The organism is Pseudochryseolinea flava, assembly GCF_003286915.1.
GTDB lineage: Bacteria > Bacteroidota > Bacteroidia > Cytophagales > Cyclobacteriaceae > Ohtaekwangia > Ohtaekwangia flava.
This window is the reverse complement of the sequence record NZ_QMFY01000012.1, coordinates 57672-115342: the sequence shown is the minus strand read 5'-3', so window position 1 is coordinate 115342 and position 57671 is coordinate 57672. Positions and strand designations below refer to the sequence as shown.

The 57671-nt window shown below is 43.6% G+C and carries 46 protein-coding genes and 2 tRNA genes (2 of these 48 cut by a window edge); 16 read left to right on the top strand and 32 right to left on the bottom strand.

Annotated elements, in window-relative coordinates; all coding sequences use genetic code 11:
* Positions 1-533, top strand: partial view of a glycoside hydrolase family 9 protein gene (locus tag DQQ10_RS20280; RefSeq protein WP_112748752.1) — the 3' end only. It extends 1723 nt beyond the left edge of the window; the window shows 533 of its 2256 coding nt (coding positions 1724-2256); the start codon falls outside the window, past its left edge; it ends in the stop codon at positions 531-533.
* A gap of 103 nt (positions 534-636) precedes the next feature.
* Here the strand turns inward: DQQ10_RS20280 and gap are convergent, their stop codons facing one another.
* Positions 637-1635 (bottom strand): type I glyceraldehyde-3-phosphate dehydrogenase, encoded by a 999-nt coding sequence (gap, locus tag DQQ10_RS20275; protein ID WP_112748751.1) that lies wholly within the window; start codon positions 1633-1635, stop codon positions 637-639.
* A gap of 192 nt (positions 1636-1827) precedes the next feature.
* Between gap and DQQ10_RS20270 the strand changes: the two genes are divergently transcribed.
* From DQQ10_RS20270 to DQQ10_RS28440, 3 genes are all read left to right on the top strand, one after another.
* Positions 1828-1899, top strand: a tRNA-Glu gene (locus DQQ10_RS20270).
* A 907-nt stretch (positions 1900-2806) separates the two neighbouring features.
* Positions 2807-2878, top strand: a tRNA-Glu gene (locus tag DQQ10_RS20265).
* Positions 2879-3037: 159 nt separating this feature from the next.
* A complete protein-coding gene (locus DQQ10_RS28440; RefSeq protein WP_221409761.1) occupies positions 3038-3205 on the top strand; it encodes a GIY-YIG nuclease family protein in 168 nt (55 codons plus the stop codon).
* A 478-nt stretch (positions 3206-3683) separates the two neighbouring features.
* On the opposite strand, the gene DQQ10_RS20255 is transcribed toward DQQ10_RS28440, so the two are convergent.
* Positions 3684-4817, bottom strand: coding sequence for a BamA/TamA family outer membrane protein (locus DQQ10_RS20255; protein ID WP_112748750.1), 1134 nt, complete (start codon positions 4815-4817; stop codon positions 3684-3686).
* 232 nt (positions 4818-5049) lie between these two features.
* Between DQQ10_RS20255 and DQQ10_RS20250 the strand changes: the two genes are divergently transcribed.
* Positions 5050-5493, top strand: a complete 444-nt coding sequence (locus tag DQQ10_RS20250) for a DMT family transporter (RefSeq protein WP_112748749.1) — start codon at positions 5050-5052, stop codon at positions 5491-5493.
* A gap of 160 nt (positions 5494-5653) precedes the next feature.
* Positions 5654-8035 carry an ABC transporter permease gene (locus DQQ10_RS20245; RefSeq protein WP_112748748.1) on the top strand — a complete coding sequence of 794 codons (2382 nt, stop codon included), beginning with the start codon at positions 5654-5656 and terminating at the stop codon, positions 8033-8035.
* A 120-nt stretch (positions 8036-8155) separates the two neighbouring features.
* On the opposite strand, the gene DQQ10_RS20240 is transcribed toward DQQ10_RS20245, so the two are convergent.
* The 7 genes from DQQ10_RS20240 to DQQ10_RS20210 all read right to left on the bottom strand — a co-directional run bounded on the left by DQQ10_RS20240 (position 8156) and on the right by DQQ10_RS20210 (position 14610).
* A complete protein-coding gene (locus DQQ10_RS20240; protein WP_112748747.1) occupies positions 8156-9856 on the bottom strand; it encodes a sensor histidine kinase in 1701 nt (566 codons plus the stop codon).
* A gap of 127 nt (positions 9857-9983) precedes the next feature.
* Complete coding sequence (locus tag DQQ10_RS20235) at positions 9984-11681, bottom strand: GMC oxidoreductase (protein ID WP_112748746.1); 1698 nt, start codon at positions 11679-11681, stop codon at positions 9984-9986.
* A complete protein-coding gene (locus tag DQQ10_RS20230) occupies positions 11678-12238 on the bottom strand; it encodes a gluconate 2-dehydrogenase subunit 3 family protein (RefSeq protein WP_112748745.1) in 561 nt (186 codons plus the stop codon). Before DQQ10_RS20230 ends, DQQ10_RS20235 begins: the two co-directional genes overlap by 4 nt.
* A gap of 221 nt (positions 12239-12459) precedes the next feature.
* Positions 12460-12822 (bottom strand): carboxypeptidase-like regulatory domain-containing protein, encoded by a 363-nt coding sequence (locus DQQ10_RS20225; RefSeq protein ID WP_112748744.1) that lies wholly within the window; start codon positions 12820-12822, stop codon positions 12460-12462.
* A gap of 44 nt (positions 12823-12866) precedes the next feature.
* Positions 12867-13412, bottom strand: coding sequence for an NADAR family protein (locus DQQ10_RS20220; protein WP_112748743.1), 546 nt, complete (start codon positions 13410-13412; stop codon positions 12867-12869).
* A 22-nt stretch (positions 13413-13434) separates the two neighbouring features.
* Complete coding sequence (locus tag DQQ10_RS20215; RefSeq protein WP_112748742.1) at positions 13435-14016, bottom strand: hypothetical protein; 582 nt, start codon at positions 14014-14016, stop codon at positions 13435-13437.
* 9 nt (positions 14017-14025) lie between these two features.
* A complete protein-coding gene (locus tag DQQ10_RS20210; protein ID WP_112748741.1) occupies positions 14026-14610 on the bottom strand; it encodes a hypothetical protein in 585 nt (194 codons plus the stop codon).
* Between the two features lie 75 nt (positions 14611-14685).
* Between DQQ10_RS20210 and DQQ10_RS20205 the strand changes: the two genes are divergently transcribed.
* The 3 genes from DQQ10_RS20205 (at position 14686) to DQQ10_RS20195 (ending at position 18215) form a co-directional block, all read left to right on the top strand.
* Positions 14686-15264, top strand: coding sequence for a Crp/Fnr family transcriptional regulator (locus DQQ10_RS20205; RefSeq protein ID WP_112748740.1), 579 nt, complete (start codon positions 14686-14688; stop codon positions 15262-15264).
* A gap of 71 nt (positions 15265-15335) precedes the next feature.
* On the top strand, positions 15336-16169 hold the full coding sequence (locus DQQ10_RS20200) for an acyl-CoA thioester hydrolase/BAAT C-terminal domain-containing protein (protein WP_112748739.1): 834 nt from the start codon (positions 15336-15338) through the stop codon (positions 16167-16169).
* Between the two features lie 219 nt (positions 16170-16388).
* On the top strand, positions 16389-18215 hold the full coding sequence (locus DQQ10_RS20195; protein ID WP_112748738.1) for a sensor histidine kinase: 1827 nt from the start codon (positions 16389-16391) through the stop codon (positions 18213-18215).
* 26 nt (positions 18216-18241) lie between these two features.
* Here DQQ10_RS20195 and nadB read toward each other — a convergent pair whose 3' ends face one another.
* From nadB to DQQ10_RS20145, 11 genes are all read right to left on the bottom strand, one after another.
* Positions 18242-19810: an L-aspartate oxidase gene (gene nadB, locus DQQ10_RS20190; RefSeq protein WP_112748737.1), complete on the bottom strand. Its 1569-nt coding sequence runs from the start codon at positions 19808-19810 to the stop codon at positions 18242-18244.
* A gap of 3 nt (positions 19811-19813) precedes the next feature.
* The gene (gene nadA, locus DQQ10_RS20185) at positions 19814-20824 is read right to left on the bottom strand and encodes a quinolinate synthase NadA (RefSeq protein WP_112748736.1); all 1011 of its coding nucleotides are present in this window, start codon (positions 20822-20824) and stop codon (positions 19814-19816) included.
* Positions 20825-21026: 202 nt separating this feature from the next.
* Positions 21027-22112 carry a glycoside hydrolase family 76 protein gene (locus DQQ10_RS28135; protein ID WP_221409760.1) on the bottom strand — a complete coding sequence of 362 codons (1086 nt, stop codon included), beginning with the start codon at positions 22110-22112 and terminating at the stop codon, positions 21027-21029.
* Positions 22009-22407: a hypothetical protein gene (locus tag DQQ10_RS28130; RefSeq protein WP_221409759.1), complete on the bottom strand. Its 399-nt coding sequence runs from the start codon at positions 22405-22407 to the stop codon at positions 22009-22011. The genes DQQ10_RS28135 and DQQ10_RS28130 overlap by 104 nt, the downstream gene beginning before the upstream one ends.
* Positions 22408-22590: 183 nt before the next feature.
* Positions 22591-24012, bottom strand: coding sequence for a glycoside hydrolase family 125 protein (locus DQQ10_RS20175; RefSeq protein ID WP_112748735.1), 1422 nt, complete (start codon positions 24010-24012; stop codon positions 22591-22593).
* On the bottom strand, positions 24013-25170 hold the full coding sequence (locus DQQ10_RS20170) for a glycoside hydrolase family 76 protein (protein WP_112748734.1): 1158 nt from the start codon (positions 25168-25170) through the stop codon (positions 24013-24015).
* 24 nt (positions 25171-25194) lie between these two features.
* Positions 25195-26352, bottom strand: coding sequence for a SusE domain-containing protein (locus DQQ10_RS20165; RefSeq protein ID WP_112748733.1), 1158 nt, complete (start codon positions 26350-26352; stop codon positions 25195-25197).
* Positions 26353-26382: 30 nt separating this feature from the next.
* Positions 26383-27990 (bottom strand): RagB/SusD family nutrient uptake outer membrane protein, encoded by a 1608-nt coding sequence (locus DQQ10_RS20160; protein WP_165824026.1) that lies wholly within the window; start codon positions 27988-27990, stop codon positions 26383-26385.
* Between the two features lie 10 nt (positions 27991-28000).
* The gene (locus tag DQQ10_RS20155) at positions 28001-31486 is read right to left on the bottom strand and encodes a SusC/RagA family TonB-linked outer membrane protein (protein WP_112748731.1); all 3486 of its coding nucleotides are present in this window, start codon (positions 31484-31486) and stop codon (positions 28001-28003) included.
* 11 nt (positions 31487-31497) lie between these two features.
* Positions 31498-32490, bottom strand: a complete 993-nt coding sequence (locus DQQ10_RS20150) for a FecR family protein (RefSeq protein WP_112748730.1) — start codon at positions 32488-32490, stop codon at positions 31498-31500.
* Between the two features lie 624 nt (positions 32491-33114).
* A complete protein-coding gene (locus DQQ10_RS20145) occupies positions 33115-33774 on the bottom strand; it encodes an RNA polymerase sigma-70 factor (protein ID WP_112748729.1) in 660 nt (219 codons plus the stop codon).
* 221 nt (positions 33775-33995) lie between these two features.
* Between DQQ10_RS20145 and DQQ10_RS20140 the strand changes: the two genes are divergently transcribed.
* The 4 genes from DQQ10_RS20140 (at position 33996) to DQQ10_RS20125 (ending at position 39363) form a co-directional block, all read left to right on the top strand.
* Entirely contained in the window at positions 33996-36101 is a 2106-nt protein-coding gene (locus DQQ10_RS20140) for a beta-L-arabinofuranosidase domain-containing protein (protein ID WP_112748728.1), read from the top strand.
* Positions 36102-36276: 175 nt separating this feature from the next.
* Positions 36277-37449 carry a DnaJ domain-containing protein gene (locus DQQ10_RS20135; RefSeq protein WP_112748727.1) on the top strand — a complete coding sequence of 391 codons (1173 nt, stop codon included), beginning with the start codon at positions 36277-36279 and terminating at the stop codon, positions 37447-37449.
* A 115-nt stretch (positions 37450-37564) separates the two neighbouring features.
* Positions 37565-38008, top strand: a complete 444-nt coding sequence (locus tag DQQ10_RS20130; RefSeq protein WP_112748726.1) for a hypothetical protein — start codon at positions 37565-37567, stop codon at positions 38006-38008.
* Positions 38009-38010: 2 nt separating this feature from the next.
* Complete coding sequence (locus DQQ10_RS20125) at positions 38011-39363, top strand: sensor histidine kinase (RefSeq protein WP_112748725.1); 1353 nt, start codon at positions 38011-38013, stop codon at positions 39361-39363.
* On the opposite strand, the gene DQQ10_RS20120 is transcribed toward DQQ10_RS20125, so the two are convergent.
* The 8 genes from DQQ10_RS20120 to DQQ10_RS20085 all read right to left on the bottom strand — a co-directional run bounded on the left by DQQ10_RS20120 (position 39360) and on the right by DQQ10_RS20085 (position 49043).
* Positions 39360-42314 (bottom strand): ELWxxDGT repeat protein, encoded by a 2955-nt coding sequence (locus DQQ10_RS20120; RefSeq protein WP_112748724.1) that lies wholly within the window; start codon positions 42312-42314, stop codon positions 39360-39362. The two genes, DQQ10_RS20125 and DQQ10_RS20120, sit on opposite strands and share 4 nt — an antisense overlap.
* A gap of 475 nt (positions 42315-42789) precedes the next feature.
* Positions 42790-44043 carry a beta-ketoacyl-ACP synthase II gene (fabF, locus tag DQQ10_RS20115; protein ID WP_112748723.1) on the bottom strand — a complete coding sequence of 418 codons (1254 nt, stop codon included), beginning with the start codon at positions 44041-44043 and terminating at the stop codon, positions 42790-42792.
* Between the two features lie 11 nt (positions 44044-44054).
* Positions 44055-44642, bottom strand: a complete 588-nt coding sequence (locus DQQ10_RS20110) for a TetR/AcrR family transcriptional regulator (RefSeq protein WP_112748722.1) — start codon at positions 44640-44642, stop codon at positions 44055-44057.
* Positions 44643-44796: 154 nt separating this feature from the next.
* On the bottom strand, positions 44797-45576 hold the full coding sequence (locus DQQ10_RS20105) for an L-fucose dehydrogenase (RefSeq protein WP_112748721.1): 780 nt from the start codon (positions 45574-45576) through the stop codon (positions 44797-44799).
* A gap of 435 nt (positions 45577-46011) precedes the next feature.
* Positions 46012-46851 carry an amidohydrolase family protein gene (locus DQQ10_RS20100; protein WP_112748720.1) on the bottom strand — a complete coding sequence of 280 codons (840 nt, stop codon included), beginning with the start codon at positions 46849-46851 and terminating at the stop codon, positions 46012-46014.
* 17 nt (positions 46852-46868) lie between these two features.
* Positions 46869-47711 carry a fumarylacetoacetate hydrolase family protein gene (locus tag DQQ10_RS20095; RefSeq protein ID WP_112748719.1) on the bottom strand — a complete coding sequence of 281 codons (843 nt, stop codon included), beginning with the start codon at positions 47709-47711 and terminating at the stop codon, positions 46869-46871.
* A gap of 25 nt (positions 47712-47736) precedes the next feature.
* On the bottom strand, positions 47737-48513 hold the full coding sequence (locus DQQ10_RS20090; RefSeq protein WP_112748718.1) for an SDR family NAD(P)-dependent oxidoreductase: 777 nt from the start codon (positions 48511-48513) through the stop codon (positions 47737-47739).
* Between the two features lie 20 nt (positions 48514-48533).
* Complete coding sequence (locus DQQ10_RS20085; RefSeq protein WP_112748717.1) at positions 48534-49043, bottom strand: HNH endonuclease; 510 nt, start codon at positions 49041-49043, stop codon at positions 48534-48536.
* 422 nt (positions 49044-49465) lie between these two features.
* Between DQQ10_RS20085 and DQQ10_RS20080 the strand changes: the two genes are divergently transcribed.
* Positions 49466-50002 (top strand): hypothetical protein, encoded by a 537-nt coding sequence (locus DQQ10_RS20080; RefSeq protein ID WP_112748716.1) that lies wholly within the window; start codon positions 49466-49468, stop codon positions 50000-50002.
* A gap of 152 nt (positions 50003-50154) precedes the next feature.
* Complete coding sequence (locus tag DQQ10_RS20075) at positions 50155-50973, top strand: hypothetical protein (RefSeq protein ID WP_112748715.1); 819 nt, start codon at positions 50155-50157, stop codon at positions 50971-50973.
* A 199-nt stretch (positions 50974-51172) separates the two neighbouring features.
* Here the strand turns inward: DQQ10_RS20075 and DQQ10_RS20070 are convergent, their stop codons facing one another.
* The 4 genes from DQQ10_RS20070 to tsaD are packed head-to-tail and all read right to left on the bottom strand — an operon-like array spanning position 51173 to position 53865.
* Complete coding sequence (locus tag DQQ10_RS20070; RefSeq protein ID WP_112748714.1) at positions 51173-51964, bottom strand: C40 family peptidase; 792 nt, start codon at positions 51962-51964, stop codon at positions 51173-51175.
* Positions 51965-51975: 11 nt separating this feature from the next.
* Positions 51976-52437: an SsrA-binding protein SmpB gene (smpB, locus tag DQQ10_RS20065; RefSeq protein WP_112748713.1), complete on the bottom strand. Its 462-nt coding sequence runs from the start codon at positions 52435-52437 to the stop codon at positions 51976-51978.
* A gap of 15 nt (positions 52438-52452) precedes the next feature.
* A complete protein-coding gene (locus DQQ10_RS20060; RefSeq protein ID WP_112748712.1) occupies positions 52453-52848 on the bottom strand; it encodes a thioesterase family protein in 396 nt (131 codons plus the stop codon).
* Between the two features lie 3 nt (positions 52849-52851).
* Complete coding sequence (gene tsaD / locus DQQ10_RS20055) at positions 52852-53865, bottom strand: tRNA (adenosine(37)-N6)-threonylcarbamoyltransferase complex transferase subunit TsaD (protein ID WP_112748711.1); 1014 nt, start codon at positions 53863-53865, stop codon at positions 52852-52854.
* A 10-nt stretch (positions 53866-53875) separates the two neighbouring features.
* On the opposite strand from tsaD, the gene DQQ10_RS20050 reads away from it, so the two are divergent.
* On the top strand, positions 53876-57671 hold the 5' portion of the coding sequence (locus tag DQQ10_RS20050; RefSeq protein WP_112748710.1) for a translocation/assembly module TamB domain-containing protein. Its footprint extends 830 nt past the window's final position; only the first 3796 of its 4626 coding nucleotides appear in the window; the start codon lies at positions 53876-53878; its stop codon lies beyond the right edge, outside the window.

Genomic DNA, 57671 nt, shown 5'->3' with positions numbered 1-57671 from the left:
GTAATGCCGAGTCTGTGGTTCCCCCGAAAAATCAGCCCGCACAAAAGTCTTACAAAGATTTTAATACGAGCTGGCCATTGAACTCATGGTCGGTCACAGAAAACAGTAACGGGTATCAAATGAATTATATACGCATGTTATCACACTTCGTTGTTGCCAATTACGACTGTAGCGGAAAGGCTAATGGAACAGCAACGTACGACGTCTGCAATATCTGCTCCGGTGGCGACACTGGCGTGACACCCATTACAGATGCCGCATTGTGCACAGAAATCGTAACGAGCATTGACGAAGACAATGAAACTGATTTTGTTGTGTTCCCTAATCCAACGAATGGCATGATCGACATCATGAATCTGAGAAAAGAAAATGTGCAGATAGAATTGCGTAACAACGTAGGGATGGCCATTGAAAATAAAATTTCAAATGAGAAAACCATCAGCTTGAATCTAGCCCACTATGCTGCTGGGTACTACGTTGTATTGATCCACCGGAACAACACTGTCGTAGCGAGGAAGGTTGTTAAAAATTAATCGCTCACAGCTTATTTGTCGAAGAAATAAACGAACGGAATTCAAATAAAAGAGGCTGCCTCCATTGCGAAGACAGCCTCTTTTTATTTCAGTTATATCGTGATTAAACTTTTGCAAGTTCTTGTACGAGGTCGATGAGTTTGTTTGAATAACCCCACTCGTTGTCGTACCATGATACTACTTTCACGAAGCCGTCGTTCAAAGAGATACCAGCTTTCGCATCGAAGATAGATGTACGCGCATCGCCAAGGAAATCTTGTGATACAACTTCATCTTCAGTATATCCAAGGATACCTTTCAATTCACCTTCAGAAGCTTCTTTCATGGCAGCCTTGATAACATCATAAGATGCAGGCTTGGCAAGTCTTACAGTAAGATCAACAACAGATACGTCAGCAACCGGAACACGGAATGCCATACCTGTAAGTTTACCTTTCAATTCAGGGATAACAAGCGCTACTGCTTTCGCTGCACCTGTAGATGAAGGGATAATATTTTGGTAAGCACCACGACCACCTCTCCAGTCTTTTGCTGAAGGACCGTCCACTGTTTTCTGCGTTGCAGTAACCGCGTGGATAGTGCTCATCAAACCTTCTACAATACCGAACTTATCGTTCAATACTTTCGCGATTGGTGCGAGACAGTTTGTTGTACAAGATGCGTTAGAAACGATTGTATGCTGTGCTGTAAGTTTCTTATGGTTAACACCCATTACGAATGTTGGTGTGTCATCTTTTGCAGGCGCAGAGAAAACAACTTTCTTCGCACCAGCGGTGATGTGCTTCTGTCCATCAGCTTGTGTAAGGAATAAGCCTGTCGACTCGATAACGATCTCAGCACCAACTTCAGACCATTTCAAGTTTGCTGGATCTTTCTCAGCAGTAACACGGATCTTCTTACCATTTACGATAAGGTTACCATCTTTTACTTCTACTGTACCATCGAACTTGCCGTGGGTAGAGTCATACTTAAGCATGTAAGCCATGTAATCAGGCTCAACGAGGTCATTGATACCGACGATCTCAATATCTTTACGATTGATAGCAGCTCGGAATGCCAGACGGCCAATACGGCCAAAACCATTAATACCTACTTTGGTCATTTTCTATTGGGTTTAAAATACGAGATGCCAAAAATAGTAGACCTGTTGTCTAAAACCAATGAAATAAAATTGCGTTTTCTATTTTTTTTAACGCACCGGTTTGCAAATCATGTTACGAAGCCTATCTTTGCACCACTTTTTACGGAATTGCTAAAAGAACCGCTTAAGCTACGTAAGGAGACAACCTAAAACGGTCCGTTCGTCTAGGGGTTAGGACACCAGATTTTCATTCTGGTAACACGGGTTCGATTCCCGTACGGACTACGATAAAGCAGAAAAAGCCATGCAATGAATTGCGTGGCTTTTTCGCTTTATCGTCCTGAAGCGATCGCCGCCGGAGATCTGCTTCAGGAAAGTCAAGAAAACCAGATTTCATCGTTTCTACAAACTCACTATTATGATCATGAATTTCGCCCATGATTCATAATGCCTTTACCTTATTGCGTTTATATATTGTTTAGCCATAAGGACCATCTACTTTACACTGGATTCACTCGAACATCGGCCAACGAATCAAAGATCATAATGACGGGCGAACTAAGAATACTGCTCCGCGAGGACCACTGGTGTTAATCTTTTGTGAGTTTTACCTTTTGAAGTTGATGCACGAAAACGAGAACCATATTTTAAAACTTCAGGTGGTAAAGGCTGTTAACCTATGCGTAGAGAAACGCTGCTGAAATTTGGTTATCAAAGAACAGCTGGTATTGAAATTACAAGCGAGGATTCCTCACATTAGGCTTCAACGATATTCTAGTTATCTCCCTCAAGATCTCAATTAACTAGTTCGATATTCGTACCTCGGGACTACAAGAAAAGTAGCAATAGCAGAAGTGATCTTTCGGCTTTTTTTGTTTTCAGTCACCGTTGGGCGCATGATGAACTTAAATGAAATTCGTTCTCAGCATTAAAAAGCTTAAAAGCTTCAGCGATGTTCGTAGGCACGTGACCTTGCACTTCCGAAGGGGTTAATTTTTAACAGCCTTGTATAATAAAGAACGCAACGCCGTTCAATGTAGTCAATACGGTTCGCCTCAAATTTCAGCGATAAAAAAATGCAGATGTTTTTCTCGCAAGTCTTTCAAATCATCATACTACCCTTATATTTGCAGCCTCTTAGGAGGTACCCGCATAAAATACGAGAAGCCTCTGAATCAAGATTAACCTAAACGGTCCGTTCGTCTAGGGGTTAGGACACCAGATTTTCATTCTGGTAACACGGGTTCGATTCCCGTACGGACTACGAAAAAGCAGAAAAAGCCATGCAATGAATTGCGTGGCTTTTTAACTTTATCGTCCTGAAGCGATCGACGCAGGAGATCTGGTTCAGGAAAGTCAGGAAACTAGATTCCATCGTTTCTACGAACTCCCTATTATGAACGTGAGTTTCAACCCATGATTCATGATGCCTCTACCTTATTGCGTTTATATATTGTTTAGCCATAAGGACTATCTGCTTTACACCGGATTCACCTCGAACATCGGGCAACGAATCAAAGATCATAATGAAGGGCGAACTAAGAGTACTGCTCCGCGAAGACCGCTGGTGTTAATCTTTTGTGAGTTTTAGCTTTTTGAAGTCGACGCACGAAAACGAGAAACATATTTTAAAACTTCAGCTGGTAAAAAGGCTGTTAAACTTATGCTTAGAGAAACGCTGCTAAAATTTGGTTATCAAAGCACGGTTGGTATTGAAATTATAAGCGAGCATTCCTCCCATTAAGCTTCTACGATATTCTAGTTATCTCCCTCAAGATCTCAATAAAAAAGTTCGATATTCATACCCTCGGGATTACAAAAAAAAGAGCGAGTGTGAGGTCGAGAGCGAGCTGACTTGCCCTGTTTTTTTCTTCGCTCTCACACTGCATTCATCCCCTCTATTTCTCTCCGGTTGTTAGCAATTGATCGCCCCATTACGTTTGACTTTGAAAAACTTGATGTCTACAAAAAAGCTAAGATTTTTAATTCCAGTGTCAGAGATTTTATCAGGAACACAAGACTAAACAACACAATAGGGATCAGCTGAGAAGAGCTGCATTTAGCATCCCTTAAAACGATTCAGCAACCGAAAAATAGAAGTAGCCACCATCGCGACCGAACGCGTAATCGAAACGGATATTCAATCGTTCTGCAGGGTTTACCGCGAAACGAATTCCTGAGCCTACCGAATACTTTAGCGTAGCACCTTTAACATCGCTAACAGAATCGAAAACATCGCCAACACCGGCAAATCCTACCATGCCTAATCTCCAGAACAACGGAAGACGATATTCCAACTGGGTTCCAAAAAAATGGCGATCGCGATAACGATACTTCGGATATCCGCGCAAAATATCATCACCACCAACGACAGATAAATCCAGAAAAGGAACATCTCCGTAGCTCAAGCGCACTTTTGTTTGCAAACCGATTGACTGCCTATCCCCTATCGGCCAATGATGCTGATACAATCCATTGGCAACAAAAAATGAGAATGTACTTCCTACTGCCTTCGTATAAACATAGGTAGAGAGTTCCAACAGTTTCCCTGTGCGTGCATTGATCGCGTTATCTCTACTATCGTACACGCCAACCACACCAATAGCAGAGCCTATTCCGCCCTTGTAACCCGTCACCGTACCCTGCTCCAACACCCCTCCCTCTGTGTAACTAAAATTGTATTCGTACTCAAAGTGATAATCCAGTCCAACGAATAACGCGGGTTGTATTTTCTTCAATACCAGATTTTTTAAACTGATCAAACTATACTCATAACGTTCTTCATTCGATGCAGGGGTAGCGTTACCCACACCAAAAAAACGGTCGGGGAAATTCCGATAGCGCGCTTCGCCTTTCAATAAATAATTTTCGTTGCGTGTAAAAATATTCCACACGCCCCACACATCAAGTTGTTTATTCTGAGTGTAGTCAGCAAGAAATTGAACATACGACACACGCGTCAATTGCTCGTACTCATACTTGGGTGGAGTCTTAAAATAATAAACACCTGCCCCTCCAAATGCCCATCGCGTATCGGGCGTATAATAGACTAATGGCAGTACAAAAAATCCATTCTTCTCAACAGTCACCGTATCATCCATACGACTGAATCCAAACAACTTCTTTTTAGCCTGCGCAACGCACAGATTACAGAGCAACACGAGAATGAGACAAGAAAATACAGTACGAAATAAGAACAGCATGAACTCCTGCTTTAGTATGGCGATCGAAGTAGATCGTTAAACAATAATGCCAACGTTTTGTTTTCGATTAGCACCGTTAGCTAGCAAAAATACAACGTTTACACTAAATGATCCATCATAATCAAAGGCCGCACTATCATTTTGGGACGGTCCATCGTTATCTTTACTGAATACTCACGCAATAGAATCGCAGACGTTAGCGCGTTATGCAAAAACAAATTATCACAAGCATATGAATAAATTCGTTTGGTTAGGACTGGCTTTAATTTCAGGAATGGTTTTACCAATACAAGCATCTTTAAATGCAAAAGTCGGAAAGGTACTTGAAAGTGGCGTCGCTGCATCACTGCTCTCCTTTGTAGTAGGAGGCCTATCACTTGTCATGTACATCGTATTCTCCAGTGAGACGATCAATACACAAGCGTTTAAATCAATACCCGCACTAGGCTGGATTGCTGGACTACTCGGCGCATTCTACGTAACGATTGTTATCTTCACCATCCCACGCATAGGCCCCGCGTTGACGTTCAGCCTAATTGTCGCCGGACAAATGATTGTTGCGCTCATTCTTGAACATTTCAATCTGCTCGTGGCGCAGCAACACAGCATTAACCTACCGCGAATTCTCGGTATGTTACTCATTATCGGTGGCGTGATTCTGATCAGAAAATTCTGATTCGTTTACCCGTTAGCCGTTGAGCCCAATTGCCCGTAATCGACCATTTGTGTCTTGCATCGAACACGCGATCATCATCCGAGCCCGATAACGTATTGACCAGCAGCTACCTAACTTTTGGCTAAGTTTTAGCAATAGCACATTTGGTAAAGCTCCTCTTATGTTAAAAAATTATCTGATCGTTGCCTTTCGAAGCCTCTCGAAGAATAAGCACTACGTCATTATCAACACTGTTGGACTTGGAATTTCATTAGCGTGTTGCATTACAGCATATCTTCTCATCGCTTTCAACATGGAATTCAACAGTTTCCACAAGGCTGAAAAAACAGCAAACATTTTTGCTGTGCATACTCATTCTCATGAACGTGATGGTCGAGCAGTTATCGACAACACTGCACCAAATGCTATGGCGCCCATTGCGCTGGAAGAAATTGCAGGCATAAAAAGTTATACGCGATATCAAATTGGCGGGGGAGCTTTGCGGTATAAGGACAATGCCTTCAATCAGGCAATCGCATTCGCGGACAGCTCATTTTTTGAAATGTTTGATTTTCCACTTGAGAAAGGAAGCCATCGGTCGTTTCAAGAAAAAAACTCGATTTTCATTTCGGAGACATTGGCCAGAAAATATTTCGGCAATGAAGATCCAGTTGGTAAGATGATGACATTAAAGAGTATCAATGAATTTGAAATTGATGTTATCGTTGGTGGTGTTGTCAAAAAAGTGCCGTCTAACACCTCGTTCTACTTTGATGCAATCATGCGCATGGAACATTTTCTATCGCTCAACAAAGTCGCTGCTGATGATTGGGGCGATTGGCGCAACCCCTCTACTTTCTTTGCACTAACATCTGCCGACAACGCACCACAAGTAACGAAGTCGTTACAGAAGTACATTCCTACGCGTAATAAACTAAGAACCGAAATGGTTGTGGAATCTTATTCACTCGCACCATTCAAAGAAGTTATTTCACACGACAACATCCGAAACTCTTCTGTAGCCCTTGCCTTGGACCAAATTGCATTGACGGTTTTTATGGCAATGGCAGGATTAATTTTACTAATTGCCTGCTTTAACTTGACGAATACGTCGATTGCCATGACAACAAAGCGATTGAAGGAAGTTGGTGTCCGCAAAGCAATTGGCGCCGCACGACGACAAATCGTTTACCAATTTCTACTCGAAACTGTATTGACTGTAGTACTATCGATTTTAGTTGGACTTACCATCGCGCAATTTATCGTACCAATATTTGCTGCGATGTGGCACCTACCTTATGGCATGCAAGACCTCAACGGAATCAACCTCGTAATAGCCCTTACAATTTTGCTCTTCGTATGCGCTTTGATTGCCGGAATATATCCAGCATTATCGAGCAGTGGATTCAGACCAACGCAGTTGTTAAAAGGTAACATCAAAATCAATGGCACAAACATGCTGACCCGATCCTTGATTGCATTCCAATTCGCGCTATCGATTGTCGTGCTTGTCGGTGGTGTTACTTTTATTCGAAATGCAAAATTTCAAGAATCATTGGAATTTGGATACAACACCAATGGTATCATCACTGTGAGAACCTCGGGAGAAAAGGAATATGAAACATTCGCCTCAGCGATCGCCCCTAATTCTAAAATCCTAAGTGTGGGTATTGCCGATGGTAACCTCGGTACCAACAGTTACTCGACACCTATCAAGTCCGACACCTCTACTTATGATGTTCAGGCATTGGGCGTTGGCAAAAATTATCTAGAAACGATGGGATTAAAATTAGTCGCTGGACGATACTTCAATCTCGACAACCAATCGGATCAGGAAGAGGGTTTAATCGTGAACAAAGCGTTTTTGACGAAGGTGGGATTAGACGATCCGATCGAAAAAGTGATTTACTTGCACAACATGAAACACATCATCGTTGGTGTAGTGGAGAATCACATCGACAACCTTTACCGTGCACGCGAAGTCGAACCATTCATCTTTTACCCTGCAGGGAAACATCAGTACATGAACATGGTTGTGAAGGTTGACAAAGACAATGTAAAAGATATGCGCCAATACTTGGAAGGAAAGTGGAAAGAGACATTCCAAATCATTCCATTTGAGAGTTATACACAAGAAGAGCTCGTGCTTGGCGACAGCAAGAGTACAAATTCGAATCTACAGAAGATCCTAATTTTTATCACGGTTTTGGGTGGACTACTATCGCTCTCTGGAATTTTTGCGCTCGCCTCTCAAAACATCGCCAAACGCACGAAAGAAATTGGCATTCGAAAAACGCTTGGCGCGTCCGTGGGGAGCATTATTAATGCGATCAATAAGGAGTTTCTAATCATTCTTGTTATCGCCGCGATACTTGGATCTGTCGGAGGATACTTTCTCACAGAAATGATGTTAGGGTCAATCTATGCACTTCGCATTGATGTAGGCACTGTTCCTACAATACTGTGCGCGCTGACAATTTTCTTGATGGGAATGTTAACAACATGTTCAACGATTATGCGTGCCGCTAAAAGTAATCCGGTAAAAGCATTAAGATCTGAATAATATAAAAAAAATGGCGCTTCGAGTTTCATCTACAGTACAGACTCGAAGCGCGCTAACGAATCCGTATCATAGGCTAAAATGCTGCGACACTGCTCATTAACATTGATTCGCAAAACGCACCTAAACAGTATTCATCTTCAGCTCGATCTTGAACACGGTTCCCGAGTCAGGTTTGCTTTCTATTTTAATCCTTCCGCCCAAGGCTTCAACTTGTGTTCGAACCAGGAATAATCCAAGTCCCTTTCCTTCAACATGAAAATGAAAGCGTTTATACAAATTAAACACAGTACTCGCGTGACGTTCCAAATCAATACCTAAACCATTGTCGGTAACCGAGAGAAGGAATTGATGGCCGACCATCTTAGACTTCACAATAACGATAGGCTTCCTGTCTGGATGACGAAACTTAATCGCATTGCTAACCAAGTTAAAAAGTATACTCTCTATATACTGGCACAACGATACCACTACGGGCGCTTTGCTAAAGTCTGTAAGTACTTCTGCATCCGTTGTGAAAATTTCTTGCTCCAACATCGACGTCACCTTCTTCATCACTTCGTCTAACGTTATCTTGGTGTACACATCGGTATTCAACTTCTGTATACTTAAAATCATGGTTAGATCTTTGAATACATTGTCAAAGTCATTGGTCGATTTTACGATCAAATTGATCAGGTTAGCACGGTCTGACTCTTGATCTGAGTCTTTCAACAACCTTGAAAGACCAATCAATCGCGCCATGGGTGCCCTGAAATTATGCGAGATAATGTAACCAAACTGCTCCAACCTATTATTTTGCTCAATCAACTCGAGGTTAGTTTTACGAAGGTCGCGGTTTTGCTCACTTACTTCTTGCGTGAGCTCCTTATTCCGCTCCTGCATCATATTGTGTTGACGCTCGATGATCTGATATGCCTCAGTAAGCTTCTCCGTTCTTTCTTGCAAAGCATTGCGTTGCCGTTCAATTTCAACTTGGTGAAGATTCATTTGTTCATTGTGCGATACAATCTCTTCGTTTTGCGCTATGATCTCTTCGTTCTGTGCTAAAATTTCGTTCGTTCGCTCCTGCACTTGGTTCTCCAACTCTAGTTTTTGTCTCGACAAAACATCCGCTGTGTCTTGCCGTGCTGCCGCAAGCTGCGTTGATATTCGAATGGTCTTGTTGAATAGAAACATCATGTAAAGCAAGGCTGGCACCATGATAAAAAACAAGACGATCTGCAATACATATCCATTTCGAAGTGCTAATCGATAACGAGCGTGAGCTTGTTTGGCTATTGAATCTTCAAAACTGTTTACGTGATTCGTGAATCTGACATAAGACAAGTACGCGTAAAGGCCAAGATCTTTCTTAAGCATTGCGTTAAACTCACCGATCTTCTGTTGCTCCGCGAGAACGAGCATGCTGCGAATAGTGCCTATGTAAATATTGGTCGAATCCCTTAGCGTATTAAACGATTCCATTGGAAAATGCTGCTTCGCTAACGAAACTTCTAATCGCCGCAGTATCGTATCCATTTGCGCGAACCCTTTGAGAACAACATCATGCTGAACATCGGAAAATATCAATGCATAGCCCCGCAATCCCATATCGAGTTGATGAATGGTGCGAATAATATCGAGTGTATTTACTTTAATCCGCTCAGCCTCCTCCTGCTGTGCCTTGTTGTACTCAATCACCTTGTTATTTTGATACATCAAAATGATGTTGGCCAATAGCAGCGATAAAATCAAAACAAACAGAATATAGACGATATAACCTTCCACCTTTCTTGAAAAAGCGCCCAGGTTTAGTGACAATCTGCCGTCGAAAGGTTTCATGACCAATAAGGTAGCCAAAAACTTCCTCGCTGAAAAGCGTTGCAACGATGCTATTCCAAAAAATAAAAAAAGTCCAAGTCTTCCATCATCTGAAAAACTTGGACTAAAATTTAAATTATCGACACTGTTAGAATTTCTGCTTTACAGCATAGTCAACAGCACGTGCCGTTAATGCCATATAGGTCAGTGACGGATTTTGTGTCGAGGTCGACGTCATACAAGCACCGTCGGTCACAAATACATTTTTACATGCATGCAACTGATTCCATTTATTCAACAATGATGTTTTCGGATCATTCCCCATACGAACACCACCCATTTCATGAATATCCAAGCCTGGTGCCTGTTTACTATCGTGAGTTTTAACATTCTTAAACCCGGCTTTTTCAAACATTTCTGTCATCTGCTCAAGATAGTCTGCAACCATCTTGTCGTCATTTGTGTCGTAGTCTATATTGATTTTCAACAAAGGTATACCCCATGCATCTTTCTGATTAGCATCCAGCGACACAAAGTTGGTATCCTTCGGAATTGTTTCGCCCATCATGTGAGAGCCAACATGCCATCCGCCAAGAGTCGGCTTGAACAAGTTCGCTTTTAGATCCGCCCCCACACCTTCTGCATGGTGATTCACCCATCGGTTTGCATCAAAGCCCGCGGCATAGCCGCGCAAGAAATCCGTTTCTTGTTTTCTTACATTCCTAAAGCGCGGGATATAACATCCGTTGGGTCTATTCCCCGATTTTGTAAAGTTTTCAAAGCCTTCAACTTCTGCAGAAACACGTGCGCGATAATTATGAAAAGCTACATACTTTCCTAATAAACCGTTGTCGTTTCCTAACCCAGCAGGGAAACGATTCGACGTAGAGTTAAGCAAGATCAGGTTAGTATTCAGCGCCGCCGCATTTACAAAGATCACGTTGGCAAAATATTCGATCGACTCTTTTGTCTCCGTATCAATCACGCGCACGCCAACGGCCTTCCCTTTCTTGTCGTCATAAATAATTGAATGCACAACTGAATTGGGTCTCAATGTAACGTTGCCAGTTTTTAGCGCCCATGGAATGGTTGAAGCGTTGCTGCTGAAATATCCACCAAATGGACAACCACGTTGACACAAATTACGATGCTGGCATTTCACACGCCCTTGTTGAATGTGAATATCTTTAGGCTCGGTGATGTGTGCGCATCTTCCGATGATAATGTGACGATCATTGTATAGTTCAGCAACCTTCGCTTGAAAGTATTGTTCTACTTTAGTCATCTCCATCGGTGGCAAAAATTCACCGTCCGGAAGTTCTGCAAGGCCATCCTTATTACCCGATATGCCTGCGAACTTTTCAACATAGCTATACCATGGCGCAATGTCTTTATAGCGAATAGGCCAATCAACAGCGAAACCGTCGCGTGCAGGTCCTTCGAAATCAAATTCGCTCCAGCGTTGAGTTTGCCTAGCCCATAACAACGATTTCCCGCCTACTTGGTATCCACGTATCCAATCGAATGGCTTGTCTTGAACATAAGGATGCTCTTTGTCCTTCACAAAAAAATGTGCTGCATCTTCATTGAACGCATAACACTTACTCACAATAGGATTCTCTTGCTTTACATCGCGTGGCATTTCACCGTAATGCTCGAATTCCCACGGGCGTTTATTCGTTGTTGGATAATCGACGTTATGCTTCACATCGCGTCCGCGCTCTAGCACGAGGGTTTTAAATCCCTTCTCACCAAACTCTTTCGCTGCCCATCCACCGCTAATACCTGATCCGATTACGATCGCATCAAAAGTATTTTTATCCTTTGCATCTATATTTAAGTTCATCCTAAAATTACCTTTAAGTCGTTGGGATCTTTAATTTCAACTACACCTGTAAAGTGCCCTGGAATCATATTGTAGTGATACACATTAGTCATCACAGATTCAGTACCTACAAATCCACGAATGGTATGACGACGGAATTGTTGATAGAAGTCACCAACATTTTTTTCGGTGATTTTTCCATCGTTCATTTCTTGTAGTAAGGTCTGAAGATCTGCGGCACTGCACTCGGCGATGGTTTTACCAAAACGATCGTCAGCAATTGTGGTGAGGTGATCAAGACCTGCAAGAAACTTCTTCTGATCTTCTTCTGAAGTACAATCGTCCACCATCCGCCACACGTAGCTTTGCACGTCAAGTTCCTTCGCTCCAGGAGTATCTGTTTTAGGAATAAGTGCGTCGACTAATGCGGTTACTGAATTTTGATGATGCCCAGTAATTTTAAGTTTGTGGAGGGAAATGGTCGCCTCTTGGGCCGTCTCTTTCCCTGTGCAGTGCGGCAATACTACTGCCGCTCCTGCCAGCAGCCCCAACTGTTTGAGGAGCATTCTTCTTTTCATAGAGATCGTTTTTGTGGTTCTTTACCGACAATTCACACTGCCGATGGTTATTCGAAATTAATCATCTCTCATTTCACGACAGCGTTTTTTGAAAGAAAATATGTCCCAAAATACAATGGTAATCATACATCGATCGAAAAATGACCCGAATCCATCAAAATTACGGACTGTAGTAAAAGGATTTAGCACTATTGGTGCAACCGCTTGCCACCAGGCACAATTTACTGAGGTTTTAACTCGCCCATCTCTCCATAACTTTTCAGCAACACATTTGCCGGGTTATCCGCCACTAACTTCACGTCTAACAAATACTGGAGCCCATTTTTAGCATCGAATTTCTGCTGAAACTTTTTGTAGCCATTGAGCATAAAGAGGATAGTCAATTGTCCCTTAGGAACGTCAATGGTATAACTGCCGTCTTGTTTTGTAACAGTGCCGTGTGATGTCCCCTTCACGATTATATTCACGCCGGGTACAGGCTTATCGTTCTCATCATTTACAAATCCGCTCACGGGAACATCTTGTCCAAAAGCTGCAGCCGCTAATAAAAGCATGGGAATAAAAACCGACAATACTCTTTTCATAAACTTTCCAATTTGGATATCACAAAAAATCTATTCAACCAAGCTTACTTCAACAAATCCCGGACTTCCATAATTGCAAATCCAAGAAGGTTCTCCCCTTTCCATTGGTGCGGATTTTCAGCGCCTTTCGCGTCTTGACTCAAACCAATTCCCCAGATGCTGTCCACCGGACTTGCCTCCACGATAATTCGATCTTGTGTAGTTAAAAGATAATCCTTCAACTTTGCATCCTGTTGGAATTTGTAAAGGTTACCCCGTTTTACGATGTCGAATTTTGAGGCATCCCATTGCTGAGTGTCAAAGTTCCGAATTTGCCGACCTAATTCTTTCACCTCGCCGGGTTTATCCGAACGAACAATTTTTTCAAAGCAAGCATCATCATCAAACAACTTTGCTTTCTGCGCCATTATCCAATGCTCCGCTGTCTTGTAGGATACTCCATCGACAACAAACAGAGATGGATACCACTGACTAAACACAAATTGCCCTAACGCCTTCCCTTTCTGAGTATGTCCCCAGAAGAAAATGAACTTGAGCGTTTCACCGCTATCGTATTTTGTTTTAACCCAAGCTAAATCGTAATGTATCATATTATTTCTCTACGAGCCGCTGCTACTGACAACGTTTTTTTTTAATTACACAAAGCAGAATTTCAGCCCCGAAGGCATCAAAATCAATTCGCGTGTTCAATGTTGCATTCTGGTTATGATAGCATGCAAAGTAATTGTAATACTCTTGGGTAGCGACATTTTCCCACGGATAAGTAATCTTCTGGTGATGATCGTGCACGCCTACCTGATCCACGGTTACACCAAGCATATGAATGGCGTTGCCACAACTAAGTTGATCCAACAATTCATCGACACGATGTACTACATAATGATCCCATATATGCTTTACGATCTCAGCGTATTGCTCAAATGTATTACTTCCTAGTCCAAAAAAACTTTTAAACATCAACTTCAACTCTTCACCAGAGCGCATTTTTACCGAGATATTAAATTGTCTACCCACGGTAAAACGATACCAAACAATCCAATCGTTGGAATGCTTATAATCAACGATATCGTCTTGGAAATATTTCACCATCGTTTTTCCAATCAGGTCACCACCCTCAAATTCGATATAACTTTCAGTCAAAATCAGCTTGCGCTTACGATCAAACCACGACAACTTGATGTGATACTCTTTCATCGTTCGTTATCAATTTTTACCCTTAATTTCGAAATGTCCGCCATTGGGATGACGACCCCGACAATCGCAAGTCGCAAAATCATTGCTTTCTTTCCACACTAATGCCTTGCGATTACTTTCGTGCCATCCTCTCAGCGCTTTCTGAAACCTCAATCGTCGTTTCAAATTCCGGATCGTGTTCCAATAAACACAATACCCGCAGCCCTTTTCGTCAAATGAAACACCAAGTAAATCGAACGTAGGAACGCCATGAATTATTTCTTGAAGCGCAACGTAGGCTACATCACCGACTGTATAATGTCCGCCGAAATTTGGAACAAATACATTCGTTTGAGTCGTATCTGAAACTCGGTCGATGAGTGCCGATATAACGGCCTGCTTACCGGAGACTACGCGCCAAAAAATTCCGTCGCCGCATCCCACAGAAAGTACTTCAGCAGGAATACGGTCACAGATATAAGGCATATCCCGAACGAAGACAAGACTATCAACGGCAGTAGTGTTTCGCTGCGCCAACGTCATGTCAGGAGAAAACCAGAACACGACGATCAACATCCATGCATACCGTGGCATTAAATAAACTGACAATTCCATGATCAACCAATTTGCACTATATTTTTAAAAGAATCCAGCATAACAATATTTATCATTCGCCGCTATCTTTAACATATGGTTGACACTGCCCTTGCTTCCCTTTTTGCACATTTCGAACAATACATTAAACTATCAACATCATTACGCGATGCGCTAGCAGAACGTATGCACCTTGTAACGTTTAAGAAGGGGGATCTAATTCACAACGCCGACACGATTTGTAAAGAAAGCTACTTTATTCAGAAAGGGATACTAAGGACTTACTTTCTGAAAGATGGAAAAGAAATTACGGAATATTTTGTGAGCGAGAATGAGTGGGTAAACTCGCCGCGGAGCATGATCCAACAGAAGGTTGACATCTATTTCATTGATGCCCTCGAAGATACCATCGCCTTTAAATTAAAGATCCACCACCTTGGCTACCTCTTCGATAATTTCCCGGAAATGGAGCGATATGCTCGACTATCGATGGGAAGCCTATTTGGTCATTTCATGGAACGTATTACCTCACTCAGGTTTACAACTGCGAAAGAAAAGTACGACCATTTTCTTACCGTTTACGGCGACCTATATCCACGCTTACCCCTTGGAATGGTCGCATCCTATCTCGGCATTACACAAGAAACATTGAGTCGCCTACGCGCAGAACGATAACTTTTTGATCTGGATCAAAAATCAACTCCAACACTTTTTGCTGCTTTGTATCATCAAAAACAAAGCAACACATGAAACGGATTAGCTTAATTTTAGCGGGCTTTTTATATGCATCGTCATTGTACGCACAGATTGTTCTGCCGACACAAAACACCGAAAGCAAACTTTATCTTGGCGCAGGTAAAAAGCAAGCATTAGTTGTCGGATTGGGTGGTTCCGAAGGTGGCAACGCATGGGCTAGTGATCACTGGAAAAAAACGCGAGACCAATTTATACAGCGCGGCTATGCTTTTCTTGCGATCGGGTATTTCGCCGCGCCCGGCGCCCCAGATACTTTAGATCAAATTGCGCTAGAAGACATTTACAACAGCATAAAAATTGCAACGCGACACAAACAAATCGATGGAACACGCATCGCCATCGTGGGTGGGTCTCGTGGCGGAGATCTCGCGTTACTGATCGCGAGTTACTATTCAGAAATCAAATGCGTGGTGGCGATCGTTCCTAGCCACGTCACTTTCCCAGGACACACCATGCACTTCACAACTTCTTGCTGGACCTACAACGGGAAGCAACTCCCTTTCGTTCCTGTTAATGAAAAAGCTGTGCCTGCGCTACTACAACGTAATTTAAGAGGCGCATTTGAAGCCATGCTTGAGGATAAAGTCGCTGAACAAAGCGCTTGCATTGACGTTCAAAAAATCAAGGGACCTATTTTACTTCTGTCAGCGACGAAAGACGAAATCGCGCCAACTACACCAATGTGCGACAAGATGATCGACAGGCTTAAAAATCACGACTTCAAATTTCCCTACGAACATATCGCCATCGACGGTGGCCACAGTGAACCATTGAAACACTTCGATAAAATATTTGGATTCCTGGAAAAGAACTTCAAGCCTTAGAACTTTTTAATGCTCTGTCACATCATGATGATGATTTTCAAATCATTTTAGTTCCCATCAGCGTCGCACCGCCTGCGACGCTGATATTTTCGTCGTACGCGATTTGCACGACTTTCTTAATAGAAAGATAATATTCCATTCCGGAAGTCTACATATCAAACAGCTACCTTCACGTCGACTTTTTAGCATCTACGCGAAGTTTTTTAGCACACCCTGATCATGTTCAAGATCTTTGAATTCAATTCGATTCGTAGTCGGATGGTTACCGGCTTTCTTTTCCTCACATTCTTGATTTTAATCCTCGCCGTAGTTTCCCTCTTTATCATCGAACGCATTACCGAAGCCGCACGCGTAAACAGCGCCATCAGTCAGCTCGAAACACATACTTTAAACTTAATCAAATCAGATAACGATTTCTTCGATCAGGAAACAATCAACCGCGACTATTTTAAGAATCACCAAAGTTCGTTCCTCATCACACACGATACCCTGGTTAAAAGCATCACTAGCAGGATATCATTGATCATAGACAAGGAACGATCTTCAAATGTCGACCTCACGAATAGTCTGCAACAAATTGACTCGACCCTAAAAGCATACGATCTCCGATTTCGCCGAATCGAGAATCTTTTGTTTCAACGGGGGTTCATGGACTACGGTGTTGAAGGTGCAATGCGATACCACGCCCATGCCCTCGAAGAAGCAATAAAAGAAACAGATAAAGCGGACCTGTTGTATCTGCGGAGACATGAGAAAGACTTTCTACTCAGGAATGACACGTTGTATGTGAACTTCTTTTTAGACCGCGTGGAGTTATTGTTCGCCAAACTAACAGAAACTAAGAATAACGACGAGGTCTTAAACCATCTTCATGCATATGAAAGCCTCTTCCTGGAACTCGCCACGTTACAACAATCCATTGGTCCGAACAGTAAAACGGGTTTACGCAGCGAACTCAACACACTTGCGAATCAACTCGCAGAACAGTATTACGCACTCTCTGCATATTCCTATTCTAGAACAGAATTTGCCTACCACAACCTCAGAATATTCTACATTATTTTACTCGCCGCAGCCTTACTATTTTCCATTATCTCCGCTTATTGGATATCTAAAAAACTATCAGAACCAATCACCAGGCTCTCCAGTGTCATTCAAGACGCGGTATTCTTTCGCAACACGATGGAAATAGATTTACGCTTAAACAAAGCAGCCATCGAAATATCTTCCTTGGCAGGAGCATTCAACCAATTATTGAATCAAGCAAAAACGCAAATGCTTCGTATTAAGACAAAGTCGACATTGCTCAAGCAAAAAAACCGAGAACTTAAAAAGCTAAATCGAGAACTCGACAATTTTCTCTATAGCACAGCGCACGATCTCCGTTCGCCATTAAGCTCGTTACTCGGCTTGATCAATATCATGCGTTACGAGAACAAACAACCAGACTTAGAAGATCACCTCGATATGATGGAAAAAAGTGTACAACGATCAGAGAACTTTATTTCACAAATCGTAAGCTATTCCAAGAATAAGCGCATGGACCAAGTTTTCGAACTGATCGATTTAGAATTTATCATTAATCACATTCTCGAAGACCACCGTTTTGTACACGGTGCCAATCGTATCAGTAAAATGATCACCATTAATAACAAAATACCTTTCTATTCAGACAGAAACCGTGTGATTATTCTTTTTACAAACTTGATTTCGAATGCCATCAAATACGCTGATCTAGAAAAGCCGTCGCCTTACATCAGGGTAATTATAAATATCAACGAAGACGCAGCAGATATTCAATTCTCCGACAACGGACTGGGTATTCGCAAAGAACACCTCCCAAACATATTCAAGATGTTCTACCGTGCGCATGATCTATCCAAGGGATCCGGTCTCGGGCTGTTTATCTTTAAGGAAACGATCACGAGGATGAATGGACACGTGACGGTTGAATCGACAGAAAAGATTGGAACAAAGTTTACGATTAATCTACCGAATCATTGCCAAGCGGAAGTTTCGATAAAGCAACATCTCGTTGCCCAGTAGATGACATTCAATAAGGTGCAAAACACCTACTGCACTAAGTCGACGTTATAAAACCCGCCACGATTTTCCTTTCGTTGAATCGACTGTCTGATAATCAAAAATGCAATGGTGATCAAGTTTCTAAGCTCACAAAGCTGAGGTGACAACACCGCCTTGTCATAAAGCTTTTCCGTTTCGTGATACATCAAGTCGACGCGTTTTAGAGAACGTTCCAAACGTTCATTGGAACGCACAATAGCAACGTAGTCACTCATCAATGAGCGTAGTTCCTTTTGATTGTGTGTGATCAAAATCTGCTCACGCGGCACGAGTGTCCCAACGGCGTCCCAATCCGGAATGTCTGTCGCCATCTCTATTGACGCTATCCTGTCCTTAATGTCTTTGTAACAACGATCAGCATACACAATTGCTTCTAACAGTGAGTTTGAGGCAAGTCTATTCGCACCATGCAGCCCCGTTCTTGCACACTCTCCACAAGCATACAAGTTATTTAACGTTGTCCGTCCAGCTTTGTCAACTTCAATACCGCCGCATTGATAATGCGCTGCCGGCGCTACAGGAATTAATTGCTTTGTGATGTCAATTCCTTTCTCCAGGCACTTCTCATAAATATTTGGAAATTTGGCAATCAGTTCATCTTTATTTAAGTGTGTACAATCGAGAAATACACATTCATTTCCGGAGGTAATCAGTTCGTTGTCGATAGCTTGCGCAACGATATCCCTAGACGCCAATTCTGCGCGTTCATCATATCGAAACATAAAACGCTCGCCTGACTTATTACGAAGGTAAGCACCGAATCCTCGAATTGCCTCCGTGATTAGAAACGCCGGATTATCATCTACTGAATAAAAAGCAGTCGGATGAAATTGAATAAATTCCATCTCTTTCACACTGGCCATGGCGCGATAAGCCATCGCCACGCCATCGCCTGTCGCTATGGTCGGGTTCGTTGTTGTTCGATAAACTTGACCGCAGCCACCAGTCGCGAGCACTGTCACCTTCGAAAGAAACTTTTCGATCTTACAGGTTTGTTGATCCATCACATAAGCACCATAACACGTGATGCCGGGTTGAGGCCTAACGATCTTTTGCTTGAATTGGTGCTCGGTAATAAGATCAAGAGAAAAGTGATGGGGCAACACCTTAATGTTTGGCAATCTACTAACATGATGCAGAAGACTTTTTTCTATTTGCCACCCCGTGATGTCTTTGTAATGGATAATGCGTTCTGCTGTATGACCACCTTCCCTTCCGAGCGCGAGATTTCCAGCGTCATCTACATCGAACGAAACACCCCAGCTCATGATCTCTTCCAATCGCTGTGGTCCTTCCTTGATAACCGACTCTACGATGTCGCGATCGCATAGTCCGTCACCCGCGCGCAACGTATCCGCTATGTGTTTGTCGAACGAATCTTTCAACTCGTCAAGGACGACAGCAATTCCACCTTGAGCATACTTCGTATTGGATTCACTATCACCAGACTTAGTGATGATCGTTACCGTTAATTCTGGAAAACTTGTCGCCATTTTAATGGCAAATGAAAGACCGGCAATTCCTGAACCGATCACCAATACGTCTGTTTGCGGCATAGATTAGCTTTTGGAAATCTCCAGCATGCGCTGAATAGGAAGAAGTGCCTTGCGCTGAATAGCTTCGTCTACATGAATCTCCGGCGATTCGTAACGTAAACACAAATACAATTTCTGCATGGTGTTCAGGCGCATAAAGGCGCACTCACTACACGCACACGTATTATCTTCATGACTTGGCGCAGGGATGAATGATTTCTGAGGTGCCTCCTTCAGCATCTGATGAAGAATGCCGGCCTCGGTAGCAACAATATATTCTTGGCTAGAATCGTTCTTCACAAAATTGATCATGCCTGTTGTCGACCCGATGTAATGCGCAACCTTCAGCAAGTGATCTTCGGACTCAGGATGCGCGATAATTTTTGCAGTCGGGTGTTGCTTATGGAGTTCTAAAAGTTTGTCGATTGCGAACGCTTCGTGAACGATGCAAGCACCCTCCCATAACAACATGTCGCGACCAGTTTTCTTAATCAAATAGCGTCCGAGATTTTTATCTGGTGCGAAAATGATTGGTTTGTCTAATGGAACAGAATTGACAATCTTTTCAGCATTTGCAGACGTACAAATGATGTCACTCATCGCTTTAATTTCTGCGCTACAATTTATGTAGGTGATAACGACATGATCCGGATGCGCTTCACGAAATGCTCTGAATGCATTTGGCTCTGCCGATTCGGCGAGAGAACATCCCGCTTTAAGATCAGGGATTACAACCTTCTTCGATGGGTTTAGAATCTTCGCGGTCTCTCCCATGAAATGGACACCCGCGAAAACAATCAGATCTGCTGTGGTCGACGCGGCTTGCTGCGACAAACCTAAACTATCACCGACGTAATCAGCGATGTCTTGAATGTCACCCGTTTGATAATAATGCGCGAGAATAACCGCGTTCTTCTCTTTTCTTAGGCGATTTATTTCAGCGACCACGTCGAGTCCTGAGGGAATAGGAATATCCAAATAGCCCTTCTGGATGAGCTTACTGGCTGCTTTTGCTTCGATTTCGTTCAGTACCATTCGCGTTTATATCGATTCAGTTAATTCGATGTCAAGCAGTTACGTCCACTTCAAACATCTACAACGCACAAAGTACGGCAAATCGAAAGCAACGCGCAAGCCTTTCAAAAAAGGGATAGAAAAGTGCAAGAATGTTGAGCTCAACGGGAACTTTCCGGCGGCAATCATCAACGATCATTGCACTTTCCTTTCCTATCGCGCGCTATTCTTTAATGAACTTCTTCACCACTTTCCCACCACCCTGTTGAATGCTGATGAAGTAGAGCCCATTGGCAAGATTTGATATATCGATGGGATTATGATGATCCTTAATTGTACGGACTGGTGTGCCATCTGCCGCCGTGATCTGAAAAGGACCACGCTGAAAAGATGGCGACGTTTCGATCGTGAGCAAGGAACTTGTACGCGTTGGAAAAACACTGAATACATTTATACGCTCGTTGTCTGCGCTTAGCTCCTCCGTTGCCTCACGCGACACGGTGTTACCCGTGCGATAAAGAAACACACAATTCATCATCGACACACCACTTGCTGTCTCCCATGAGGTCAGAAATCCGTCTGGCGTTCTTCGCCACCACTGCGCCCACATCAATCCTTTAGAATTTCGATAACGCCAGGCTTCTTTCGCATTGTAATCTAGCCAAGCACCATAAGATGAAACACGATTTTGATCCTTCACAAATTTGCAAACCCACCGCGCAAAAATACTCTTGAATCCCGGACAATCATCACTACCACAATACTCATCAGGAAGAAGTCCCTGCGCATTTGACATCACGTTCTTTGCGTAGTCCGTTGCCTTGACTGCCAGCGCGATCCAATTTTCACTCGCAAAATACTTCTGTAATTCACTTGCCGCGCCTATAAAACATCCTTGGGTATAGGTTCGTGAGCCTTCTGTAATCACACCAGCCGCGTTTATCGCACCTTTCACTTCACCTGTATTCGCATCGTAAAGACGTGACTTCATCCAGTTCATGATCATCCTCGCTTTTGTTCGATAGGATGTATCGCCTGTAGCATAGTAGATCAGCATGGCACAAATTGCTGCCGGCGCATTGACACAAGCATTCTTCGAGGTTTTATCCGTTGTCCACCATATGCCACCACCAAGTGCCGTGTCCCATCCTCTGTTCCACACCAGATTAAAATTATTGATCGCCATGTCTTTCATCGCACCGTCATTAAAAATTGCAAATGAACGAATGGCCATCAATGCTCCCCAAATGATGTCGTCGTTGTAAATGTTGTTGGGCCATGTGGTTCCATAACCATCGCGAATGCCCATGATACAGGTAGCGAATCTTATTTTTGAAATCGGCATCGTTATTCGTCTGATAAGCGTCGATCAATGTTTCTATGGCTTCGATTTCGCGCCAGAAATCTTGCCGAGAGTGTCTATTCGTATTCGCGTAATACATCGCCTTAAACGAATTGCCATAGGTTCCATATTGATTGTAGAACTCATTGTTAAAACACTGCATCGCCACTTTCGCTTCGTCGCGTGTGAATTGTGCGAACACGTCGCGATGTGTCATCATCAGTAAGATGCACAAAAGGACAGAAGTCAATTTTGTTTTCATAGTTTATTAGGTTGGTGTAGTAAAAAAAGAACATAGCAATTTCATGATGCTGCTATTGAGCAACGTCAACGAAATCTACTTTCGTAGCCAGTAAATAAGGGCTAAGTATTTTTTAGACAGGGAGGTTGGTGAAGGGACTCGAAAGCCCCTAAACCAATTACCAAATAAACCCAGAACAATTTCTTACGCTACCAACAACGAAGGGTTCGTCTTAAAGGTATGCCATAGGAACTCCCCAAATATGGTATTTGCCCACGCAAACCACTTGCGTGTATACTTCTTATCGTCATCTTTATGAAAGGCTTCATGCATAAAGCCTGTGCCGCCATGTGTACGTTTCAACATTTGAACGCACTGCTTGATCTCCTGCTCATTCGTACTGGTCAATCCGCGTATAATAATGCTCAATGGCCAAATCATATCGATACCTACGTGAGGACCGCCAATACCTTCACCTGCTTTGCCTTTGAAGAAGAATGGATTGTTTTCTGACAACAAATACTTTCTCGTGTTCTGGTAAATCGGATCGTCAACTTTTACAGCACTCAGATACGGCAACGCCAATAAGCTTGGCACATTCGCGTCATCCATTAAGTTAAAGCTTCCGAAACCATTTACTTCGTACGCATAGACCTTTCCATAGGTAGGATGATCGATGATCGCATGCGCTTTAAGGGCCGCTTCTACTTCTTGTGCAAGTGCAGCAAGAGAAGTTGAGAGTGATGAATCATTCGAAATAGCCTTCACCATTTCGCTGGCTTGTTTTAAACTAACAACTGCAAAAAAGTTCGCAGGAATAAGGAAAGGGTAAATTGTTGCGTCGTCACTCGGGCGGAACATCGAGCAAATCAATCCCACTGGCTTCACAGGATAACCATAACCTCCGAGCGGTACCCCATCCGTTGCCCAAGCCGTGTTACGTTGGAATGTATAAGGACCTTGGCCGTCCTTGCGTTGTTGCTCCTTGAATACACGGAGTGTTGTCTCTATTGCTTTCTTCCATTCGCCATCGAAAGGTGTGCGATCATTCGTCTCTTTCCAATAGTGATACGCCAAACGAATGGGATAACATAACGAGTCGATCTCCCACTTACGCTCATGTATACCAGGCTTCATGTCAGTGACATCATTTTTCCATTCGCCTTGCTTAGATTCGTCGTCGTAAAACGCATTTGCATAAGGATCTTTGAGAATGCATTTTGTTTGACGGTTGATCATCCCAGCAATTAAGTTTTGTAACCCTGCATCAGATTTCATCATCGGCAAATACGGCCACATCTGAGCGGTACTGTCACGAAGCCACATGGCATCGATGTCGCCGGTGATCACATACGTATCCGGTTTGGCACCTTTCGCTTTTACGAATACCGTTGTATCTAATGTATTCGGGAAACAGTTTTCAAAAAGCCAGCCAAGCTCCTGATCTTTCACTTTGCTCTTAAACTCCACAATTGCCTTTTCAACCGCAGGACTTGAAAAATTTCTTGAGCCCACCGCTGGTCTTTGCGATACATAGTTGTCGCCAAATCCGAAGGCCTGGATGTTTGTGAACAGCAACCCGGTGCTAATCACTCCTGCTTGTTTTAAAAATTCGTTACGATTCATTTAGTCAAGATAGTTTTTACTTTCCAAAACTGCCATAGCTTCCATCAACATACAACCGCTAAGTTGTGGATTGAGGTAGCCTGTAGCGCCTGGCAATGTAGTCCAGTTGGAATTAAAAATCACTTTACCGTGGTCCGTGCCTTTTAGCCAAAGTGTTTCGGCATTGTTTCGCAGGTAATTAACATATTTCTCTCGCGCAGACGAACCCACGCCACTGTTTTGCAACAACAGACACAAGTAGCGTACACCAATGCCGTTGAAAAGACCTCCATCGCCATTATCTCCTGGTCGCATAATTCCTCCCGGTGACATCACGACATCAGCAATCATGTTGTTGGCTGTCTTGATGGCATCTTGGAGATACACAGATTGTTTTGTTATTGCATACAATTCCAAGCCGGCACCAATAAAAGTACCTTGATTATAAGCAAACCTCCATCCTGGATCTTTTTGTACTTGACCATCTCCATTGCTGTTCATCCCGTCGTACACCAGACCTGTTGCAGGTTCAACCAATTTACTTTTTTGCCAAGCGTAAATCTTTTTCGCCCAGTCAAGATCATCTTGTAAACCTCTTTCGCGGTAAAGTCGTGCGGCTAAAATACAAGCTGGCGCATTTGCCGGCGTATTCTTATAGTACAACTGATCTTTCTTCCAAGCAATGCCGCCGTCCATCGTTTCGTTCCAACCTGTTTTGATATCTTCCCAAACAATGAGTGTTTCGTCCAACCACTTGTCATCTTTAGTGGCTTTGTATGCCCGTAGCATGGCCAACGCATTCCACTCCATGTCATCATAGAAATGATTTGTGAATCGATTTCCGTTCTTGATCTTCACACCTACAAACCAGTCGTCCATATATGTCTTATAGTTTGCATCATTGGTTCGAATGTATGCGTCTATCAAAACATCTAATGCATGTGCCTGTGGCCAGTAATTGAAGTTACCATCGCTTGGGCTCGCATTGCTGTAAAATTTCTCGCCATGCCAAAAGTTTTGATTCAGCCCCATGCTTGTTGCACTGTCTGCAATAGCATCCCACTCGAACACGTACTCAGGTTCTTCTACTGCAGGCTGTGGCTTGTCTTCGTCATATTGAAGACACGACAGGCAAATCAGCGTGCCGAGAAATATCGTACTACTTATTTTTAGTTTCATGATCTTCTAATCAGTCAGTTAATTCTATTTGATCACGTAGTTCATGTGATAAGGTGTTGCGCCGTTGAAGCTCAGGATAAAATCAACCTGTTTACCCTGAATAGCATTCCGATCCAACTTCCAAGCATTAGCCCATTGATCACCACTAACCTTATAGGAATGGAAATATTCCGCTGGCGCTGTTCCGTATTTACCATCTTGACTCGGACTATCATTGTCTTTGTAGCCCCACCATTCTTCTAAATCTCCTTCACCATCGTTGATGATCATCTTGTATTTATGACGTTCCTCAAGTCCCCAAGGCACAGCAGTAAGGTTTACGGTAACATCATCTACGCGCCATTCGCCATCTCCTGCATAACCGAGTTCCCACATGATTTTATTTTCCCAGCAGTACCAAAATCCTACATATTTAACTTCGACTACATTGACCGCGCCAGTATTAAAATCAAGTTTAATGCGATGGATTTTCTCGTCACCTTCAAACGTATTTTCTCCGTCTTCACCAACAACCTTAGCACCGTTACTATTGGTGATAAAGAAAGAATTCGGTGTTCCTGTTTTTGCATCCACAAATTTATAAGTACCTGCTTTGAGCTTCGTATAGATTTCGAACACGCCGGCTGCAAGTGGTCTCATTGTTTTCGCGGCTGCTAAATCAGTTCCACCTTCCGTTGCCGACCCCGTGATATACACTACACCTGGAATTGCTTCGAAACCAAAAGGTCGTTCCAACTCGATGGTACGATCCATTGCAGCCTTCACCATGTTATCACCCTTCGTAGAAAAAACAGTCCATTTAAATTTCTTTGGAACAAACGACTCAGCGCCGCCCATTTTTGCCATTCGATTCAAGTCTCCATGCGATATACTAACCTTGGTCTGCTGTCCATTCCCGTCCGATACAACTTTGAAGATCGGATCAGAAAAATCACCATCCACTTGATCAAAGGCCACCTCATACAGCACGAGCGAACCATCTTCAGCGTAAGCTTTGTCCCACTCAAACTCTTGCGTCAGCTCGAGCTCAGGTTTTAAAGCAATAGAAAGATTATCGTCGGGGGAGTAGAGGTTCTTTACTTCCGTTACGTTTAAGTTGAGTGATTTTTCATCGTCGCACGCTTGGATTCCGAGTAAAGCGACAAACATGAAAAGCCATGTCAAATATTTTTGGGTATTCATATCAATGTTATTTTTCGAGTGAAATAATATTTACCATCCAGGATTATTGGGAAGAAGATTTTTATTCTGATCGATCTCGTATTGAGGGATCGGCCAGAAATAGTGCCGCGGTAAGAAAACGCGCCTATCGACAAGGATATTACCATTTTCGTCTTTTGGAAATTGGTTGGTGGTAATCCTGATCCCTTTCACAGGTTCATTCAAGACACTCTCGATCGTTTTCCATCGGCGGATATCGTAAATGTGAAGCCCTTCAAATGCAAGTTCCGTTCTACGTTCTCTTCTAATCACCGTCCTTAAGTCATCACTCGATAACGTTACGTCAAATTCAAGGGCTTCAGGTTCATCGAATCCAGCACGTTGTCTGAGGAGCTTAATGGTTTTATCCCAAATCGCAGCGTTCATCTGCCCTAATTCGTGTTTTGCTTCTGCATACATCAGTAGTACATCAGCATAGCGAATCAAAATCAGGTTAATGCCAGAATTAAAATTTGAAGCTGTAGAATCGTAATACTTTCGAAAGTAATAACCGCTGGGCGATGCTACTTGGTTTTCAATTGTGTTGAGTGATGGGGTTGAACCTGGGTATGTAAGAATCTCCTGTAACTTGCCATCGAGATCATAGATCTTCGAGCCATGATGAATGATCGTTTTCTTAAACCGAGGATCTCTATTCTCATAGGGATTTTCTTCGTCATAATCGGAGCCTGCATCATGTATGCCCTTACCATTGATCATCACATAGTCAGATACCAGCGATTCGGAAGGCACTAGGTTTGAACGCAATTTCCCTACAGACTGTGGCAAAAAGAATCGCTGGGCATCGTACGTCCTTGCTGCACCATATTGCAAATCGAAAATAATCTCTTTGTTATATTCGTTATCAAGTGTAAAAATCTTTTCATATCTCGGCACGAGGGTAAACACCCCATTATCCGTTGTATTGATCAACTTTTCACAGTCTTGAACAACTTGTTCCCAATTGCTCTCATAAAGATTTACACGTGCGCGCAAAGCAATCGCAGCTGCTTTAATAATGCGTCCGCGATCCGTGGCGTCACTATAGACGACAGGCAAATCGGCCTCGGCGATTTCAAGTTCTTCCAGTACGCTTTGTATTACCTGCGCGCGCGGCGTTCGCGTGATCACCTTTGCCTCGGCCAATGTTAGCACCTTGTTCACCAATGGTACATCTCCGTACCAGGTTGCAAGCTGAAAATGATGAAATGCTCTGATGAAACGAGCTTCGGCCTTGATGCGTGCCAGCAGATTAGCATCGGTTACAGCGCGATCCGCATTCTCTAATACTAAATTACACTTGTTGATGCCCCAATAATGATAGCTCCATTCTTCAGCAACACGTCCTGTTCGGCCATCATAGCCACCATTCGATATTTGTGATACGTTTCCGAAACCATTGCCTTTGTTATAAGCGTTATCACTAAGGGCCTCATTACCGAAAAAATAATCGGAGCGATACATATTCTCATAGCAGGCCGTTAATGCCGCCAAGGCCTCATCCTGTGTTTTCCAGAAAGCTGTCTCAGGATAATCGTTTGTCAAAGGCTGATCGACATCTTCACACGCGGTAAGTGTTCCGATCACCAGCAGCAATATTGAAATCTTTCTTATCGTCATGATCTTCTCATTAAAATTTGATATCGACACCCACTGATAAAACTTTCGCATTCGGATAATTTCTTCCTGCGACAGGATCATAATTTGAAAAACTAAGTTTGTTGTCAAACTGTGTAAACTCAGGATCCATTCCCAATTTTCTAAAGCGTTCAGGTGCAATCGTTAGCAGGTTTTGACCAGAGAAATAAACCCTGAAGCTCTGCATTCCAAACCTATTTGAAAGTGATGCCGGAAGCGTGTAACCGATCTGTAAATTTTTAAGGCGCGCATACTTCGTATCGTACAACCAATAGTCAGAATAGGCTGTATTATTCTTTGCTTCTGTTGTACTCGTTGTGAGGCGCGGATAGCTGGCATCAGGATTAGTTGGCGTCCAACGATCTTTATGTGTTATATAAAGATGCTCCTCGTTATTATGAAATGCTTCAACTATATCGCCTCGCAAATATTGCGCACGCTGTCCAACGCCTTGCCAAAACATTTGGAAATCAAAGTTCTTCCATGTTGCATTGTACATGACGCCAAACGTAAATCGGGGGAAGGGTGTATCTAAAATATAACGATCATTGGTCTCATCGATTTTACCATCACTATTTTTATCAACATAGCGGATATCGCCAGGCTTCACCTGTAAGTTGCCAGCGAATGGCACCTCAGGGGCATTCTCTATGTCATCCATATTCTGATACAGTCCATCTGACTTCAATAAATAATAAGCTGAAATGGGATGACCTTCTTTATTGATGAAACTGAAATCAGCTCCCTGTATTTGTGCTTCGCCCATTTTCAAAATCTTGTTCATGTTATCCGACATGTTCGCACTGATCGTGTGCTGAATTTCTCCCGTTGTCGCGCGATAACTAACCACGGCCTCCCATCCAATATTTTGAACCTCGGCATAGTTTTGCAGCGGTGAACTTTGCCCTAACGTGCCAGGTACCGACGGTCTAAAATAAATTCCCTTGGTAATCTTGTTAAAGAAGTCGAATGACGCCGTCAACTTTCCGCCGATGAGATCGACATCAACACCGTAGTTCGACATCGTTGATCGCTCCCAATCCAAATCAGGATTGATCGGCGTAAAGGTCGCACCTTGCATACCCGTGTTATTGAAGCTGTATTGGCCAGGTGTAAAACGCACGAGTGATATGTACTCGAACCCACCGATATTTGAATTACCAACTTGGCCCCATGAGTAGCGGAACTTGATATCTCCAAAATTATTCTTGACAGATTCGAGGAATGTTTCATCGGTTGCTCTCCAGCCCAGAGAAAATGCCGGGAAGAAGAACCAGCGATTGTGTGGAGCGAGCACAGAGGCTCCATCGTAGCGCCAAGTGAACTCCGCCAAATACTTGTCTGCATAAGTATAATTCAAACGACCGAATACCGAGTTAACGACTTTTCGCCTCGGATTACTCATTCCATTGTATGCGTCAACACCAAGATCAACTTCACCATTCAGATATCTGAAGTCCCCTCCACTCATGTAATCATCGTCGAGCACATTACCATTAAATCGACGTGCGCCTACGAATGAACCTTTCCCTTCGAAATCATTACGATAACCAAAAAGAATTTTACCGAAGTGATTGCCTATAGTCTTACTGTATTCAATGGTAGAAAAGAATACACGCGTAAGGTCGTTCCAATTCGACTTGGCTTGTTCATTATTTAACGGTGGCGCTGACGAGGCGCGATACTCTGGCGCATATTCAAACTTCTTGATTTGAGTCTCCTCATTATAGATTGAGAAATTTCCAGAAGTATTAACGTTAACGACCAGATTCTCCACTGGCGTAACTACGACGTTGAGTCCACCCAACAAATCATTCGACCTTAACATTTTGTAACCACCCTGCGATAAAGAAGCAAAAACGCTATTGCTCGTTTGACCTGGTACTACAAAATTTCCATTGTCGTCTTTAATCTGATATATTCTCGGTGTACGCATCGCATCACGAATCAGAATACCTGTTGAGAACGGATGCTTACGCGTAACGCCATTTGTATAGGCCAGATTTAAATCTGCCTTAACGAACTTGTTGATTTGTACCGAAATATTACTTCTTAAATTATATCGCTTGTAGTAAAAACGATTTGCCTTCGACACGTAGTCGTTGTTAAACATACTCTGCTGATTGAGATACCCTGCCGAAAGCAAGTAGCTCGTATTTTTAGTACCTCCAGTGACGCTAATGTTTTGATTTAATTGCGGCACCGTGTTGTTTACCATTTCATCATATGCCCAAGGCTCCGATCCATTCTCTCGCGCAGCACGAATCTCTTCCGGCCTAAACTGTGGTGAAGCTCCTGAATTTACGAGTGCTTCGTTTTTTAAAGTCATAAACTCCCAAGCTTCAACAGCCTGAGGTGACGTTGTAGGCGACTGAAGTCCAAATAACCCAGAGTACTGCACCGACACTTGATCCGATTTATTCCCGCGTTTGGTCGTAATGTAAATCACACCGTTTGCAGCTTGTGAACCATAGATTGCTGATGACGCCGCATCCTTTAAGATCGAGATATTCTCAATGTCGTTTGGATTCAGGTTATTCAATCCAACTTCCGACACAGAAATACCATCGATCATGATCAGCGGTGTGTTCGATGTAAAACTTCCTACACCCCGAATATTTAATGTCTGCACACTGCCGGGCTCTGCATTGTTTTGCTGGATTGTCAAATTTGGTGCAAGGCCTTGTAGTGCTTGATAGATGTTTGTAACGGGACGATTCTGAATTTGATCAGGCTTGATTGTGCTTACTGACGCGGTCAGATCTTTCTTATTCTGCGTTCCGTATGCTACTACAACCACTTCAGAAAGCGTGGCAATATCTGGCGTCAGTTGAACACTCAATTCCGTACGCGTACCGACCGTCTCCTCCACGGGCAAATACCCGACGAAACTTATCACCAAAATAGATTCTTGATTACGAACATCAAGTGCGAATTTTCCGTCGGTGTCTGTAACAACACCATTCGTCGTACTCTTCTCAACAATATTTACACCTGGCATCGGTGAGCCATTCTCATCCGTTATTGTTCCCGATACGCGAATGACGGCGGACGACGACAGCGCCCCTCCTTCAATCGCTGCCGTTAGATCAGCTGTTGTGGTCTGAACTAAGTCGCCACTCTCCTCGGCAGTGAACGTCTGTTTGCCATTCACGTTGAAAATAGAATAATACTTATCCGATACTTTCTCAAATTTTAGATTCAACGGTGTAAGCGCGCGTTCCAAAGTTTCTTCAAGGTTGTTAGAAACCATTAGTTCATTGCTTACTTTCTTATCACGAACGATGGCGCTTTCAAAAGTGAAATACACTTTAAAAGTTTTCTCCAACGATGCGAGAAAATCCTTCAACGTTTTTTGCGAGGCCGGCGGGGCGACTTGCGTCGTCAGCGATGCCGTAACCTGCGCATGCATCGGATAGCAACAACATATCGCCATCACGAACAAGCTGGTTAGTTTATGAGGTAGTAATAATTTCATAGGCGGTTGGGTTAACGAAAAATAATCACGTCTTTCTCCCGAATGATCTCAAGCTTATGGGATGTACTCAGCGATTTCAACACAACACCAAGGTCATTGTTGGGCAAAGTTCCGGTTACTTCACGCCAGGCAAGATCCTGATTCTGAATTTTAATGGTAACGCCATAGTAGTCCTCGATCTTTTCGGCAACGACGCGCAGTGGTGTGTCTTCGAAAATGAGTTTGTTGCTCTGCCACGCATTGTATTTTGCTGGACGAACAATCTTCTTTTTAAATGTGGTATCGGCTACAGCCAGTGACACAAAATCACCGGGCTTCATGATAATTCCTGTCGATCGACTTAACGGCGACGTGAGTTTAACGCTGCCTTCATCAAGCACAACCTCCGTATTTCCACGGCGATTGTTAACATTAAACTTTGTTCCCAACACCTCAATGTTCATGTTGTCGGTGTGGACACTAAAGCGAACACGATTCGGTCTTTTCGCAACGTGAAAAAATCCTTCGCCGTCTAGCCACACTTCACGCATTTCCGCTGCACTTAAATCGTTAGGGACTTTCAGTGTTGAATTTGCATTCAAAGTAACTTCGGTGCCATCCTCCAACAAAATATGCTGCGTCATCCCAAACGGTGTAGTGTAGGTGGTATATCGAAAGAAATCTTTTGTTAATAGATACCCAACAGAAAACAACAGTAACAATGAGGCCGCTACCCCTGAAATCTTAAACCATTTCCTTGATGAAGCGACGGGCATAGAAACGATATCGGCGCTCTTGGTCGCAGTCTTAGATTTACCTTGTAAAAATTGCTTGTAGCGTTCTGTTGCTTGATCCAGGTCAGGTTGATATTGCAATCGGCGAGCCTCCCATTTCGAAAGATGGTAATAGTAAACCTCCTCACTTCCCTCCTGCTGCAGCCATTGCTTAATCAACTGCTTTTCACTCAGCGTGGCCTTATTCTCAAAATATGCGTATAAAATTCTTTCCGAAACGTTCTCCTTCATTTTTCCTAGATTTCAGGCAATAGACAAGTGAAGGAAACGATACCCTATGTTGGGCTGAAAATATTTTCAGGACAGGTAATTTTTCAAGACTTCCGAATTGAAGAAATATCGAATATCGAATCAATGTCATTGATTTCAGTAAGGAGACATAAAAAATGTCACCCCACCCCTTTCGTTCCCTAAAGGGTCAGCACGCAAATCGAGTTCCCCTTCAGGGGCCAGGCGTAAAGACGAATCCATACCTGAAGGAAGTGCTTAAGTCAACGATATCGAATCAATGTCATTGACTTAAGTAAGGAGACATAAAAAATGTCACCCCACCCCTAAAGGGTCAGCACGCAAATCGAGTTCCCCTTCAGGGGCCAGGGGTGAAGACGAATCCATACCTGAAGGAAGTGCTTAAGTCAACGATATCGAATATCGAATCAATGTCATTGACTTAAGTAAGGAGACATAAAAAATGTCACCCCACCCCTAAAGGGTCAGCACGCAAATCGAGTTCCCCTTCAGGGGCCAGGGGTGAAGACGAATCCATACCGAAGGAAGTGCTTAAGTCAACGCATCGAATATCGAATACTAAGTATTGAAGCTGAAAGACTAAAAAGGAAAATTCGCGCTGACTAGCTATTGCATCGACCCAAACAAAATTAGCCACACTAACAGATCTTCTGATTTAAGGTTTCGGCGAAGTATGTCGAGTGCTTTGCTGATATGCGCCTCAACGGCCTTCACTGAAATACCGAGCTCATCAGCAATTTCTTTATACTTCTTGTTTTCAAAGCGGCTCAGTAGAAAAACACGTTTACATTGGTTCGGAAGGTTGTCAATGATCTGATTAATCTCATGAGCGAGTTCATCATACAATAATGCTTGCTCAGGCTTCAAGCTACTAATATCAAATAAGTGCTCTTCAGGAGAAACGGTTTTGTTGCGACGACTTAATTCCCACTTCACATAATTATAGGCACTGTACCGGACTGCTTTAAAGAGATACGCCCGGTATGACGTTGTGATCGAAGCATAAATCTGATCATTCCAGAACTTGCAAAATATTTCAGAAACTAAATCTTCAGCAACATCATGAGAATAAACAAAACGTACAGCATGGCTACACAAGATCGTGTAGTATTTCCTAAACAGTAATTCGCAACCCTCTTGCGGATCGTGCTCGAATGTTTTTCGGATCAATACTTCCTCGTCGACAATACGCGCCACTTCATCCACAGGAGATTCTTCTCCCATGAGCATAGACCGGCCGTTGTCAATTAATCTATTTTCAATCATTCACGCCAATGATTAAGTGTCGAATCTATTTTTATCGAAAATGATCTGAGGGTAATCAAATATAGATAAATGTTAAGAACTTCTCCTAGTGCTAAATCGATTTATTCTTTTTATGGATATTTGGTACCCTATAATATATAGAGCTCCTTTTTCCGTCACTAACTCACCTTCGATGGAGGTTCTTCTATTTTTGTATGCGTCAATTTTGAAAACTCACCGCAATGCGCACAATAAATATACTGCTACTCTCGCTGTCCATTCTGTTGTTCTCCGCGTCTTCTGCATTGGCTCAACCACGCGTACATGAGCATACTTTTCCACACAACCGTCCACCGCTTTTGCGCGTGCCTTATGCTACACTGCCTATCGGTGCAATCAAGCCAAAAGGAATGCTTCGTCATCAACTTGAAATTATGCGCGATGGACTCACTGGCCATCTTGACGAACGTTATGAATTCGTCGTCGGCAAACGTAATGGCTGGCTTGGTGGCGACGGCGATGGATTCGAACGTGGCCCCTATTGGATCGACGGACTACTACCACTCGCATACATCTTACAAGACACGATGCTTATCAACAAAGTAAAGCCGTGGATCGAATGGACACTATCGCATCAACTACCCTCTGGATATATTGGTCCATTACCGTTCACCACGCCACAACAAGATGAAGCCGGTATTCAAAAAGAACCGCGTGAAGACTGGTGGCCAAAAATGGTCATGCTTAAAGTGCTTCAGCAATACTACATGGCTACGCAAGATCGACGTGTGATTTCAGTTCTCGATAAATATTTCCGTTATCAACTCAAAACGCTACCATCAAAACCACTCGACACGTGGACATTCTGGGCGAGCCAACGCGCTGCCGACAACTTGATCGTGGTTTATTGGCTTTATAACCTCACTGGTGAAAAATATTTATTAGACCTCGCATCACTCATCCAACAACAGACTTTACCATTCACCACTATCTTCCTGAACAATTACTCGAAAGTAGACAACGTCGATCACCTCTATCCCCATCATACTGCCGATAAATTTCCATTTGATCAAAAGCTTATCGATCGCATGCATGTCGGACAACTTCAAAGTTTTCATTGCGTGAATCTGGCGCAGGGAATTAAAACACCCATCATATACTACCAGCAAGACAAGAATGTAAATCACCTCCGCGCAGTGAAGAAAGCATTTCAAGATATTGAAATCTTCCATGGACAAGCACAGGGAATGTACGGTGGCGATGAGCCACTCCATGGAAACAATCCAACACAAGGTGTTGAATTATGTTCAATTGTTGAGATGATGTATTCTCTTGAAAATATGTTGTCCATCACCGGCGACGTAACCTTCGGCGATCATCTTGAGAAGCTTGCTTACAACGCACTGCCTACACAAACGACGGACGATTTCAACAACCGACAATACTTTCAATGCGCAAACCAAATTGAAGCTTCACGACACCGTCGTAATTTTTATGAGGAAGATTTTCACGGCGGCACAGACCTTTGTTTTGGTCTTGTTAACGGATATCCTTGCTGCACCTGCAACATGCATCAGGGATGGCCAAAATTTATTCAGAACCTATGGTACACGACTTCCGATAATGGTCTCGCAGCCCTCGTCTACGGAGCATGCGAAGTGAACACGACAATCCAAAATATCGACGTCACGATTCACGAATCAACGCAATACCCTTTCGATGAGAACATTCAATTTAAAATCAATACATCCAAACCACTAATATTTCCTTTGCATCTTCGAATTCCCGCGTGGTGCAAAAACGCTAAAGTCAGTATCAATGGAACTCTCTATAAAACATATTCAGGCAATCAGATTATTAAAATCGAGAGACGATGGAACAACAACGACACGGTGAGCCTTGAACTTCCCATGATGATACGTTCGAAGCGTTGGATAGAAAATTCCGTTTCCGTAGAACGCGGTCCGTTGGTGTATGCCCTGCGAATCGAAGAAGATTGGAAGTATCGTGATGCCACAGATCACTTCGGAAGTTTTTATGAAGTATTTCCGAAATCGAAATGGAACTACGCATTGTTAGAGGAAGCGATTCGAAATCCAGAGAAACATTTCCAAGTCGTCAGAAAAGATGATCTCGCGTTGTACCCTTGGAATCTTAGCAATGCTCCAATCTATTTAAAAACAAAAGGAAAGATTATTCCCGATTGGCAAATTTACAACAACATGCCAGGTCCCCTTCCTCACAGTCGACCGCTATTTCATGTCAAGCAGATGCCACCCGAAGAAATCATCCTTGTACCGTATGGATGTTCTACCCTCCGCATCAGTGAATTCCCTGTTGCCGAATAAGCACGAAGAGCCAGAAAACTTCAACCCGTCAATGAAAGATTAATATCTTTGTTATTCGAAGTCTTAGTCGAAACGGAATGGAAGTTTCTAATTTTCCCTTTGACTTGCAGGAATATTTTTACGTTTTCAACGTTAGCTTTTCTGAGTTGAACATTGGAGAACATAAAATCCGAATATGGATTATTACAGCATCTTACAAGTAGCACGTTCCGCCGACGCCGCGCAAATTAAAGCCGCATACAAGCGACTTGCTAAATTGTATCATCCTGACCATAACCCAGGCAACATCATAGCCGAAGAAAAATTCAAACAAATCAATGAAGCGTATCACGTGCTGACCGACCCGTTGAAAAAGTCGCGTTATGATGAAACGTTTCAGTCTTATAAGATCCCGCAAAAAGAACAGCGCACCGAAGTACAGCGACGACGGTATTACAAAATGCGCCATGCAATGCAAAGTGTTTATCGCATCGATCGTGAATACTTTCGAATACAGGCCCTGACATTTCTTGTATTCATTGTCATCGCTGGATTTTGCTTAACACTCTTCCATACGGCAACTTATTTATGGAATAATGATCGTAACAACGATTTCTCCGCACAAACTCAGGCTATCGGTCAGGCCAAGGCCATGTTTTTTCAAGGAAATTTTGAACGGGCAATTACGTATCTCGACACACTACAAAAAAGAAATCCCGGCGCACTACAACTCTCCTTCACGCGCGACAGTCTCTTGGATGAAATTCGTCGAAAGGCAGAGCAAGACTTCGACGCTCATCAGTATGCTAATGCAGTCGTGAACTACCGAATCCTGGAAAAGAAAGAATCACCGCCATCACAGAAAACACTTCAAGGAATTGCATTCTGCCAATACTACCTCGGCAACTATCGCGAAGCCGTAGTCGCGATGAAACAGCTGCATCATCAAAACCCAAACGACCTCAATCTTATTTATAACATCGGCATCATTAACCTCGACTATCTTGAAAATGCACAAGAGGCCATATTGTATTTCAATCTTGGTGAGAAAAAATTCAAAGAAAATCTTTCTGCACTGTATGGTGATAATTTCGCATCAAGGTTCTCGGACAATGATCTTCCTGATGTGTATTACGAATTATTTATTGGTCAGGCTCGGACTAGTTTGCAGCTTAACAACAACGCGATGGCGCAAGGTGCGTGCGATTGGGCTATGAAGCTTCGTCCTACCCGCGGAGAGCCCTACGCATTGCGGGCAATTTGCAACTTGAGGGAGGGCAAACGCCATTTAGCGTGCAATGATCTCACGGAAAGTCAACAACGTCTTTACCCAGGTGCCGATTCGCTGATTCAGCTGCATTGCCGGTAATAAAAACGCCTGAACTCGAAGGCGTGGCGTCCCACGAATACAAGAAAAATATGTAATTTCACCCCATAATGCTCGCCCGAAAGGCATGCATTCCAATAGACCCAAGATGTAATTTATGAAAAAAAGTCAGTTTGATCAGGAGCACCTTGCATCCGTAAAAAACAGCTATTTCAATATTTTAGCCCTCTTTCTCGGGCAACAGAAAATCGAAAGTAGATTCTTGAGATGCCTCCTCAAATGGGGTTTCCAATTGCACCTCAACCCGGAAGACCTTACACGCGCCAATGTAGATTTAAGCAATCTTCAGTTCGCTCACCCTGGCGACGTGATTGTCAAATTAGAATCAATTTATCACTTGGTGTACATGATCTACCTCGATGAAGTGGTGGAAGACATCGAGTTGGAAGTAGCCACGATTTATGCTGAGCAACTCGGTTTTAAATCGACGGTAGTCAGTGATCTTTTCAAATCGATCGCAACCGAAGCGTACGATGGTCAGAAGTCACGCAACGTCCGCAATGAAGTAATCGATTTCCTCAAATTGTACGAAGCGCAGTAACTTTGAACTTCGGATTCAACGATTTTAGAACCCGCGTCGTTCTGCGTGTAGTCCTGCTGGGAATCACGATGGCCTTGTTTATGTACATGGTCACGCATCCCAACATGCTGTTTGCTGCTATCCTCACAGGCGGCATCATCACCCTACAGCTTTTTGAAATCTTCAGATTCGTCAGCCAGACGAACCGTAAACTCACGCGCTTCCTCGAATCGGTAAAATATTCTGACTTCATCTCCGGGTTCACCAACGATAACAAACTCGGAAAAAGTTTCCGTGAACTTAACGTCGAGTTTAATGAAGTACTGGAAGCTTTTCGAAAAGCGCGTGCCGAGAAAGAAGAGCAAGCGCAATATTTGAATACTGTCGTTCAACAAGTCAGAACCGGGATTCTTTCTTTCGATGCTGATGGCACTGTGCAATTGATCAATATGAATGCGAAGAAGTTTATCGGACTTTCTTCCATCCGTAACATGCGTGAGCTGATCAACATCAATCCGAAATTGTATCACGCCATCAATAGCGTTGAAACAGGAAAGAGTGAACTCTATAAGGGGAGCAACGACTTACACCTTACCATTCAGGCCACGGAGCTCCGTATTCGTGGCACCGATGTGAAATTGGTTACGTTGCAAAACATCCAACCAGAATTGCAACAACAAGAACTTGAGGCATGGCAAAATCTCACACGCGTGCTCCGTCATGAGATCATGAACTCAATCACGCCAATCTCCTCGCTCACCTCTACCCTGCGCGACATACTCGATCACGACATGGAGAATAAGGGTACGCATTACGAGTTGAAAGATGAAGGCGCCGAAGATTTGCGCGATGGACTCAGCACGATTGCCAATCGAAGCAAAGGCTTGATTAAATTCATCGACGCTTACCGCGAATACACGTCGCTACCCAAACCAAAATTCACGTCAATACGCGTGAAGGATTTGCTCGACAACGTCGCGCATCTCATGAAAACCGAATTAAAAAAGACGCAAGTTCGTTTCCAAGTAGATTGCCAATCGGAGTACATCACGATCCTGATCGATGAAGAGATGATTGAACAAGTGTTGATCAATCTTTTAAAGAACGCCATTGAGGCATTGGGCGACACCGAAAATCCTTATTTAAAACTTACGGGCATCTACGAAGACAACATCGTAAAAATCGAAGTGGAAGACAATGGCGCGGGAATCATCAAAGAAGCATTGGAACACATCTTCGTTCCTTTCTACACCACAAAAAAAACAGGCTCAGGTATTGGACTGAGCCTGTCTCGACAAATTATGCAAATGCACAATGGTTCTATTACCGTTGAATCTGAACCCGACGTAAGAACCTGTTTTACATTGAAGTTCTAATGGGTCTTCACAACCTTCCGCGTAACAATTTTACCGTTAACGTTGGCCTTCAATAAATATATTCCTTCTGGCCACTCACTGCCCATCGGATACTTTTCATTGAAGATAAGTTCAGCCGTGGATTGAATTCGTCTTCCATTAAGCGCGAACACTTCAACCGCATACGTTCTGTTCGCCTCGCCGTTCACTTGTACGATCAGTTCATGTTTGAAGGGATTCGGATAGGAACGCATGGTGTCATCACCGTTCATTTCATCGTTAAACTGAGCCGCTCTCGCCACCGCCTCACAAGGCGCGATTCCTTCAACATCATATCGATACAACTCTGGGCCAAACTCGCTTATATAAGATTGTTCATTGATATTTCCGTTAAACAAAACCGTCGCACCCACCGATCCGATGTCTTGCACCGAAATAGGCAGTGATGATTCGATCTGAAAAGTGCCACAGTCAGTTCCATCGGTTCTCCAAAGTCCGCCGCCCTCAGCCTGACGAGCAAAATACAATACGCCATTAATCACTTCCGATGTGGCCTTATAGATATGCGTGAACTGAACATCAAATTGTTTTACCAATATCGTTCCCGCTGTTGTTCCATTAGTCTTCCATAACGCTGTTTGTCCACCGATCGTAACGAGTACCATCATATCAATTCCGACTTGCTCTACGATATCAATTTGTTCAAAGCCAGCAGCAAAATCTTTTACAAGCAACGTACCCGCTGCTGTACCATCTGTCACCCAAAGCGATCTTCCATCGGCATCGTTAGAAACGGTAAAGAGTGCCTTGTTGTCGAACGCTGTCAGTTCCTGAATTTCATTCTTCGCCGGTGAAAAATCTTTTAGCTTCGAAGTCCCTGCGGTTGTGCCATCGGTAATGTACAATTCATAACCAGCTCCATCCCAAGCTGTAAAAATCATGTTACCATTTACAGGCGTAAAAAGATGTGGCGATGATCCGCCGGCAGGATTAATATTAGCTAAGATAGACGTACCCGCCGCAGTGCCGTCTGAAATCCAGAGTTCTTGTTGGTAAGCAGGTGGATTCTCTGGCGCAGAAAACAAAAGTTTATCGCCGTATGCCGCCATCTCGAATGCACCAAAGCCATCTCCTTCAAAACTTTTGAGTAATACCGTACCCGCACTTGTACCGTTCGTTTTATACAAGCCATTCGACGTTCCACTAGAATAATTGGCACCATGAAAAAACACCCATCCATTAGCGTTTGCAGATGATCGTATCCTTAACGGCGGTGCACCAGCGGGTGTAATATTTTGTGTCCCGCTAGTGGTACCATCAGAAACATACAAAGCCGATCCGCCTTCAACTAACTGCGCGGTCAATACAACTCGCTGATTGTCCAAACGCTGCATGGTATGCACGTGCTTGAATTTTTTAACTTCTGATGTTCCAGATGATGTGCCATCTGTTCGATAAAGATTATGGAAGAGAAAATCTCCTCCTTCTTGCCCTGCAAACAATGTCGCATTGTCAAGTGCGATAAAATACTGCGGAGAGCTTCCTACCGACGGTGCCGGTAACGTAAACACGTCTGTTGTTCCCCCCGGTGTGCCATCGCCGATCCTGATTTTTGTCGGAGACATCACGCCAGTTGGTAACTCAACTTCCTGCGAGATCATCATTAAATTCTGTCCACAAGCCGCGAGCCGCGCAGAATTGCCATACGTAAAATATCCAAAACGATTATCGAGCTTCACGGTGTTCGCGAGCGTACCTCCCGTTTTCCAAAGCTGCGTGTAGAGCCAATCATCTTGCGCCATGAAGTAAACCTCATCATTAAAGACCGTGAAGTTCATGTACATAAAACTGTAATCAGCACCTTGCATCGGCGAGGTGATCGGATACGTACCTGCTTCCGTACCATCGCTTCTCCATAAACGATTGCTTACGTAACTGGAAATAAAATAGTATATGCCGCCATAACTAAACACCTCGGTTGTTACATAGGGCTCAGGGCTGCTTCCATTACTTCCTGGATAAATGTCTTTCACCATTTGCGTTCCTGCTTCCGTTCCATCGCTTTTCCAGATCTCCTTACCATGAACGCCGTCATGCGCTTCGAACATTACGAGATTATTTACGGCACGCAGTTTATCAATCGTGCCAGCAGATCCCGGCCGAATATCTTTCACCATCCATGTGCCTGCAGCAGTACCATCACTTCGCCACAACTCTTTTCCGTAAGTAGGATTCTTCGCTGTGAAATAACAAATGCCATCGACGCCAACCATATTTGCTGGATCACTACTGTTACTACCGGGATTGATATCATACACCATGGTTGTTCCAGTTTGTGTTCCATCGCTCACCCACAACTCGATTCCTTTGTTATTTCCGCTTGGCGCAGAGAAGAATAATTTATTACCAACCACTGTTAAATTCTGTGGATCTGCGGATGCACTTCCTGGCTTCACATCTTTCAAAACATACGTACCAGCAACAGTACCATCCGTGCGCCATATCTCTATCCCTGTTGATACCGTTCTTCCCTTGAAATACAAAATACCATTCATTTCAACATAGACCGGATTAAAAAAAACATACTCTTCCGATGGCAGCACATCTTTAAAAAATGTAGTTCCTGCTACAGTACCATCACTTCGCCATAAACTTTCGCCGTTTGAAAAATAGTAGTAGCCATTGTAGCTGTGACCACCGTCCGGATAGTCCATCGCCGTTAAAGCCACCGTACCATTCGGTGTGCCATCTGTAAAATACAAGGAGTCGCCACCATGAAAGAAGGCGCCGTTACCATGTCCCTCGATAGAATTAAAGTCGTTGTAGTACGGATCTGACCACCGATTGACATCCTTGAGCAAACTGATTTGCGCATGAGAAAATTGAGACATCGATAGCAATAACAATAACATCAAACATCGGGCACGGTTGCGCGTAACCTTTGTCATAGTGAGGGGTAGTTTTCTTTTCATAAGATTAAGATTAGATAGACAGTTAGACACAAAGAACGAACTTCAACGATATCACCCTCCAGGGAAAAAGCCGCATTCGTGCGCGTACCGAAAAACAATCAACAAGGGAGGCACTCCACATGAGCAAATCAAAAGCCTGCTCTTCCATTACACCTATCGTGGAATTCTGTGCACAAATATGAGCTATTAAACGGTGAAAACTACCATCTGTCGATATTTTTCCTTTGTCGTTTGGGCGTGCCCTCGTTTTACTCGGTCAGGCTTTCGGCACTCGCCAGTCAACCCACTCCCGATGGCTATCGGGACCATTTCGGGCTCAAACAAATGCCTCAATCCTTCACGCGATGAGCGACAAACTAAATTGTGTCTGCATGTATTCAGAAATTGCCTCTACACCAAACGTGCAATAAAAAAGCCCCTCGATATCGAGAGGCCTCTTCAACAAAATACCGCAGTCTACGGCATCTAAAAACAATTACTGTACTTTCTTAAACACAGCGGTCGCGTTGTGACCACCAAATCCGAATGTATTACTCATGGCCACATGAATCGTTTTCGATACTTTTTTACCGATTACAATATTTAATCCTTGCGGCATCGTCGGATCGATTTGCGTCGTATTGATCGTTGGCGGAACTGTATTCTCATGCAAAGCCTTGATCGCGATAATCGCTTCTATTGCTCCCGCACCGCCGAGCAAATGTCCGGTTGCTGATTTGGTCGCACTGATGTGAAGCTTCGAAGCGTGATCACCAAAGAACTTCGACACCGCTTTCATCTCACTCTCGTCGCCCACCGGTGTAGACGTGGCGTGTGGATTGAGATAGTCAACATCCTCAGGCTTCAACTCCGCATCTTCTAATGCCCACTTCATCCCCAAGATAGCACCTGCCCCTTCAGGATGTGTCGCTGTCAAATGATAAGCATCAGCCGACATTCCACCACCTGCTACTTCGGCGTAAATCTTTGCACCACGACGCTTAGCATGTTCATACTCTTCAAGGATCAGCGATCCCGCGCCTTCACCCATTACAAATCCATCGCGGCCAATATCAAATGGTCGTGATGCCGTGGCTGGATCTTCATTGCGTGTAGACAATGCTTTGAGCGCACTGAATCCACCAATACCAGCTTCGTTAATCGCAGCCTCAGAACCACCGGCAACAATCACGTCTGCTTTACCCCAACGGATATAATTCATCGCATCAATCAACGCTGTAGTCGACGTCGCGCATGCCGACACCGTTGTAAAGTTCAATCCCATAAAACCATACTTGATCGAAATCCAGCCCGATGCAATGTCGACGATCACTTTCGGAATGAAATATGGATTGATACGGGGCGTACCGTCGCCTTTTGCAAATTCCATCACCTCTTGTTGAAAGGTCTGAAAGCCACCATTACCAGACCCCCAGATTACGCCGACACGCGTCTTATCTACTTTATCAAGATCAAGCGCAGAATCTTTCAACGCTTCTGCGGTCGTAATCATTGCATAATGTGTGAAAGGGTCCATTTTACGAATCTCCGCCTTCTCAAAATAATTAAGCGGATCGTAGCCTTTCAACTCGCACGCGAACTTTGTTTTAAACTTCGTCGTATCAAATCTTGTGATGGCCGCCGCACCACTTTTTCCTTCGATGAGGTTATTCCAAAAATCGGTTACAGTATTTCCCAGTGGCGTCAATGCCCCCAGCCCTGTTACCACTACTCTACGCGGTTGCTTCATATAAATTTTACTTATGTACTAATTTTATCGAGAACATCTTTACAATGTGCCACCACAATATCCATGGGCTCACGCGATCGCTCGACGCGCGAAAATATAACAGCGCCTTCGACTGCACAAAAAAAAGTGTACGCTAACGATCGCGCATCCACATCGCGTTTAAATTCTTTGGCTTTTATCCCCTTTGTTAAAAGACCAGCAATGAAATCGATCGTGTTGGTCAGCTCTTTAACCACCACACGCCGCATACCCTTGCGATGATCATCCGCTTCGATCGCCGTATTCAACAAGGGACATCCTCCTTTTATGGGCGGATCAAAAACGTAGCTTGCATAAAACCCAAGTAAGGCCACGAGCTGTTCTTTATTTGTAATCGCCGCATCCACTTTCGACCGGGCAAGCTCGCGAACTTTTTCCATGGAGAATTTAAACGCCTCGCTAGCAATTTCTTCCTTATCCCGAAAATTACCATAGATCGAACCCTTCGTTAACTTGGTAGCCTGCTCCATATCCGACAACGACGTCCCGTCAAACCCCTTCGTATTGAACAAAGGCGCCGTTTTTTCAATAATAAACTGCCGTGTACGCGCTGCTTTCATGCGGTGCAAAGATAACAAATTATTTTAATTTATACCGATCGGTATTTTTTAGTTTGGCTGCGAGCTGCGAGCTTCGAGAAGTTATCTGTTATCGGTTATCTGTTATCAGTACTGCTACTTTAGTGTCACCTGATAATTTATCGTCATGCTACTTTTACAACGCACGATCCAGGTGCACGTAGCCGCCGTCTACATAGATGAGTTGTCCTGTGGTGTGACTTGATCTTTCAGAGAGCAGAAATACGACCATGTTCGCGATCTCTTCGCTTGTGGTCATGCGTTTTTGAAAGGGTATCCTCGCGGTTATGGCTTTAAGCTTTTCTTCCGGATTTTCGAAAGTCTGTATCCACGATTCATACAACGGTGTGTAACACTCTGCGACGATAACGGCATTCACACGAATATTGTATTTTAGTAACTCGACAGCCCATTCTCTTGTCAATGCACTTCTTCCACCGTTAGACGCTGCGTAGGCAGACGTATTACCCTGTCCTGTATCGGCGGTCTTCGATCCAATGTTAACGATACTTCCTTTAGATTTTATCAATGCCGGAAGCGCATGATGTGCCATCAAATAATAATGAACCAAATTTCTATGCAGCGACGCCATAAACGCATCATATGATCCATGTTCCAAACCGACACCGTCGTTTACACCAGCGTTATTTACCAGTCCATCGATTCTTCCATACTGCTTCAATACGGAGGCAACGGCGCTTTCACATTCTTCTGGCTTCGACAACTCCGCCACGACTTGAAAAGCATCCGCTCCAACGTCGGAGAGAGCGGAAAGTATTTTTCTATTATCCGCTTCACTCCTACCCACAATCACAGGGATAGCACGTTCCTGCGCAAGGGCACGTACAATACCTTCGCCAATACCTTTGGCACCGCCTGTTACTATGATAACCTTATCGCGAAGTTGAAGATCCATGGCTTTGGGTTTGGTTAATCGTTAATCGTAAAAAGTTTAAAGTTTAAAGTTAATCGTGCAAGCCCTTCTAGAGCACATCATTGCGGGCGGGGCCCTTTAGGGAAGTGAAGGGTGAGCGTTGGCTTACACATTCGTTAATCGTTATTCAGTGTTGTTGACTCAAAACAATCTCCTTCAGCTATGGATTTGTCTTCCCCCGGCCCTTCATCAAGAGAACTCGATTTGCGGCCGGGCCCTTTAGGGAAGTGAAGGGTGAGCGTTGGCTTACACATTCGTTATTCGTTATTCAGTGTTGTTGACTCAAAACAATCTCCTTCAGCTATGGATTTGTGTTCTCCCTGGCCCCTCAAGGGAACTCGATTTAAGGGCGGGGCCCTTTAGGGAAGTGAAGGGTGAGCGTTGGCTTACACATTCGTTATTCGTTATTCTCTTTACTTATAGATTATAAAATCGAATGGCATTTTCGCTCATCACCATTTTCTGTTCGCGAGATGAAAGTCGTTCGATGTAATCTAAGATAATATCCAACTGCTTGTTGTACTCGGCAGCCAATAAACATACAGGCCAATCGGAGCCATACATCACGCGTGATGGGCCAAACATCTCAAACACCTCATCGAGATAGGGAAAGAATGTATCATGATCCCAATACTCGGGATCGGCTTCCGTTACAAGACCTGACAACTTACAGTGTACATTACTAAAAGTAGCTACTGCGGCCATGTCTAATTCCCAATGCGTTTTCTCGCCGGTCTTGATGGATGGTTTCGCCATATGATCAATCACAATCCGCACATGATGCACTTCCGGAAGGAACGCAAGTACTTCTGGTAATTGGTAATGATAGACGAGCAAGTCGTACGCGTAATCAAAGTCGGCAAGGCGTGCTACACCACGGATAAAATTTTCATCGCTGAGAAAACCATACTTCTCGCCTTGCACGATGTGTCTGAAACCCTTTAATTTTTCGAACGACTCATACGACTTCAACTGATCGTCCAAATCGTCGGCGCGCAAATCAATCCAGCCTACTACACCTTTGATAAAATCATTCTCTTGTGCAAGCGTCAACAGAAAATCTGTTTCCGTCAGTGATTGATCTGCTTGTACGGCCACGCATCCCTTCACATTATTTTTCTCCAACAAAGGCGCAAGATGTTCGGGTAGAAAATCTCTTCGTAGAACAGCCATATCATCAGTGATCCACTTATCACGCACGGGATTATATTTCCAAAAATGCTGATGTGTATCGATGATATCCAAAGGTGTGTACATATCCACAACAAATCACATTATGACCATGCAACTTGTTTCTGCGTACCCAATCCCTCGATGGCAAGTTCCATCACATCACCAGGCTTAATAAAGATCGGTGGATTAAATCCTAGTCCAACACCCGCAGGCGTTCCGGTTGAAATAACATCACCTGGCAGCAGGGTCATAAACTGGCTGATGTAACTCACCAGAAAAGGAACTTTAAATACCATGTTCGATGTATTGCCATCCTGAAAGACTTTTCCATTTACGGTTAGCACCAAGCGCAAATTGTGAACATCCTTAATTTCATCGGTTGTTACCAGATAAGGTCCCATCGGTGCAAACGTATCGCAGCTTTTTCCTTTCACCCATTGCCCCCCGCGCTCTAATTGAAATGCGCGCTCACTATAGTCGTTGTGAACACAATAGCCCGCTACATATTCCATTGCATCGTGCTCGCTAACGTAGCTTGCGGCTTTCCCAATCACTACACCAAGTTCTACTTCCCAATCAGTCTTGGTGCTGTTTCGTGGGATGATAAGTTTATCGTTTGGACCGCATAATGCCGATGTTGCTTTAAAGAATATAATCGGTTCTTCAGGCAATTTGGCGCCCGTTTCTTTCGCGTGATCAGAGTAATTTAATCCGACGCAGATGATCTTCGATGGTCTTGTAAACGGTGCCCCTATACGCACACCGGCATCGAGCTTGGGTAGGTTTGTATTCTTGCTCAGCCAATCAGCAAAGCGTTTCAATCCATTTGAGGCAAAAAATTGTTCTCCGAAATCTTCACCAAATGCTGACGCATCATAGTTGACATTGTTAATGCTAACGCCGGGTTTCTCCTGTCCCGGTTCTCCAAAACGAATAAGTTTCATATTTTAAAAATGACTATTAATTGATTTAATTATTTAATCGAATAAATCCACCGTCGACAGGATAATCACAGCCGGTTACAAACGATGCTTCATCAGCACATAGGTAAAGCGCCAACGCAGCAACTTCATCTGGTCGTCCCATCCGTCCAATGGGTTGTGTCTTCGAAAGTTTTGCAAACATCTCGTCTTCTTTTCCTGGGTAGTTTGCTTTTAGAAAACCATCGACAAAGGCAGTATGAACTCGCGCAGGCGAAATACAATTGCAGCGGATATTGTCTTGCAAGTAATCTTTGGCTACGGAAAGTGTCATTGTTAATACAGCACCTTTACTCATCGAGTATGCGAATCTATCCGGAATACCGACAGATGATGCAACGGAAGCAAGATTTAATATCACACCTCGACGTTTTTCTTTCATCCCGGGAATAACGGAGAACATCGTATTGTAAACGCCTTTGACATTTACGTGAAAGATTCGATCGAAATCGTCGGGACTTGTCTTCTCGATGTTGCCAACGTGCGCTATGCCGGCGCTGTTCACGAGTATGTCGATGGCGCCACGCTTTTCAATGATGGCGCCAACGGTTACTAGTACCTGCTGCTGATCGGCAACGTTGCACGACCACGCATATCCTTGGCCTCCCTCGGCAATAATTTTGTGAATGGTTTCTTCGGCGCCTTGAAGATTAAGTTCAACAACATGAACGGTGGCGCCTTGCGCTGCGAATAATTCCGCGATAGCACGACCTATACCACTACCTCCACCGGTAATGACTGCATTTTTTCCTTTGAGACTAAACATGGATTAAAGATACAGATGAATTAGTGACCATGATGCCCTGCGAGAAAAGCATCCCATTCGCCAGCCTGACCGCTCATATGGTCTTTGAGAAAAATAGAATACGATGGCTTATACGGTTTTTTGCGCAATGGCATATTGGCTTCTTCGGGAGAATATTCACCCTTCTTCGCATTACATCTTTTACACGCGGTAACCAGGTTATGCCAAGTATCCATCCCGCCACGCGCGCGCGGCGTAACGTGATCTATCGTGAGCTCTTTTTTAGTCCCACAATATTGGCATTCATGATTATCGCGTTTGAATATATTCTGCCGGGTAAGATTAACGCCCTTGTAAGGGGCGTTAACATATCGATTTAAGCGAATAACGGAAGGCATCGGGTAGCTGTGCGTAACAGAGTGTAACTTGTGGCCATTCGATGACCGCACCATCTCACTCTTGTTAAGGAACACCAAGATAAACGCACGCTCCACTGAGCAAACCATTAACGGACTATTGTCCTGATTCAGTACCAAGACCCTGCTGTTCATAATGAAATATAAGAAGTTGATTTTGAAGTAGCAAGGGGTGGGTTTTAGTTATCGGTTATCTGTGAACTGTGAACCGTGAACTGTGAACTATGAACCGTGAACTGTGAACCGTGAACCGTGAACTATGAACCGTGAACTATGAACTGTGAACCGTGAACTGAACGATAGTAAGATCTACCTAAGAACTACGACATGGTTAGAGCGGATCGAGCGTGGAGGAAAAGCGGAGGGAGAGTGGATAAAGAGCGGAGAAATCGGCAACTAAGACGATGGTAGTGCGATGCCAGGTATTCCATCAAAGCGCATCAATTTACGCATCAAACTGCTGGGCCGCAAACCAATTTCGATAGTTACGCTGGTCAGTGTCACTCATTGTCATTCCATTGCTGCAACTTGTGATGAGTATATAAACCAAAACCGTTATGGCAACAGTAACAGATACATCTTTAATGGAAGGACTTCGTGGCAAGTTTGGTAACAACATAGTGTTTAGAACCATGCGCGGAAAGACGTTTGCCAGTCCTTTGCGAAAACCAGTGAAGAACAGCAACCAGAGCGAAGCGCAGCGTAATACGCGTATTACATTTCGACAAGCTGCAGCCTGGGCTCGTTCAATCCTACTTGATCCTGAGAAAAAGGCATACTATAACCAGCGCGCTAAAGCACTGAAATTACCCAATGCCTATACCGCCGCGGTAACTGATTTTATGCGTAAGCCTACCGTAAATAAATCTGTTCACCGTAATACGGTTACATACATGGTAGAGAAGAAAGGCTTTACCATAGAGAATGTTGCAGTGCAAAGCGATGCGTCGGATCAGTTGTTACCTTCCGTTAAACTTCAAAGGCACAACCGCCTATGGTCTGTTCAATGTAACCACGAGAATCACACGAGGCCACTCCGATTCCTGCTAACCGATACTACAGGAAGAAAAGTTTTTTGGCATTCGGATCACTAACGGCAGACACTCAAGTTGCACGCTACCTTAACAAAAAAATAAATTCGAAGCGTTTTCGTTATACGGATACATTAAATATGTACTCTCCAAAGGTTACATTTACTCAGCCTGAGTATTTAATGCTTTAATTTTCATTTAAAACCGTTTTACGTATGACCCCAAAATCTATCCTTGGCAATGCCATTTGCCTATCATTGTCGCTATTTGCTATTGGTTGCTCCGAAGATGACACCAACAAAAAAGAAGTCATTACGACTGATTGTGTATTGACTACCGTTCATCGTGACTCCAAAACACCGAACGTAATCACCACGTTAACGCTGCGAGACGCTAACGGCGCAGACAAACTTCGTTATCTGGAAAAAGGTACCGACGCCGTAATCCAAGAGATCAAGTTCAAGTACAACAGCGCAGGACAACCTATCGAACGCAAAACATTTGGTCCAGATCAGAAGCTACTTTCAACGACAACCATTACCTATTGGGAAAATGGGAAGATCAAACAAGAGACAACACAGCAGCACGTCGACGACCTGCATAACAATACCAATAACAAACAGATCTCAAGCTTCGACGACAAAGGCAATATTACCGAATACAAAAATCTCAACGCTAACGACGAGATCATGAATCACCTCATCTACACCAATACATACGAAGGAAATCTCCTGACAAAATCCGTCCGCGACGACCAAAAGTTCACATTCGATGGCTATTCTGTCTATACCTATGACAATGGACTGAACACAACAATCGTTCAACGCAACACGAAAGATGAGCTCACGAATAAAATCGTAAAAGAATACGACGCCAGCAGTTACTTGATATCACTCAAAAATTATAGCGATGGCGTGACCTTAGGCGCATCGGAAATCTACGTGCGCAATGAGAACGGTGTTCTTCTCGAAACCCAGATGTTTACCGCGAGCACACTAGAGGTAGTGCACACATACGGATACAGTTGTGAATAATCTTGGGTGTTAGGTTATCGGTTATCAGTTATCTGTTAACTGTTAACCGTCATCTGTTAACCGTGATCTGTTAACTGTGATCTGTTAACTGTCATCTGTTAACCGTTATCGAAAATACGATAAATGGTAACTGGTAACCATCACCAATTGCTTCAGCGAAGGGACAAGAATGTCTTTGAGTAGAGCAACCGCCAGCATTTTACTCGGCAAACACTCTCCTGACTTCGGATAATGTATGTGTAATGCTTTTCGTGTCGGCTGCGAAAATACCTTCTTCAGTCAGCGCGTCGATACGAACACGGCCTGAGGCGTGTATAATTTTATTTTCGTTCAGTAGAATGCCTACATGATTGATCTTTCCGGCGGCATTCTTAAAAAAAGCTAAGTCTCCCGCATGCGCCTCAGCAAGACTTGCTACACTCCGTCCTTGTGTTACCTGCTGTGAAGAATCGCGCAGCAGCTTATAACCACAAATCTTGAATACCATTTGTACAAAACCGGAGCAATCTATTCCGAAAGGACTTTTTCCTCCCCAGAGATACGGCGCATTCAAATATTTGATGGCAATATTTTTAAGGTAATCGTATTCACGTTTTTGCCCAAGATTTTTCGCCTCGCCATTGAATGCGAATTGCTCTTCCATCTTAAAGAGTTCGGAGCTTGAGATCGGAATCATGCTCCCCATTAAAATGAGTAATGGGCTTTTATTATACAGCATACTCGACGTGAGGTCTGTCGTTATCTTGAATTCAGCACGATCGAGATAATGAAAATATTCTTCATTGATGGCGTGGTGCTGTTTGGCATCGATCCAACCTTCGTATTGATCGTATTGTATTCTGATGCGACACCATTTCCTTTCTTTATGCCACTCCAGAAGTTCATAGTGATCTCCAAACAGAAGTTGCGTGACTTGTTCCGCTCTATCTGAAGCTTCTCCGCGAACGGGTACAACACTCAGACGGCAAACACCAAATTCCAAATTCTCCATGCAGACCAATATTATTTAAGTTTTAAGCGATTTAATTCGCGCTTAGCATCTCGCTCGCGAATACTATCACGCTTATCGTGTAACTTCTTCCCGCGTGCCAATGCAATTTCCAATTTAGCTAACCCACGATCATTGATGAACAACCGTGTGGGTATCAACGTAAATCCTTTCTCTTCCGTCTTCGTTTCGAGTTTTTTAATCTCCGCCCGCTTCAGCAACAACTTGCGTTCGCGTGTAGCCACATGGTTGTAATGGGTGCCTTGCGCATAGGGCGTGATGTTTATTCCCTTCACAAAAAGTTCGTCGTTATTGAAATAGCAAAATCCGTCTTGTAGATTCACTTTGCCTTCGCGGATAGATTTGATTTCAGTTCCCGTCAATACCATGCCCGCGATATACTTATCCAGCAGTTCGTACTCAAATCCTGCTTGACGATTTCTGATGTTAATATCGTTTGAAAATCTTGATTTCATTTTTTCTATTCTAATCTACGATCCAACAGCACCGAAGAGCTGTTTTATCTTTTCCTTCTTTAATATTTTTTGTCCCGTCTTGCCTTCAGCTATCAAGCGCGTGGCGACATAGGCATGAAAGGTACAAATCAATTCATGTCCTTGCAGCGTTTCGACAGTAGCCGTGAATATAATTTCATCTCCTACAAAAGCAGGGCCTTTATGATTTATGGTTAAAAATGTACCGATGCCTTCTTCGTCATCATCGCGCATGTCAAGCACAAATAGTCTGCTGCTCCATTCAATTTCTCTAGCCAAGGCAAACGTAGCACATACAGGATGCACGATATCTCCACGAAAAGCAGCAACGTCATCGGCCGTAACACGATAGCGATACACTTTTTGATCTCCTACATTGACATTTGCTTTCATGGTTTAAGAAATACCGATTGGCATTCTCGCCAATGGCGTGACATCGAGCGAGCAAAAATCATTTTTCAAATACTTATAATGTGCTGCCATGGCAATCATTCCGGCGTTATCGGTACAATATTCAAAAGCAGGAATAAAAATATCCCACCCCTGCTTCTCTCCTAACGCAACGAGACTGGTCCGTAAGCCAGAGTTTGCCGACACGCCTCCTGCAATGGCGATTTGCTTAATGCCGGTCTGCTTCACAGCCTGCTGTACCCGTGTTAACAACATTTTCACCAAATGGTGCTGAATACTGGCACATATATCATTCATATTCTCCTCCACGAAGGCGGGGTTCTTTATCTTTTCGTCTCTGATGAAGTAGAGAAAAGCAGTTTTGATGCCGCTGAAAGAAAAATCGAGTCCGGGCATGGCACTATCGGGAAAGGAAAAAGCTTTTGGATTTCCCTGTTTGGCGTAGTGATCGATGAGAGGCCCGCCGGGGTAAGGAAGTCCGATAATCTTCGCAGCCTTGTCGAAGGCTTCACCCACCGCGTCATCATGCGTTTCGCCGATTACTTCCATATCCAAAAAATCCTTCACCAGCACAATTTGCGTATGTCCACCGCTTACGGTTAGACATAGGAAAGGGAACCGTGGTTTCGGATCGTCGATGAAATGCGCCAGGACGTGGGCTTGCATGTGGTTTACTTCGATAAGTGGAACGTTGAGTCCTAACGACAGTCCTTTTGCAAACGAAACACCTACTAACAAAGAGCCGATTAAGCCAGGTCCACGGGTGAACGCGACGGCATCCAAATCTGTTAATTTCTTGCCCGACTTTTGCATGGCTTCGTCGACGACCCAGACAATGCTTTGTTGATGGGCACGAGATGCCAACTCAGGAACCACACCGCCGTATTTTTGGTGCACTGCCTGTGAGGCGATAATATTATTAAGTACCTTGCCGTTGCTTATGACGGAGGCAGACGTTTCATCGCACGAAGACTCAATGGCAAGGATAACGGGACGCATAGGTTGACAAATGAATCGGCAAGTTATCAAAAATAGAATTCGAAAAGCATTTGCCTACACCGTTACGGGGCTACTGTTTCTAATTATATCTGCTTTTCTCATCCTGCAGATGCCCCCCGTCCAGAGTTATCTTATCAACCATTACCTAAAAGACTTCACAAAAGCTGTAGGATTTCCAACTTCTGTGGAAAGTTTCAGCATGCTTTGGTTCGACCGACTGGAACTTGACGGCGTCAAAATCATGGACCCCGAAGGCAACCCCATGATCCGCGCCGACAATATCCTTATCAATTTCAAGATTTCTAACCTTTTTGAAGAGTCCGACATCAACATCGACGGTATTTTTGTAGACAGCGCACACGTTTACCTCACCAATATCCAGGAAGACGACACCAGCAGAAACCTTAATATCAACGTACTCATCAACCGCATAAACAGCAATTTTGGCGGTAGCGGCGGCGGCGGCAAATCGCCACGGATAAACATTGGTGAGGCGTTCGTCAACCAAAGCCAGTTCTCGTACGTCAACCAAGACCAGGATTCTATCAAGTCAGGCTTTGACTACCATCATTTTTCACTGGCTGTTGATGAAGGCCAACTCAAAAGCTTCGTTGTGTTGGGCGACACGGTTGAGTTCAACGTAAAAACACTCATCGCTGAAGACCAGAAAACGAAGTTTGGGATAAAGCAGCTGTCGACCTTTTTCCGGATCTCGCAAACCGGAATGGAATTTACCGGCCTTAATCTGCAAGCCGGCGAAAGTACCATCACCGACACCGTCATTTTTCAATATAAAAGGCAACTGGATCTCAACCACTTTGTAAGTAAAGTGAAAATTCACGCACATCTCAAGAACACGCTAATCAATCCAAAAGATCTCGCGCTCTTTGCCCCTGGTGTTGAACGCATCCAAAAGCCGATGCGACTCACGGGAACATTCAACGGACGAGTAGACAAGTTCAAGTTCACCAAAATGGATTTGAGCATCGGCAACACAACGCTTATGGGAGCACTCGACATGGATGGGCTTCCGAATATCAATGAAACCTTCATCAACTTAAATGTAAAAGACTCACGCCTCGACCCACGCGACTTATCATTTATTCTCAATGAAACAGTCATCAGCAGACTTCAGCCTATGGGTATCGTCAGTATGAGCGGTCAATTCCTCGGATACCCCTCCGACTTTGTCGCCAATGGAAGTTTCCAAGGAAAGCTCGGTAACATCCGATCCGACATAAACTTCAAGGTAAATGAAGAGAACTTTGATCGTTCAGAATATAGCGGTCGCCTTACGCTCTCTAACTTCGACCTGGGTGCCTATTTGAATGACACAGTCTATTTCCAAAAGGTTAATCTCAACGGTAGGGTTAGCGGTTCTGGACTTACACAAAACACTGCAGATTTTCAATTGACAGGTAATGTAAACTCGATTGGTATCTACCGATACAATTACACCAACATTGTTACCGATGCACGCTTTGCTTCTGGGCTCTTCCGGGGAATGGTTGAAATTGATGATCCTAATTTGCAACTCAAAGCGAGAGGCTCCATCGACTTGCGTGAAGGCAGAAATCAAATCCGTGTGATCGGACAAGTAGACACCGTTTATCTTCATGAACTTAACCTTTCACGTGAGCCGCTGTTTATCCACGCGCATGTGAATGCCGACATTTCAGGCTTATCGTTGGATTCATTGCAAGGTGTTGCCAACGTGAATGACCTAAAAGTAAACTATGCTGATCAATGGCTTTCGCTTGATCACATACATGTTAATGCTTTACGTGACAAAGAAAATCGATCCATCCAAATTGAATCGTCGCTGGTAGACTTATTGGTGAACGGGAACTTTTACTATTCAGATTTATCACGCGACCTCAGAATACTATCGCATGAAGTCGCATTGAACATTCGCAACGATAAAAAAGAAATTGAAAATTACTACCAAAACAAAACATACGTTCCCAAGTCATACGCCGCGACCATCAATTTACAACTCAAAGACATTGCTCCCGTATCGGAACTTTTGAATATTGATTTCGACATCTCAAAAAATACCCATATTGAAGGACGATTCACCAGTGGTCGCACCACAATCTTTAACGCCTATACAACATTTGATTCCCTGGTTTACAATGGAATGTCATTTGCTAAAAATGAAGCAGACATCACGGTTTCAAAAATCACCGATAGCACCAGTGTATTGGCGATGGCTACGGTGACATCGACGAATCAATACATCAACAAAAACTTAAGCACAGAAAATCTTTTAGCAGAAGCAATTTGGAATCAAAGTCACATCGACTTCGGCATCGACGCTAACCAAGTAAATAAAACTAATCAAGTGCGGCTCAAAGGTGCCGTTGATTTTATGCGCGACTCTACATTGGTATCAATGGCACCGTCGTCGCTCAAGCTACTGGAGCGCGACTGGACGTTTGCGCCTGGAAATTTCGTATCCATTCAACGCGATCAATGGTATTTTAATAACCTCACACTGACCAATGCCGATCAGTCCATCAGTGCACATGGAAAAATGTCACTTGATCCGCATGAGAAGTTAACGCTTACCGTAGACAAGCTAGACCTGTCGATCTTGAACGTGTTATCATCAAACAAATTCAAAGGCGTAGTTGATGCACGTGTCGACGTTAATGATCTCTATCGTGAACCGTCCATGCAAAACGACATCAACATCCATGGGCTAACCATGAATGATTTTCTCATCGGTGATATTCAAGGCAGAAATGTTTGGGACACCATAGCCCACAAGTTTACCGTCAACCTTTTCGTAGACCGTGAAGAGAAACGTATTATCAACCTCACGGGAGATTATACGCCTTCAATCAAAACAGATCCCGTGAACATGGTTGCAAAACTAGACAAAGCAGAACTGAAGATATTGGAACCGTTCTTAAAAGGGATTGTCAGTCATATAAACGGAACGGTGTCTGGAGATTTTGACATCAAGGGAACACTGTCTCATCCAATGATCAATGGTGAAGGGCTTATTGGCAATGACGGCATGCTCATGGTCGACTACCTTCGAACGATGTATCGCGTAAAAGGAATTATCGGATTGACACCGACATCAATCTATTTTAAGGACCTTGATTTAACCGACGTTTATCGCAACAAAGGAACCTTCAAAGGCACCATATCGCACGACAACTTTTACAGTATGTTTGTGAACCTGGATGCTACGTTCAACAATTTTCAGGTACTGAACACAACTGTCAAAGACAACAACCTCTTTTACGGACAGGCGTATAGCACGGGAGAAGTAAATTTTTATGGGCCAGTAAATAACCTTAAAATCACAAGCACGGCGAAAACAGAAAAGAATACACGCGTCTACATTCCCATTGGCGGAACTTCATCGGTAGACAAAAAAGATTTCATCACTTTCATCGATTTTAAAGACACACTATCAACAGCGAAACTAAGACCTGGCCAAAGTAACAAGGTCGATCTCTCTGGCATCACATTCGACCTCAATTTGGATGTAACACCTGATGCTTATGGTGAAATCATCTTCGACCAAAAAGCGGGTGATATCATTCGTGGTCGTGGTAATGGTGAACTTAAACTTCAGTTAGACACCAAAGGAGAATTCAATATGTTTGGGCCTTTCGAATTTACGGAGGGTTTTTACAACTTCACACTCTATAACGTAATTAACAAACAGTTCGTCATTAAGCGGGGAAGTCAAATTGCTTGGTACGGCGACCCGTACTTGGGTATTTTGAACATCAATGCATCGTACAAGGAACAAGCTAGTTTGGCGCCGCTGATCCTGGATGATA

Bases quoted from the DNA above. Each gene is read 5' to 3' on its own strand.
- DQQ10_RS20145 (WP_112748729.1), bottom strand. From the start codon at position 33,774: ATGATTGAAAATAGATTAATTGACAACGGCCGGTCTATGCTCATGGGA.
- DQQ10_RS20240 (WP_112748747.1), bottom strand. From the start codon at position 9,856: ATGAAACCTTTCGACGGCAGATTGTCACTAAACCTGGGCGCTTTTTCA.
- DQQ10_RS20220 (WP_112748743.1), bottom strand. From the start codon at position 13,412: ATGATACATTACGATTTAGCTTGGGTTAAAACAAAATACGATAGCGGT.
- DQQ10_RS20230 (WP_112748745.1), bottom strand. From the start codon at position 12,238: ATGAAAAGAAGAATGCTCCTCAAACAGTTGGGGCTGCTGGCAGGAGCG.
- nadB (WP_112748737.1), bottom strand. From the start codon at position 19,810: ATGCCGCAAACAGACGTATTGGTGATCGGTTCAGGAATTGCCGGTCTT.
- DQQ10_RS20170 (WP_112748734.1), bottom strand. From the start codon at position 25,170: ATGAAACTAAAAATAAGTAGTACGATATTTCTCGGCACGCTGATTTGC.
- gap (WP_112748751.1), bottom strand. From the start codon at position 1,635: ATGACCAAAGTAGGTATTAATGGTTTTGGCCGTATTGGCCGTCTGGCA.
- DQQ10_RS20090 (WP_112748718.1), bottom strand. From the start codon at position 48,513: ATGTTTAGTCTCAAAGGAAAAAATGCAGTCATTACCGGTGGAGGTAGT.
- DQQ10_RS20200 (WP_112748739.1), top strand. From the start codon at position 15,336: ATGAAACGGATTAGCTTAATTTTAGCGGGCTTTTTATATGCATCGTCA.
- DQQ10_RS20245 (WP_112748748.1), top strand. From the start codon at position 5,654: ATGTTAAAAAATTATCTGATCGTTGCCTTTCGAAGCCTCTCGAAGAAT.
- DQQ10_RS20150 (WP_112748730.1), bottom strand. From the start codon at position 32,490: ATGAAGGAGAACGTTTCGGAAAGAATTTTATACGCATATTTTGAGAAT.
- DQQ10_RS20100 (WP_112748720.1), bottom strand. From the start codon at position 46,851: ATGTACACACCTTTGGATATCATCGATACACATCAGCATTTTTGGAAA.
- DQQ10_RS20080 (WP_112748716.1), top strand. From the start codon at position 49,466: ATGGCAACAGTAACAGATACATCTTTAATGGAAGGACTTCGTGGCAAG.
- DQQ10_RS20165 (WP_112748733.1), bottom strand. From the start codon at position 26,352: ATGAATACCCAAAAATATTTGACATGGCTTTTCATGTTTGTCGCTTTA.
- DQQ10_RS20135 (WP_112748727.1), top strand. From the start codon at position 36,277: ATGGATTATTACAGCATCTTACAAGTAGCACGTTCCGCCGACGCCGCG.
- DQQ10_RS20225 (WP_112748744.1), bottom strand. From the start codon at position 12,822: ATGAAAAGAGTATTGTCGGTTTTTATTCCCATGCTTTTATTAGCGGCT.
- nadA (WP_112748736.1), bottom strand. From the start codon at position 20,824: ATGGTACTGAACGAAATCGAAGCAAAAGCAGCCAGTAAGCTCATCCAG.
- DQQ10_RS20160 (WP_165824026.1), bottom strand. From the start codon at position 27,990: ATGACGATAAGAAAGATTTCAATATTGCTGCTGGTGATCGGAACACTT.
- DQQ10_RS20095 (WP_112748719.1), bottom strand. From the start codon at position 47,711: ATGAAACTTATTCGTTTTGGAGAACCGGGACAGGAGAAACCCGGCGTT.
- tsaD (WP_112748711.1), bottom strand. From the start codon at position 53,865: ATGCGTCCCGTTATCCTTGCCATTGAGTCTTCGTGCGATGAAACGTCT.
- DQQ10_RS20205 (WP_112748740.1), top strand. From the start codon at position 14,686: ATGGTTGACACTGCCCTTGCTTCCCTTTTTGCACATTTCGAACAATAC.
- smpB (WP_112748713.1), bottom strand. From the start codon at position 52,437: ATGAAATCAAGATTTTCAAACGATATTAACATCAGAAATCGTCAAGCA.
- DQQ10_RS20155 (WP_112748731.1), bottom strand. From the start codon at position 31,486: ATGAAATTATTACTACCTCATAAACTAACCAGCTTGTTCGTGATGGCG.
- DQQ10_RS20175 (WP_112748735.1), bottom strand. From the start codon at position 24,012: ATGAATCGTAACGAATTTTTAAAACAAGCAGGAGTGATTAGCACCGGG.
- DQQ10_RS20070 (WP_112748714.1), bottom strand. From the start codon at position 51,964: ATGGAGAATTTGGAATTTGGTGTTTGCCGTCTGAGTGTTGTACCCGTT.
- DQQ10_RS20085 (WP_112748717.1), bottom strand. From the start codon at position 49,043: ATGAACAGCAGGGTCTTGGTACTGAATCAGGACAATAGTCCGTTAATG.
- DQQ10_RS20210 (WP_112748741.1), bottom strand. From the start codon at position 14,610: ATGGAATTGTCAGTTTATTTAATGCCACGGTATGCATGGATGTTGATC.
- DQQ10_RS20130 (WP_112748726.1), top strand. From the start codon at position 37,565: ATGAAAAAAAGTCAGTTTGATCAGGAGCACCTTGCATCCGTAAAAAAC.
- DQQ10_RS20110 (WP_112748722.1), bottom strand. From the start codon at position 44,642: ATGAAAGCAGCGCGTACACGGCAGTTTATTATTGAAAAAACGGCGCCT.
- DQQ10_RS20120 (WP_112748724.1), bottom strand. From the start codon at position 42,314: ATGAAAAGAAAACTACCCCTCACTATGACAAAGGTTACGCGCAACCGT.
- DQQ10_RS20140 (WP_112748728.1), top strand. From the start codon at position 33,996: ATGCGCACAATAAATATACTGCTACTCTCGCTGTCCATTCTGTTGTTC.
- DQQ10_RS20235 (WP_112748746.1), bottom strand. From the start codon at position 11,681: ATGAACTTAAATATAGATGCAAAGGATAAAAATACTTTTGATGCGATC.
- DQQ10_RS20255 (WP_112748750.1), bottom strand. From the start codon at position 4,817: ATGCTGTTCTTATTTCGTACTGTATTTTCTTGTCTCATTCTCGTGTTG.
- DQQ10_RS20215 (WP_112748742.1), bottom strand. From the start codon at position 14,016: ATGAAAGAGTATCACATCAAGTTGTCGTGGTTTGATCGTAAGCGCAAG.
- DQQ10_RS20075 (WP_112748715.1), top strand. From the start codon at position 50,155: ATGACCCCAAAATCTATCCTTGGCAATGCCATTTGCCTATCATTGTCG.
- DQQ10_RS20195 (WP_112748738.1), top strand. From the start codon at position 16,389: ATGTTCAAGATCTTTGAATTCAATTCGATTCGTAGTCGGATGGTTACC.
- DQQ10_RS28135 (WP_221409760.1), bottom strand. From the start codon at position 22,112: ATGGGCATTCGCGATGGTTATGGAACCACATGGCCCAACAACATTTAC.
- DQQ10_RS20060 (WP_112748712.1), bottom strand. From the start codon at position 52,848: ATGAAAGCAAATGTCAATGTAGGAGATCAAAAAGTGTATCGCTATCGT.
- DQQ10_RS28440 (WP_221409761.1), top strand. From the start codon at position 3,038: ATGATGCCTCTACCTTATTGCGTTTATATATTGTTTAGCCATAAGGAC.
- DQQ10_RS28130 (WP_221409759.1), bottom strand. From the start codon at position 22,407: ATGAAAACAAAATTGACTTCTGTCCTTTTGTGCATCTTACTGATGATG.
- DQQ10_RS20105 (WP_112748721.1), bottom strand. From the start codon at position 45,576: ATGGATCTTCAACTTCGCGATAAGGTTATCATAGTAACAGGCGGTGCC.
- DQQ10_RS20250 (WP_112748749.1), top strand. From the start codon at position 5,050: ATGAATAAATTCGTTTGGTTAGGACTGGCTTTAATTTCAGGAATGGTT.
- fabF (WP_112748723.1), bottom strand. From the start codon at position 44,043: ATGAAGCAACCGCGTAGAGTAGTGGTAACAGGGCTGGGGGCATTGACG.